This is a genomic window from Acinetobacter sp. 12966, assembly GCF_031196995.1.
GTDB classification, from domain to species: Bacteria; Pseudomonadota; Gammaproteobacteria; order Pseudomonadales; family Moraxellaceae; genus Acinetobacter; species Acinetobacter geminorum.
Window position 1 is genome coordinate 153,825 of sequence record NZ_JAVIMC010000010.1, and the last position, 54,207, is coordinate 208,031.

The window sequence follows — 54,207 nt, forward strand, 5'->3', positions numbered from 1 at the left end:
ACTCGACCACTGGAAACCGGCCAGACGGATACTGCTCCCCCAATCCGGGCTATTGGAAATAAAATCCCCTAGGGTATATATCCTGATCTTTTCAGGGTCTACATACTGCCACTTACTTTCCAGTCGTACCCATTTTTCATGACTATAACTATTTTGATTACTACCGTTATATAAAACCCCTGATGAAAAGTTACCAATTGCACTGTTAAAGATCCCCTCAGCCGTACCTGAGAAAACGTTCTCGTCATTGGTTATGGTGTTATACAGACTGTAATTCAGAATGGCTGCGTTTAAGGGTTTCATCTTTAGCAAATGTGGGCTAGTGACCTGCTGGCCACTTAAGTCGACTGAGTAACCCGTTAACATGTTCGATGGAACTTTTAAGTTTAAAGACTGCTCATTTTCCAGATATTTAAACTGAATTCCGTTTAAATCATTAATACACACCCATTGGTTATCTGGGATATCTTCATCCATTTTTAGTCTTAAAGTTCTTAAGTCACGAAAGCGGATATATAATTTTCTATCTTGATCCTGCCGTACCGATATTAAATCTTTAGAAATATTTGAGTTAACAGAAATATTTAAAAATAGCTGTATATATCCTTTATCAGAACCAAATGCATGATAAGAAGAGTCCGTGATTTCTGGAATACTTGGTAAAACAGCATTGGTACTATCTTGTAAAGATTCAGCAAAAGCATGAGTCGGCAAGTATGTAAGACATAAGGCACTTACGAGATATTTCATGTGTGCCTCTTTAAAGAGATGCTTGCTTACCGTTAATATTCAATGAAATATTATATTTATGATCTGCTTGAAATTTAAAATCAGGACTAATATTAAAGTTTCTCGATTTCCCAGCAAGAATATAACCATTCACAGTATTTACTTTAATCGGATAACTTTTTTTCGCAGTTGTATCAACAAGCATTAAATTATTTAAAAGCGCATGTCGATTACCAATGTTACTAATCGTCAGATAAGCATTATTTTGCTCTTGTTGTATTGACCAACTCAGTTTAGTAATCGCATCTTTATTGACTACAAATACAGGTAATGATGAGCGTAGAAGTACGTTTACTCCTTGAGATGCTTTACGACTATCAACAGGTTTTGGTAACTCATCAATAATAATACGATAAGTTTTTTCACCAGAAATAGGTTCTGGATTAATCCTAACTACACGCAAGTTATAAGAATCATTAGGTTGTAGTTTTAAAAATGGTGGACTAATGACAATCTCATCCGTAGGGACTAATTGATCTTGTCCAGCATTTTGCCTCCACTCAAATACACGCACCTGCAAATCAGCACTTTCATTTGACTGGTTATATAAACTAATTGAGGTTGCGCTTTGATCATTTAACATCTCAACACTTACAGGTGAAAGGCGAATTGATGCAGCATTTAGCATACTAGGCAAAAACAACAATAAACTTGTAGCAACAAAGATATTTTTTTTCATGATTTGCCCAACAATACTTTTCTCAAATTGAGCTAGCTCTATTAAACAAGAGCTAGCAATGACACAATAAAACTTATTAAAAATTAGTAAGTCACTGTTACTGTCACAGTATCAAGATAGCTGCCTGCACTTGGCAAAGTAGTGCCAGCAGGAATACGGCCATAAACGTTCACTGTCTGTACATTACCAGTTCCTGTTCCACTATAAGCAGTTGTTGAAATACCAATTGCGGTGGCACGCCCTGTGTCAGAAAAAAGGTTGTAAGGAATATATTCGTTGCTTGTTGCCCCACCAATCATACGGCGTTGTGTCGATTGCGCATTTTTCCCAGCATCGAAGGCTAAAGTCCATGGCACAGTGTTATTACATAAAACTTTAATTGCCGTACCACCTGTTGTTGTGGTGTCTGCATCGACATTGCTAGCAAGAGAACTCAATGTCCCAAAATCCAGAACTGCATTAGCTGTTGTGCCTGTAGCTGACGTATTAAGTACGCAACTATTTGTGATTGTTGCTTTAACAGTTAATGTGCCGGTAGCTGTAGCTGCATTTGCAGCATTCATCGACATTAACCCCATAGCAACTGCTGATAAATAAATGAGAGACTTATTCATGGTTAAAAAAACCTTTTACATTACGCCAATAAAATTAATAGATGTAAAAACTAGCCTTCCCCAATCCAATCACTAGCTTTTTTGACTGTTTTTTCAAAGCGTTATTTTTTCACTCTACTAGTCGCGCATAATACAAAAAAACAACAAAAATACTAATATTGATTTCATTCTAAATATCAATTAATAATTCAAGTTCTGATGAATTTCTCAATTATATAAATTTTTATGATTTTCCTCCTTGTTAAATGTTTTTTTGATAATTTCTTTTCCATTTTTATTAGTTTTTCTAAAAAAATAATATTTTTTCATTAATTAAAATTTACCATAGACTCTCATAATTTATATTTTTTTAATATTTGGTCAAAAAAGTAAGTATAAAAAAGTAAGCTATCAATTGCTCTATATATTTTAAATAAATAAGAAAATAATATTTTATGAATAAGAAATCTAAGCTCTCTATCAAACTTTGCTTTTTTCTTAGAAATTTCAGTGATTAGAGACGAATCTTTATAAATAACACCATGTATCTCTAGCTCAACTATTTCTAAAAATTAAATGAAAAATCAAACCCAATAATCTTTGGATTTTGTTATACCGTCCTTAAGCTAACAATTCCATACTTGTGGTTTTAGTTCCTTCTTGGCAATGTATGTACCAGTAAAACATTAGGAATTTGTTCCAATATGGCGAGTCCAGCACAAATCATTCGACATAAATTTCTCAATACATTCTTTTCACGCCATTCTCTCTGGTTCTTATGTATTTTTACTGCACTCAGCATTACATGGTTTCGCACCGTATATACCCCTCATAGTATCTATTATTTTATTTCAGATACTCTACTTAACGGTTTATGGGTACTCACGGGTGCACTAAGCTTATTAGGCCTTTATGATGTTTTGCAGAATAAACATTCAATTTTAAGAAACTACCCAATTATGGGGCATTTCCGTTTTTTGTTTGAAGATATACGCCCAGAAATTCGTCAATACTTTATTGAAGCGGATCAAGATGCTCTACCTTTTTCGCGTATGCAAAGAAGTCTAGTTTATCAACGTGCTAAAAATGAAAATGCAGATAAACCCTTTGGTTCAATTATTGACGTTTATCAAGAAAACTATCGCTTTATTGTCCACTCAATAAGCCCTTGCCCACCAGCAGATCCAAAGAGTTTCCGTATTCAGGTGGGTAATGCTCAATGCCTTCAACCCTATAGCGCTTCCATTATGAATATCTCTGCCATGAGCTTTGGTAGTTTAAGTGCCAATGCAATTCGTGCACTCAATAAAGGAGCACAATTAGGTGGGTTTTATCACGATACTGGTGAAGGTAGTTTAAGCCCTTATCATCTCGAAAATGGTGGAGATATTGTTTGGCAAATTGCCAGTGGTTATTTTGGTTGTCGTACCCTAGATGGAAAATTTGACGAGCAAAAATTTGCTAAACAATCTCAATTGCCACAGATCAAAATGATCGAATTAAAGCTTTCACAAGGTGCAAAACCGGGTCATGGCGGTATCTTACCTAAGCATAAAATTACCGAAGAGATTGCCCAAATCCGTGGCGTTTCACGCGATCATGATTGTATTTCCCCTGCTAAGCATTCTAGTTTTTCTAACCCAATTGAAATGATGCATTTCTTACAGAAGTTGCGAACATTATCTGGCGGCAAGCCAGTTGGTTTTAAACTGTGTATTGGTCAACCTTGGCAATTTATGAGTATTGTTAAAGCAATGCTTGAAACAAAAATTGTTCCCGACTTTATTGTTGTAGATGGTTCTGAAGGTGGTACTGGTGCGGCACCAATTGAGTTTAGCGATAATATTGGTACGCCATTACGCGAAGGCTTACGCTTTGTGCATAACACTCTTATGGGGGCAGGACTAAGAGATCAAGTTAAAATTGGTGCGAGTGGTAAAATCATTAGTGCTTTTGATATTGCTAGTACTTTTGCACTAGGTGCAGATTGGGTTAACTCAGCACGTGGTTTCATGTTTGCTGTTGGGTGTATTCAGGCACAAAGCTGTCACACTAACCAATGCCCTGTAGGTGTTGCAACCCAAGATAAAGACCGTCAAAAAGCAATTGATGTACCGACCAAATCAGAACGGGTATTTAATTTTCATAAAAATACATTGCATGCTTTGTCAGAAATGATTGCTGCGGCTGGTTTACGCCATCCTTCAGATATTAAAGCCCATCATTTGGCTCAGCGAGTAAACGATCGTGAAATTAAGAACTATGCTCAATTGCATTTTTTCTTAAAAGAAGGTGAACTTTTACAATCTGAACTTAATAACGACGATGATAATTTTTATTATCGAATGTGGAATATGGCTGATGCCGATCATTTTTGATTTATATTGATTCTCTAACTTGAGCATTACATTTATAGTGTGATGCTCTTCCATATTTAAAAATAATATGTGATTTTTGATTAAATTCCACTCTCTTTTTAATTTGTATTTAATCGATTTTTCACCTAATATAAAAGTATAAATAACGTACACACTTTAATTTTATTTCATAAAAATTTTTTAATGCTTATAACAAGAAGGTACCTCATCATGTTAAAAAAAACATTCATCTCTTCTTTTGTCGCACTGGCAGTAGGTTTAAGTAGCTATGCTGTTGCTTGTACACGTGCCGTATATTTAGGCAATAACCAACATATTATTACTGCTCGCTCAATGGACTGGAAAGTTGATACAGGTACAAATTTATGGATTATGCCAAGTGGAGTAGCTCGTGATGGAAGCGCAGGCCCCAATTCAATAAAATGGACATCTAAATATGGAAGTGTGATTGCCACAGGTTATGAAGTTTCTACAGCAGATGGAATGAACGAAGTCGGCTTAGTTGCCAATATTTTATGGTTAGTGGAATCTCAATACCCAGATGTAAAAAAAACAGATAAACCGTTACTTAGTATCGCAGCTTGGGCGCAATATGTGCTCGATAATTTTGCAACTGTAGATGAAGCCGTTAAAGCCCTAGAAAAAGAACCATTCACTATCGTTAGTGATAATGTTCCAGGTGAATCAAGATTAAGTACACTACATTTATCTATTTCTGACAAAACAGGTGACAGTGCAATTATTGAATATATTGACGGAAAGCAAGTGATTCACCATAGCCGAAGTTATCAGGTTATGACCAATTCACCGACTTTTGATAAACAACTCGCACTTGCTGAATATTGGAAACAAATCGGTGGAACCATCATGCTTCCAGGCACTAACCGTGCATCAGATCGTTTTGCCCGCGCATCATTTTATATTAATGCAATTCCTAAAAACGATGATGTAAAACGCGCTCAAGCCTCTGTATTTAGTGTAATTCGTAATATTTCGGTTCCTTATGGTTTAAATACTCAAGAAGAGCCAAATATTTCTTCAACTCGCTGGCGAACTGTTGCTGATCATAAACAGATGCTCTATTTCTTTGAGTCAGCCTTATCACCGAATGTATTTTGGGTAGATTTAAAAAAAATAAATTTTAAAGATGGTAAAACACGTAAACTTGACTTAGGACCAGAGCAAAGCCATACCTATGCAGGCGATGCAACCTCTGCTTTTAAAGTTGCAAAGCCATTTTTATTTTTAAATCCAACTATTCGTTAATTTATGTCAAAATTATTGGCCTTAACATAAATAATATTAAACATACTATCTTGGAATTTATATGATGAAGCCATCTCTACTCTTATTGGGTTCTTGTCTACTTACAACGGCTTGCAGCATCACACAATTTGGTACAGATAAAGCAACAGCTCCTACAGTAGTAAAGACAGCTGGTCAGCTCAACTGTTTACCAACTGAATTATGTCCTAGCTTGCTCGTTAAATGGAACGAGAATCAAAAAGATCAGCTGCGCGTAGATGTTCATTTAAGTAGTAGTTATAACTTTTATGATATTAACGAGTTAATATTTGATATTGATGGGAAGCGATTTACTTATCAGCCCGCTCAAGCGACTGAAAAAACGAATGTAAGTCGATTAGTGCCTAAACATTCAACAACTTTCTTTATTATTCCAAGCCAATTCTTAAAAGAGTTTAAAAATGCTCAAAATGTAAACGTTTTGATAAAAACGGATAAAGGAACGATTGAACGCAATATGTATAGTCCACAAAAACAATCATCAGTTTATAAAAACTTTATGCAGCTTTATCAAAATTCAAAATAAAGCAGATAGATTGAGTCATGCATCTATCCAAAATTATTGGATAGATGCATTATTTTTTAATAATAAAAATGTTTGGGCTTTGCATGCAAAAAGGCCGGAATCAATCCTGTCAAAGCCGCACGTATATCTGCACGTTCATTAATTAATTGATGTGAACCTTCTTCAAGCATTAATAGTGTTTGAAGCCTAAATTTACGACGAATAAATTCAATGTTGTAACGCCAGTCAACCGTTTGATCGAGAGCACCTTGTGCAAGCCAAACAGGAATACGGCAAGCGGGCCGCTCTTCCATTTCTTGCATCCATTTTGACATTGCCAAAATCCAGTCCATCCCCATCATCCGAGGCTGCAACGGATCTTTTAAGCGAATAAACCGCAAAAATTCAGGGTTATGATTATTACGTCTAAAGTGTCTTGGTACTTGGCGTTTAATACGGCGAATAATGCCTAACCCGACCGGATTATGCCACCATGCGGTTTTTGCAGGGCGAATCAAAGGAGAAAGTAATAAGACTCTATCTACAATCGGATCTTGGCGTTTTTCAGCATATTCTAATAAATGATGCATCCAAATTGCCCCGCCCGTGCTTTGCCCAATTCCAACCCAAGGTTTAGGCAACTGATCTGCATGTTTCACATATTGATAAACAGCCATCAAAACTTGTTGGTAGTGGTCAAAATTTTGAATACTTGCTGGTGAACCGTTACTTAAACCATGCCCTGGTAAGTCGTAGGTAATAACACTAAAGCCTTGTTCAAGAATTTCACGAATGATGGGCTGATAAATACCGCTATGCTCAAGATAGCCATGTAACAAGCAAACGGTACCTTGTATTTTGTCTATTTTAGGTTTGAAAACTTGCACATGCAAACGGAATAATGGCATTTGAACATAGCCTTGCCAATGGTCACATTCAAGTAAATGTAAACCATACAATTTGCGATAGGCTAGCAAATCACGAGAAGGTTCTTCTAATGTATTTAAATTAAGTGGGCTCAAAACCTGCGGCGTAAGATCACGATTAGGAACCGGTAAATCTAATTGTTTTAATACGGCAGGATTGAGAAATGGAATATCTGACATTAAGGAACCTCTCGACAATCACTTGAGCCAAACAACATGTCACGAATTGTCGCAAGTAATTCATAATTTGCACGGCGGCTATGATCGTAATTTTGTACACTTGGTTGCCAACGTGTCAGTGGAGTTGGCATTGGAGCTACAACAGGAATAGTTTCTATACCATTTAAAGCAAACAGTCGGCGTGTACGTGGCATGTGATATTCATCTGTAACCAACATGACCGTAGGTGCACCGCCTTTTTTCTGAAGCAATAAAGAGCTAAAACGAGTATTTTCACATGTATTCATACTACGCTTTTCTAATAGCTTTGCATCAACACCGCGCTCTTTTAACCAAGCTTGCATATAAGGTGCTTCTACACCGCTAAGCACAATAGGCAGATGATTTTGTTTTTCAACTTCTAAAGTTTTTTCTAATCGCAAACGCGTATAGCCATTAACTACAATATCCTTACCATTTTTATCTAAGGTTAATCCGCCCCCCAACACAACAATTGCATAAGGTTCTGATAACTTTTTAGGTTGTGCAGGCAATGGATTTTTACGCACATACTCGACTTTTTGTTCAGGTTCACTGACAGCTTCTTGATGCTCTGGCACCACAGGTTTTCTGGCTAAAAACTCGGTATATTGTTCAGTAAGCGCTTTATTTTCAGAACTACTAATAAAGAGTGCCTCGTCAACCGGACTACTCGCTTCGTCTGCAGCATCAATTTCTGAGTTTTTAGCGACTAAAGGAACTGTTACAGAGGCTGCTTGTTCTTCTGAATTCTGTTCCTTTTCTTCTAAAAGAATAATTTGCTGTAAGGCTTTATAATTCTCTTGAATATAGGTCAGATCAGATGTCTTTTTTTCACGTAACGCTTGCTCTGTCAGTTTTAAATAGGCCTGACGAGCAATCCATAAATTCGAACCCGGCTCTAAATTATCATGCTCACTTAATGCGGCTTGTCTCTGGCTTTCAGCTGCGACTTGATTAACATCAACAGGTACAAAATAGTTAAGCCCAGCTACAATAAGTTTTGAATAAAATGGTGAATATAAAAAAACCACGAAACAGCCTAATAGTACAAATAGTACGGTGACTACTTGTACTAAACGTACCATTAAGTGTACTTTTGGCATAAAATTATTCCGTATGATTTTCAATTAAACCTAAACTGTTATAAAGCACAGGCTCTGGTTCTAACATAATATGGAAACGCTGATCAACATCATGTTGAACAGCTTGATAAGTTTTCCTTACATCAGCTAGAGATGCATTGGCATAATTCACCAGAACTAATGCCTGTTTATGGAACATCCCTACCATATCGAGTTGCTTCCCTTTCCAACCCGCCTGATCAATTAACCATCCTGCTGCAATTTTAACGTTTCCGTTAGCTTGAGGATAATGTGGAATTGTTGAGAATTGTGTGATTAAACGTTCAAACTCTTGAGGTTTAACAATCGGATTTTTAAAGAAACTCCCGACATTTGGATATTCTTTTGGATCAGGGAGTTTACTTTGACGGATATGGATGACCTGATTTTGTAAATTTTCGGCAGTCTGATTGTCTCCAACTGCTTGTTTCAAATCGCCGTAGTTTAGTTTTAAATGCGGCTGTTTAAGCAATTTAAAAGTGACATGCGTGATAATGTAACGGTTCGGATCATCTTTAAAAATACTATGGCGGTATGCAAAATGGCAGTCAGCCGCTAAAATTGTCTGAATTTGCTTCAATTTACGGTCATACACTTGTACCGACTCAATAAACTCGCCTACCTCTACCCCATACGCCCCAATGTTTTGTACGGGTGAAGCACCGACTAAGCCTGGAATAAGGGCTAAATTTTGCAAACCAAACCAGTTCTGTTCAGTGCTGTATAAAACAAAATCATGCCAGACTTGACCTGCGCCTACTTTAACTCGCACAAAATCTTGATCGTTTGATAAAACTTCAATTCCCTGAATATCAAGATGAATCACTAAAGCATTGATCTGCTGCGGCAATAACATATTACTACCGCCCGATAGTACAAGTACATTTAACTGATGCTGCTCAGCAAACTCTAAAGCTGCTTCAATATCTTGAATATTGCCAACTTTAGTATAGTGAGAAACAGTTGCATCTAAACTTAAAGTATTGAATGGCTTAAGCTGTACTTGATTCTGAATTTGCATTGTATTGAAAAACCTATTCTTAAACATTCAATTGTTTTTTTAAAATATTAACCCACGCCAAACTACTGGACTCACATTGATTGAGTACACGTTCAAAACCATCAGCACCGCCATAATAAGGATCAGGCAACGCTTGTTGTGGATATTCAGGATCATGCTCACTCATTAAAGCTACTTTTGCACGAATTTGGTGTGCGCCATATTGAGAAACGGCTCTTTGCAACACGTCATGAATATCTTCAAAATTTTGATGATCCATTGCCAAAATCAAATCAAACTCTAAAAAGTCTTGGGTTGAAAGTTGTCTTGCACGTAAAGATGATAGGTCATAGCCCCTTTTCTGAGCATGCAACTGACTACGCTGATCTGGTGCTTTATTTGGATGATAATTACTCGTTCCAGCTGAATCGACAATGACATTGAGTTGATGTGCGTCACAATAATGTCTGAAAACCACCTCAGCCGTGGGAGAACGGCAAATATTTCCTAAACAGACACATAACACCTTATATTGTGTTTCCATTAGAAATGACTTCCAAACATTTGAATTACATAAAAATAAACAGGATCATGCACAATCTTAACAGACTATAAGTTTGTGAGAACCGAATTGACCATTGTGACTTGTTGCATTTTGTCAAAACTCACTTGGGTTGAAAAGGAAAATAATGTTTATCAATAGATTAAAAGTTGATAAATCAGGCGATAAATTAGCTAATTTTGTATTTTTTGTAGTAATTAAATAAAGCTATCTAAACAGTGTTCTTTTGATTGCAACCTAAAGTTCATTAGACTGGATAAATTAAACAAATGTCTGTTAAATAAAAATGAAGCCCTAATTTATAGGGCTTTACATCACTTAGATGCGGTGATTAATTCTATCATTTCCTTCGTAGGCCTTAAGCTACCTAGTTGCCAACGCTCAGGAGGATGTTCGTCAATTCTGATCCATACATGTTCTCGAAAAGCAGGATTTCCCTTTCCTTCAATTTCTACAAATAAATCTGTTATTCGCTTAAAAAGCTCAGCCTTACTATCTTTATCTAGTAAACCTTCTATAGTTTGTATATTTATAAATGGCATAATGCTACCTGAATTAATGCTAGGTCTAAATTATAGACTCATACTAATTGGAGCTTTCTCTGATGTCAAATCAAATTATTCCGGATCATAAATTTCCAGTAGATGTATGCGGGATCTTTAAAATTACAGAAATATTGAATGACAGATGGACGATCCTCTTGTTAAGAGAAGCCTTCTATGGGGTAACAAAATTTAATGATTTTCTAGAAAATACAGGCATATCAAAGCAAATTTTATCTAATCGTCTAAAGCATCTTATCCAATTAGAAATATTTGAACTGTCAATTTATAAAGAAGTTGGTGTGAGAGAGCGTAAAGAATACTTACTTACTAAAAAAGGCAAAAGTCTAAATATTGTTTTACTCGCCATGCTTGAATCTGGCGGTAATTTCATTGAAGCTGGTAAAGATGCGTTGAAAGTTTTTAATAAGAGTACTAATGATGAACTTAAATTAAAACTTGTTGATTCTTCTAATCAAGTTATAGATTTTAAGAATTTGGAACTTAAGCTCATTCATTGCAAAAAATAAATTTTTATAACTTAGCTACACTGATCATAAAGTCCTCAGCATACTTTTATAAAGAAATAAAAAAAGCCTACTCTTTCAAGTAGGCTTTCCCCTTATGACTTTTGCGCTGATCATTAAGGTTTATTGTTGTTTAAAGCAACGGAAGGATATTACAGAAATACTTAATAATAAAAAAGCTTATTTACTTAACTGAATGTAAGTACTCATAGGCTCCTTTTTCATTACTTTCCAGCTTAATGACTGCATCTGTTTCATCATTTAGTGTCAGGTTAAATACTTTTTCACCATCATATGAAATTTGATGCCCCATACGAAACTCTGAATCAAGTGACTCAAGAATAATAAAATTTCCTTCGTTGTTAGAAGCAATATAGTAAGTGTTGTTCCGATGAACATATCTAATTGTGTACATCACTATTTAAATTCCACCTAAAATTATGTTTTTTCTTAATAATAAAAAGATCTTTGTTCCCTTCCCAATCAGAAAAGATCCTACCGAAAACTAAACCCTCCCTTATTAATTATTACCCCTGATCATTTAGTATTTTTTCACCCTATACTATTAAATTGATATTACAGAAATACTTAATAATAAAAAACCCCGCCATTAGTCGATAGTTAGCGGGGTCTTTTGCGATTTAATTTTACTTTAATAGACTCATCTATCAGAGATATTTACCTCATTTCTGAAATAGAAAAATTATTTATTTTTAAAAAGCTTATCTGTCATTTTTCTATCGATTTTACTGCGATGCCCATTCTCAAAGTATCGATCGACATGGCATAGTTTTGTTTTAGTATCACAGAACACACCGTTTGAGAGCGTAAACGCTGAAGTATCAAAATCACCTTGAGAGAAGGCTTTATTCGCTTTATAAGTGCCTAAATATTTAGCTGTAAGCTTTTTAGAAACACCTTTTTTGTCAGCACAAATATATTTGTCACAAATTACACCTTTTGTAGGCGAATATACACTAGAGCTGGTTTTCGCGATTGCTGCCGAGCTAAGCATCAAACACGTACATCCCATAATACTAAGAAAAGTTTTAGAAATTTTCACTTTTTAGAACCGATAAAATTATAAATTGTTAAGGCATTATATAAATTAGAAGCTTGCCAGAAAATCTACAGAACCCTATAAATAACAAAAAGCCCACTTTTCGACGAGGGTTTAAATATTTTGGTAATCCTCACTTACATATCGGACCCAACATTGCAAAAAAGTATTTATCTATGGGTGGCACAAGGCTTAAGAAAAGTATAGTCACGTCAGAACTACTTTATTTTAAAGTTTCTTATGCTAACTTATTTGGAGATTGAATCTTATAGAACCATTCAACAATAATGTTCAAAAATAAGGAAATAATGTATATGAGCCATTTTCAATTTCAAACCGTTCCAAATATCATCTCTGGCTTAGGCTCTATACAAGAATTACAAAATGTTTTGTCATCAAAAGCTTACCGTAAGTTATTACTAGTCACCGATGCAGGCATGGTTAAAAATCAATTACACCGTCCCATTCTTCAAATTTTAGATAACCTCAATATTGAATATGTCATCTATGCCAATGTGCAAGCTGATCCGCCTGAACAAGTAGTACTAGATGCAGCCAATTATGCAAAACAGCAAAATGTTGATGCCATTATTGGTTTTGGTGGTGGTAGTTCTCTAGATGTTGCAAAAGTTATTGCTTTACTCGCCCACCCTAACCAGACTCAAAGTTTGCAAGAGATGTACGGCGTAAACCAAGTCACCACAGCTCGTCTTCCGCTTATTTTGATTCCTACTACAGCCGGTACAGGCTCAGAAGTAACGCCAATCTCAATTGTCACTACAGGTGAGACGACAAAGATGGGGATTGTCTCTCCAGTACTCTACGCCGACACTGCGATTCTTGATGCTACTTTTACTCAAAACCTTCCAGCACATATTACCGCTGCAACAGGTATTGATGCGATGGTACATGCTATTGAGGCATATACCTCTAAACATAAAAAAAATATTTATACGGATATTTTAGCCAAGCATGCTTTGAAGTTGTTAAATCATAACTTACCAAAAGTTCTTAAAGATGGTAATGATTTAGAAGCACGTCAAAACATGCTGTTCGGTTCAATGCTCGCAGGTCAAGCGTTTGCAAACTCGCCTGTTGCCGCTGTACATGCTTTAGCTTACCCATTGGGCGGTCATTTTCATTTGTCGCATGGACATACCAATGCCTTAGTGCTGGTTGAAGTATTAAAATTTAATGCACCAAATGCAAAAAAATACTATGCAGAACTTATGCAATGGCTTGATCCATATAGTAATGGCAGCACCGATGGTTTATGCGATCTGTTCATTGACCATATGCAGAACCATTTAGACCGTAGTGGTTTGACTTTAAGACTTAGTGATTTGGGTATTGAAGAGTCTAGCTTACCAAGGCTTGCTCAAGATGCCATGTTGCAAACCCGTTTACTACAAAATAACCCACGAGACATGACAGAAGCCGCTGCTTTGGCAATTTATCAGGCGATTCATTAATGACTAAACCAGTTTTAAAAACCCGTGATCAATTTAAGTTCTTTTTAGACATCCAAACTCGCTGGGCAGATAACGATATTTATGGTCATGTGAATAATGTGACTTACTATAGCTACTTCGATACAGCCGCCAATGCTTTGCTTATTCAAAAAGCAGGTTTTGATATTCATGAAGCAAAATCAATTGGCTTAGTGGTCGATTCTGCTTGTAGTTTTCTTCAGGAATTATCATTTCCAGAAATTATTCAGGTAGGTGTTGCGATTGGTAAAATTGGTACTACTTCATTGCGCTATGAATTGGCAATCTTCAAACAAGGTCAGGACCAAGCCTCAGCTCAAGGACATTTTGTACATGTTTTTGTTGATCGCGAAACGCGTAAGACTGTGCCAATTTCCGAGACAGTTCGTGAGGTTTTAGAGAGTTATTTATTATAAAAAATGAGGCAAAAAGAAAATACACAGCTCTTTTTGCCTCGTCTTAGCTTACATCATTGCAGGATCACTAAAGGAATCTTTACCTGTTTCGACTCGGCCAGCAAAACGTCGGTAATAATATGGATCACTCTGACTGGTGATTTCAAAATCATACCAATGCCCAACATCAGCCAAAGCCCAATGTTGCTTAACAATCTGTCCCGCTTTTACGGTAATTTGTAATGGCGCATCTTGTCGATAGGCACAAGGTTTTACTGTCAATATTGCATCCTTCGTTCCTTCATTCATGAGTTCGACATAAACATCACCGTTCGCAATGTCATAGCACACTCGAATTTCAGGTTTAATACCATTATCGATAATACGTTGAGTATCCCCTTTAAAATGGCGGTGGTAGCCATTTGGACCAAGTACCCATAGGTCATAACGGCCTAAGTTATCGTTTAAAGCATCCCATTCATCATCTAAAGTTTTATTCGGCTCGACAATATAACGCTTTGGAATACGGTCTAAATTGAGCTTGTCATAAACATGAAAAACCGCTGCTTGCTGACCTGTATTAGAGAAAATCAATTGTACTTTGCCGTCGGCTTTACAGCGTGCACTGGTATGCAACTCGTAAGGTAGCGCACGCGAAAGACGTATACCACTTTGCTGGATCGGTAACTTTACATCCGTGGGTACAGGAACAGCTGGCAGAGCTTCTTGATTTTCTCTTAGTGTATCTGCCTGCACACGTGTTTGTTTACCATTCAGATGAGGTAAAACATCTGCATTTGGTGTTTTAAAGTTAAATGCACTGGTTAAATCGCCACATACTGCGCGGCGGTATGGACTAATATTCGGCTCTTTCACACCGAAACGTTTTTCTAAAAACATGAGTACGGAAGTATGGTCAAAAACTTGCGAGTTCACCCAACCACCACGACTCCATGGAGAAATCACATATAACGGAACACGAGGACCCGGACCATAAACGCGTCCATCAGGTGTAGGCTGAGAATGGCTTCCTTCAGGTGCAGCATGATCGAAATATTCGTCCTGCATATCGGCACTACTTAATGTCGATTTACCTGCGTACTGGCCGTTTTTAAGTCGAGATGGCGCTGACGGTGATGGTACATGGTCAAAGTAACCATCATTTTCATCGAAATTGATAATAAGTGCTGTTTTACTCCAAACCTCTGGCACAGCAGTTAAAGCATCAATAATTTCTTGAATAAACCATGCCCCTTGAACGGGGCTTGAAGGGTCTGGATGTTCGCAATAAATCGATGGCGCGTTAATCCAAGAGACTTGAGGTAACTTCCCTTCACGAATGTCGCGTTTAAAAGCGTCGAGATACTCTTCTGGTTTATTGCCCGGTAGCGTATTTGCAATGCCCTTATATAATGGATTTTTGGCATTATCCGTTTCAGCATCATAGGCTTTATACGGTAGTTTTTGACCCGTATTCGCATACGGTTTATTCGGTTCACCGCCACTTGCAACCGGATAGCCAGACGCAATGTTCGCCTTTCTAAATGAACGAAATGCCCCAAGCATGTTATCGCCCCATTCATCCGGCATATTTTGATAACAAATCCAACTTACTCCTGCATCTTCTAAGCGCTCAGCGTAAGTCTTCCATGTATAACCGCGATCTGCCGTCGCTGGGTTACCATCAATCCAGTCCCACTCATTGTTTACAAATGAACGTTTGGTCGGTGTTGCACCATTTGTCCCCGTTAAATGATAGGACCGGTTTGCATCTGTTCCAGTGTGCATAGAGCAATGGTAGGCATCACAAATCGTAAAAGCATTCGCAAGTGCAAACTGATATGGAATTTCTTTTTCTTTAAAATAACCCATAGATATATCAGTTTTATGGGCTGGCCAGTTCGCCATACGCCCATTGTCCCAAGCCAGCTGACTGTCATCCCATGTGTGAGGCGTACCCTCTGCACGCTGTGCATTATTGGCTGTACCATCTAAGTGAAAAGGCGTTAAGACTTGCCCATTACTTCTAAGCTGCTCCCAAACACGGCGGCCACTTGGCAAAGGAATCGTAAAACGATCAGCAAACCCTCGAACACCTTTTAACGTTCCAAAGTAATGATCAAAAGATCGGTTTTCCTGCATTAAAATAATAACGTGTTCAACATCCTGAATGGTTCCAGTTTTATTATTTGCAGGAATTGCTAAAGCTTTTTGAATACTAGATGGGAACGCTGCCAATGCCGCAGCACCAAAACCCATATTTAAAGAGTAATTTAAAAATTTACGACGTGTAATCATGATTAGGTTCTTTTTATTATTTAAGTTTATGGAGCACAGCGCATTACAGGTTTTTTCCCTGTATCTGGTGTATTTGAATTATCATTTGCCGAGTCGTTACAACCACTCAGCAGAATCGCGCCGATTAATAAAAAATATGAATATTTAAAGGAAGTTATTCCTGAGCATTGCCTTTTCATTGCTATGTACAATCCATTTAAAATCTAAAATGGCTAACATAGAAAAGTACAATGACAGTGACATGACCCCAATATTTCAATCCAGTGAAAAATATGAAAAGTCTATTATTTTCATATTCTGCACCAGATCAAAATCAGATGAATCTAAGGCTTTAATTGAATATTTTGTAGCTCGCCATCAAAAGTTTCTATCAGACTCTTAATAACTGGCTGTTGATGCAATAGCTCAGCTGCTCGGTGAAAAGCTTTTTCTTTACGCGCACTTTGAATGGTATACGGTGTAGATGTATTTAAAGCACCATATTCAACTGTAAATTGAGTATTCGGCCATTGCTCATTTAATGCATCAATAAGGCCTTGTTGTAATTGGGTCAGCATATTTTCATATTCTTGAGGAATATGGAAAATAGTATTGCCACCAATTTCACCAGTCATCACACCATGTTGAGCAAGTTCTTGAACAGCTGGAGAAAGCTGACTATTTCTAAACCAATATTCCCACTTTTCGAGTGTCCATTCACCTTCTAAAACTTGAGGAGAAAGCTTCAAGATATCTTGAGGCATCAATTGACCGTGATCAGTTGCACTAGACTCTTTTACAACGGGAACTGTTTCAACAACAACTTCAGCCTGCACCAATGACTGCTGCTCAATAACAGGTTCAGAAGACAAATCAGGAGTTATAGGCGCATCTTGATCAAGAGAAAATTCAGCGCTAGATGTCTCAAACAAACCTTGAGGCTCAGTAGCAAAAGCTGGTTCTGGTTCAATTTGTTTTGCTTGGGTTTCTGCCTGAGCTTGTACTAAATTTTGTTCGGGTACCGGAATGAAATCTTCTTCCAGAACACTAACAGTCTTTTGAACAACTGCTGACTCAAGCCCAATCAACTCATGATGATTTGGGTCAAATACCATTAAATCCTGATTAGACTGAGGTTCAGGTTCAGGTTCAGGTTCAGGTTCAGGTTCAGGTTCAGGTTCAGGTTCAGGTTCAGGTTCAGGTTCAGGTTCAGGTTCAGGTTCAGGTTCAACCATAGCGGGCTGGTTAATAACTTCAACAGGTTGAACCGCATTTACTGGAGTAATCTCTTGGACCGTTGGCTGAGCTTGTGAATTTAGACCTACTTCTGCTTGTCCATTTTGTTGAACAGGCTCTGACACCACAATTTCATTTGGTGCTAAAGGACGGAATGCCAACAAACGTAAAACACACATTTCAAAACCTTGCTCTTGCGTCACGGCAAGTTGCAAGTCTGAACGACCTTTACATGCGATTTGGTAATATAGCTGTAAATCTTGAGCAGAAATCAGCTTAGACAGTTGCATGATCTTGCGATTGATTTCATCGCTATATTTCAAACTCAAATCAGGTAGATATTGCAAAATTGCCAATTCATGCAATGTCGAAATGAGCTGATCAAGCACGAGTGAAACATCTAGCGCTTGGTGTCTAAATTGTAATAAAAGCTGACTAACTTTCTCACGTTGGTTTTGATGAATCGCCAAAATCAAATCATAAATGATCGTACGGTCGATTAGACCAAGCATTTCTTTAACATCTTGGTGATGTACAGAACCCTGCCCGTAAGCAATGGCTTGATCAGTTAAAGATAATGCATCACGCAGTGAACCTTGGGCAGATTCAGCAATTTGCCAAATTGCATCTTGATCAGCATTAATTTGCTCTTTTTCAAGAATAGCGCCAAGATGCTTGGTAATTTCATCAACGGCTAAAGGTCGTAGAGTAAATTGCAAACAACGTGAAATGACTGTAATCGGTAGCTTTTGTGGATCAGTCGTAGCAAACAGAAACTTAACGTGTTCCGGTGGTTCTTCTAGTGTTTTTAATAACGCATTAAAAGAATGCGTCGATAGCATATGTACTTCGTCAATCAGATAAACTTTAAAACGACCTTGCGTTGGCGCATAAGGAACGTTGTCTAAAAGTTCACGCGTATCTTCTACTTTGGTTCTTGAAGCAGCATCGATTTCGATCAGGTCAATAAAACGGCCTTCATTTACCGCTTTACATGTTGCACAGACTTCACATGGTGTGGAAGTCACACCCGTTTCGCAGTTCAAACACTTGGCTAAAATACGTGCAATTGTAGTTTTACCTACACCACGCGTTCCTGTAAATAAATAAGCATGGTGAAGACGACCACGTTCCAATGCACTACTTAATGCACGAGAAACATGGTTTTGCCCCACTAACTCATTGAAATTACGTGGACGGTATTTTCTAGCAAGTACTTGATACATGTATGCTCCTTGTTACAGGCATAAGCATACTTTGTTTTTAAAAGAGTGTGAACGCATAAAGCTCATATCCGTACAGATAAACTGCGAACTGGCTTCTTTTCTCTACCAGAACCGTTTATTTGTCTAAGGATGATCATGGTGTAACTCCTGATCTGTAACACCTTCATCCATCGTTTGCACGAGCCCCACGCCATCCTTAATTTCAGCCGAATAATTCCCCTTCTCGGTAAAAATTTGCATGATTGTATAGTGGTCTTTTTGACTTTGAGTAATGGTAAAGAAATTTTGATTCGGATCGCCCTGATCAAATTTACCGGTCCACCGAACAATATCTTGGTCAACGGGTTCGATCTCTACAATTTTGCCTGTACGATTAATGCCATATTCCAACATTTGAAACTTAACAGTGTCGCCCACTTTTTTAAGTTCAATCACATTTGGATCATATTTAATGACCATACCTTCTGCATTTTTAATTAGTGGAAAATTAACATTAGAAGGTAGTTGATCCTTTTCTATTTCATTAAAAATAATCTGTTGCTGAGACAATCTTTCTTTTTCGGACGGACTCAAATTCAGTATATTTTGACGAGCAAATTCATTCTGATTATCTGCCAGTTTTTGCCCAGTCCCTTGCCCATTTTCTGAAGACGATGTTAAAGCAGAAGAGCTTTGCTGTGAAAAGGCAAACCAGATTAAAACTGCTAACGCCACGCAAGCGATAGCAGTTCCTATTAACAATTTATTTTTCTTCATTATTTACAGCTAAAAATAGAAATTAGTTATATAGAGAAATTTTCAGTGCATTCAGGTTAATAACACTGACCGCATCAATTTTTCCTTCTACACCTAAACGTACGCCATATTTCGGGTTGTATAGATATGGACTCGAATAGAAATTAATATTATTGCCACCCATTGCAGTACTTCCTAACGGATGGGCAAAACCTGAGCCAATATTAGTTGAACCATTATGGTACAGACCAAGATTGTGCCCGACTTCATGACGCATGGCCGCGAAAGAACAACCTGCAATATCATTTGCGCCAATCATGTTATATGCAGAAGCATTAATCCAAGCCCAACCACAACCGCCATCACCTGGTTCATTACCTTGATAATAAACACCGTCTGCCAATACACGTTTACGCTCATTTTGTACAGTCGTGTCATCTCGTCCAGTAGAGATTGCTTCTTTTAAAGTGGCAGCAGGAATTTTGTAAGTTAGGTAACCTACATCTCTTAAGTAAAAACGTGCATTCGAATTTTCAGCAGTTAAATTCGTTAAATTTACGCCTTCAATCATTCTAAGTTTTGCAGCGCTTTCTCCTAAAATTGAATTTACCTCTGGGCTAGAAACCAACAACATATCAATTGTATAACTATCTACTGTCCAGCCTTGAGCGGTGTAAATAAAACGGCGATTTTCACCATTTTTAATTGCAGTAGACAAGCCATTAGCGGCATTAATATAGGTGTCTGCCGATGCATTAGACACAATAACAACTTTATCGCCGACTTGAGCTTTAGCAGGTAGTTGTAAGGTTGGTTGCCAATTTGATGTAGACAGTTTCACCTTTAAAGTAGGCTGAGTCATATTCGGTAAAGTTGCAGGGATTGTTGCTGTAGAATCAATCAGCTTTGTTGGTGAAGAGATCAACTGCCAATATCCTTTGTCACTTACATACATAAACTCATATTGATCGCCTGTTTTAAGCGTTAAAGTCGCTTGGCTATTAATATTGGTATTATTAATTTTTGCAGACCAAGTCGCTGTAGACTTGATAATAATTCTATCCCTATCACTTGCAGTGGTCGGCAAAGTGAAATTGGAAACCCAATTTCCATCTCCAAATGAAACTTCGGTAAGTGGACTATTTACTGCTGCTAAAGATGTTCCGATTTGCTGAACATTTCGCTTCTGTGGTTTTATATATTCTGGAACCCATTTTCCTAAAGCAGAATAATATTTAAACCAATATTCAGATCCATTTTTTAATATAAAACTGCTCGGGAATAGTAAGTTTGTTTTATCAATCTCCGAACTTGTACTTGCTGTAGAAACAACTTGTACGGTTGTTCCGTCACGTACGTCACTCGGTAAAGCAATGGTTTGTGCCCATTTGTCATTTTGAATGATTACTTTTTGCATAGATGCAGTTGTTAATGGAACGACTTCATAGGTTGCACCATTAGTAGGACTCACAGTCGCTAACTGAGCGATCCATTTATTTTGACTGCTATTAAAGATGAATTGATAAACATCTCCACTATTTATTTTTAAAACCTCTAACGGAATATTGGTATTAGAAGTATCTAAATAACTACTATAAGCAGCACTAGAACGAATTGTAATTTTGTCCAAATTATTAGCGCTTGTTGGTAAAGTAAGGTTTTTGACCCAATTCCCATTTGCTAGATTAAATTCTAAATCTGAATAACCGGATGGAATTGATCCACTATTATTATTCTGATTTGGTGAAAGTACAGTTGCGGCATATACAAGTGAAGATGCAACAATTGCTCCAATAATGAGTGATGTTTTTAATTTAAAATTCACAGCAGCCTCTTTTATTTGTTTTTAGATTTTTCGAATAGCAGGTTAGCAAACCATTTTTACGCAGTCAATTTCACAACAATTAATTTTTTATTAAATTTCAATTGCATGACTACTGAATCATTTTGAAATAAAAATATGAACCTTTTTAAAGAATAGTTTGTTTATGAGAATTAAATAACCAATTTTTAATATGTAGAAAATATTAAAAAGATATTTAAGGATAAAAAGAAAGGTAGTCTCTCTTTTTATCCTTTAGTTTTAATTTACTTTCTTTGGAAAGCTAAACCAGACAAATACAGTTAAAAGGAAGAAACAAATAGCTGAGACAGTAAGCACCCAGCTATGCGCATAGCTAAAAGCTTGCTGCGCAACTGCAATTAATTGCCCTCCTAAAGGATTTTCAAGGTTAGAGGCTAATTGCATGGTTTCACCAATTGAAATACTCGATTTTTCAATTAAGTCTGACGGAAGCTCGGCTGGCAAAACAATTGAGCGGCTATAAAACCAAGATAACATTAACCCAAATATAGCAACGCCCAAACCAGCCCCAAGCTCGTAAGCCATCCCTTCAATGGCACCTGCTGCACTCGCCTTTTGCGGAGGTACAGATGACATAATCGCAGCAGTTGAAGCAAGTAAGGCAATCTCAATGCTAAATCCTAAAAAGACCATACATGTCCATGCTAAAAAGTGGTCAGTTGAAAAGTTGAGCTGGGCAAGTCCCCATAGACTAAATCCACTTATTAAAATACCAACAGTAGATACAAGTCTAAGTCCCCATTTATTTAAACAAATTCCGGCTAATGGACCACCTAAACTAATCGCTATCATGAATGGAATAATAAAGATGGCTGCCTGCAATGGTGAAAACCCTTGGACAAACTGCAACTCTTGAGACAAAAGTAATTCAAAGCCAACCAAAGCAATCATGGAAACAACGGCCATAACAATACTGGTAGAAATCACTGGATGTTTAAACAATTCCAGATCAATCATTGGCGTCGTAGCTCTTTTTTGGCTTCGAATGAAGTGGATTAAAGTACTTATGCCTACCACAAACATCACGACTGTAAGTACCGAGAAGTTATACATCGCCGATTTGATTGAATAGATCAAGCTTAAAATGGCTACAACCAAGATTAAAGCTTGTCCTAAATTAATTGGCTGATCAGTCTTCTCTTGTTGTTTAGGAATGATGATTACAATCATAACCAGAACCACTAAAATAATCGGGATATTGATAAGGAATACAGCTCCCCAATGGAAGTGTTCCAACACAAATCCACCCACTAATGGACCAAAAGCTGCTCCGCCACCACCCACTGTAGACCAAAGACCAAGTGCAAAATTTCTCTGCTTTTCTTCGGTAAAGGCATTACGGATGCCGGATAAAGTGGCAGGAATAAGCATCGCTGCCCCTAGCCCTAAGACAGCACGGGAAGCAATTAAGGCATAGGCAGTTGGAGAAAAAGCCGCAGCTAACGAACCAACACCAAAAACTGCTGTTCCAATAAATAATAATTTTTTAAAGCCAATACGATCACCGAGTGCACCCATCGGTAAAATCAAACCCGCCATAATCAGTGAATAAATATCAATGACCCATAAAAGCTGATTGGCAGTTAAATTCAATGCTGCACTTAAAGATGGTGTTGCAACATGCATCACCGTTGCATCAATCGTAACCGGTAAATAAATAAGGACGATAATTGTCAGGATTAACCATTTTTTTTGCATAACGCTCTTCAATATCCAAAACTTGGACATGTGTTCAAATTGTGGTTATTATATACACAATTGGACACTTGTCCAAGTTTTAGTTTTAATGTAATTTGTGTCGAATTCAGTCAGGTGAAAAAACATGGCCTATCTTAATCGCGATCAACGCAGAGAAATGATTCTGCAAGCTGCCATGCAAGTTGCTTTGGCTGAAGGTTTTACAGCCATGACGGTACGTAGAATCGCAACAGAAGCACAAACCTCTACCGGACAAGTTCATCATCATTTTTCTTCGGCATCTCATTTAAAAGCTGAAGCTTTTTTAAAGCTGATGGAACAGCTCGATGAAATTGAACAAACTCTCCAAACAACCAGCCAATTTCAAAGACTTTTCATCTTATTAGGTGCAGAAAATATCGACAGACTTCAGCCCTACTTACGTTTATGGAATGAAGCTGAACTCTTGATTGAGCAAGATATTGAAATACAAAAGGCTTATAACCTTGCCATGCAAAGTTGGCATGAAACAATTGTGCAAGCGATTGAGTGTGGCCAAAAAGAAGGCGAATTTAATAACAGATCAAATTCCACAGACATTGCATGGCGACTCATTGCCTTTGTATGCGGATTAGAAGGGATTTATAAACTTGGTTTACATGGTTTAGCTGAAGAAGACTTCAAGCGCCATACCGAAGCGATTATTCGCCTAGAATTATTATAAATATAGAAGCTGGCATTGATTAGAATGCCAGCTTTAAAATACTAAAATTAGAACCAGCCTTTACGACCTTTTAAAATTTGGTCGCTGCAACGTAAGGCTTCTTGAGTCAGTCCCCACAAACGATAATCGCCTGTGATTGAACCAATCTGGAAGTTATGGGTATAAGCAAAGCTGAGGTCACGCTCAGGATCGCACCATGCACCTGAACCATTGTAGCCAATATGCCCAAATCCATTTTTAGCGCGTTTACCCATGGTAATAATGCGGTGATATCCTAAGCGCCAATTCATCGGAATTGGCATAACACGATCACGTGCATAACTTTGGATGGTGCTGAGCTCTTTAAATACTTCTGGGCGAATAATTTGCTGTCCGTCCCATTCACCTTGATTTGCCAGCATCGCATAAATTTTAGCAAGACTATTTGCAGTAAAAGTGCCGTTCGCCGCTGGAATAACTGCTTGCAATCCCTCGTCACTAAAGAAACTAAGATGTTTCATTCCTTTTGGAATCATGGCATCTTGAAAGTCTTGAGGGTCTTGTCCAGTCCACGTAATCATTTTTTCAGAGAGTGAGCTCTTGCGCGTCTGTGGCTTTTTAGGTTTTTCAACTTGAGTAGACGCTGGTTTTTCTGGTTTTGGTTGAATAATTAAACGTGCTACACGATCCAACTCATTTTCAGGCGTCCCAAAATATGCCCCATCTAACTTTAATGGTTCAACAAGATAATTTTGCATGAGCTGATCTAAAGATTGGCCAGTTGCTTTTTCAAGTACACCACCCACAAGCCAACCAAATGTTAAAGCTTGATAAGCATTACCCTCTCCTGCAAAAAATCTTGGCTTAGTCGCTGCAACCACATCTAACATATGTGACCAGTCGAGCATTTCTCTCGCACTTTCGATGATATTACGAACATCAAACATGCCACTTTGATGGCTGAGCACATGACGCAAAGTCATTTGCTCTTTTCCATTTTGAGCAAACTCAGGCCAATAAGTCGCAATCGGTTTGTCGTATTCTAAAAAACATTCACTTACTAAAATATGCGCTAAAGTTGCAAGTATGCCCTTACCTGTAGAATAGCAAACTGCCAATGTGTCAGGTTGCCAAGCTTCAGTTTGTGATTTTAGACCGGTGTAGATATCTACAACTTTCTGACCTCTAAAATAAACCGCTAAAGCAGCTCCACCTTGTCCTGTTCTAGCATCTTGAAGACGGCTAAACTGGTGAGCTAAATCAATAAAACGTTCATCTAAAATACCGTGATAGTTATGGGTATCGGCCAGTAAAATCTCTTTAATCACATGAAGTTCCTTGCATTTTTTGTTATTTTGCTCAAAAGCAGCCCAAACCTCTGTTCAGGCTGCTGATATTTTTATAATGCTTTTACTGTTCCTGCAACATGCGGTTTTTGGGATTTCGTATTACGAATCAAGAAATCAGTCTTTTTATCTGTATTGGCAGTTAAAAACTCAACTTTTGATGGCAAGAACATTGGCAGCTTAAACCACACATCTGCTTCATAAGCATTTGGTAATTCAAGGTTTGCTAATGCTTTAGCTTTGCTCCACATACCATGCGCAATGGCTTGCTTAAAGCCAAATGCTTTTGCAGTAATGGCATGAATGTGAATTAAATTAAAATCACCAGACACTTTCGCATAACGGCGACCTGTGTTTTCTAAAATATTCCACTCTGCCTTTGGAACATAAACTGGTGCTTGTTCTTCTTTGGCTTTCTCACCTACTCTTTTCTCGACTTTTTGGCGAGATAAATAAGTCGTTAAACCTTCCATCACCACTTCATTGCCAACTTTTGCCGTGGTAATAAAGTCAAACTGAACACCTTTATCATGCGGTTTTAGTTCCCCAAACTTACATGACAGAGTGAGTTTTTCAGTTACACCAATTGGTCTGGTTTGTTTAATCTGGTTACGGATATGCACTAAACCTAAAATTGGAAATGGAAAGGCTTCTGCTGTCATCATGTGCATTTGCAAACTTTGAGAAAGCACCGCCAAATAAATTGCGGGTACAAAGCCATTATTTTGAAAGCCACATACTTCGTTATAAGCTTTGAGGTGATTCTGATCAATTTCTAAAGTATCTACCACATATTCAACTTGCGGTAATATTTTTGGACCTTTCGGCTTTTTAAAAATTAAACCTTGCACAACTTTTGGATAAGCCAATGCCGCTTTTGGTAGCTGGCTAAAATGACGAGTATTCATACCTAACCTTTTATAATTTATAGATTCTTGAATAAAAAAGGGATGCACAAGCACCCCTATTTAGCTAAAAGTGCTTAAGCGCCCAACAAGCTTTGACCACATACACGCACAACGTTGCCATTTACCCCTGTAGAAGCAGTTGATGCAAACCATGCAATCGTTTCTGCTACATCAACAGGTAAACCACCTTGTTGCATTGAGTTCATACGGCGACCAGCTTCGCGAATTGCAAATGGAATCGCAGCAGTCATTTGAGTCTCGATAAAACCAGGTGCTACTGCGTTAATGGTAATACCATTTTTTAAGATAGGCGCAGTAAATTTCACTAGACCAATCACACCAGCTTTTGACGCAGCATAGTTCGTTTGACCAAGGTTACCAGCAATACCACTAATTGATGATACACAAACAATACGGCCATTTGCATTTAGACCATCGTTTTCTAACAAGTAGTCATTTACACGTTCAGCAGCAGACAAGTTAATGTTAATTACCAAGTCCCAAAGCTCTGGCTTCATGTTTGCCAAAGTTTTGTCACGTGTAATACCCGCGTTATGAACAATAATATCTAAACCGCCTTGTTTTGCTGCAGCAGCTTTAATTTTTTCACCTGCATCGGTAGCTGTAATGTCAATTGCCAATGTAGAACCGCCAATGTCAGCAGCTACACGGTCAAGGTCAGCTTGTTGTTGTGGTACGTCTAAACAAATAACATGCGCACCGTCACGCGCCAACACATGTGCAATTGCCTCACCAATACCTCGGCTTGCACCAGTTACTAACGCAGTTTTACCAGCAAGCGGTTTTGCCCAATCAATATCAACTACATCTGCTTTAGATACACGAATCACTTGACCAGATACATAAGCCGAACGTGGAGAAAGCAAGAAACGTAGAGTTGATTCAAGGTTTGCAGCAGCACCTTCATCTACATAAACAACTTGAGCGGTAATACCCTTTTTAAATTCTTTACCTACAGATTTAATAAAGCCTTCAAGTGCGCGCTGAGCAATCGCTTGTTTTACAGTTTTTGCAGTTTCAGGAGTTGTACCAATCACAATCACTCGACCAGAAGTCGCAACTTGACGTGCAATCGGGTTAAAGAATTTATAAAGTTCATTTAACTGTTCTGAGTTTTGAATACCAGATGCATCAAATACAACTGCTTTGAATTTTGATTCTTTATCGCCTGCATTGAATGGACGTAAATTTAAACCAACTTTTGCAGCTTCTTGTTGCAAAGCAACGTTATTGCCTACATAGCTATCTGCATGAACATTGCTAAGTACTTGTGCAATCGCACCAGACAATACACTTGACGGCGCTGCGCCAACCAATACTGCACCATTCACTACTGGCTGAGCACTTTCAAAACGCTCTAATACAACTGGCAATGGTAAACCCAGATTTTTGACAACGAATTTACCAATAGGAGATTGTGTAAATGCTTGGTATTGATCAGTCATGATTATTATCTCTCAAAGAAATGAATTTTCTACGACAGGCTTCATTATGTTATGAGATGGATAGAAACAATATGAAAGCAGTCGTTCATTAGAGTTACTCCAAATCATACTTGACTTCATCTTTGGATGTCTTGACCTGAATGCTATCTACAATGTCATTCTAGTCAATACAGGTCTATTTGAATTGTGTTAAGGTAGCTTACAAGAATATCGTTATTATGCTTGGAAAAGCCTTATGAGCAAAACAACTCAAGAAAATCCAGCAGTCGAGAATTCTGCTCAGGAAAAAGTGTCAAATACATCAAAGTCGGCTTCTAACACGGCTAAGCGTAACAGCACTACTTCTAAAGCAGCAACTAATACATCAAAAACGACACGTACTCGTTCAACGACTGCACCTGCACGTAGCCCTCGTACCAAGAGCGCTGCTTCAGAAACCTCGTCTACATCTTCAAATGTAGCTGCAGCACCAAAAGCAACAAAAACCAAAACTTCTGTTCAACAGGATAAAACCATGAGCCAAAACACTGTTCGCCGCGTTGCAATTATTGGTGGCAACCGTATTCCATTTGCACGTTCAAATACTGCTTATTTCAAAGCGTCAAATTCTGACATGCTGACAGCAGCATTGAATGGTTTGGTTGAACGCTTTAACTTACAGGGTAAGCGTATTGGTGAAGTCGTTGCTGGTGCTGTTTTAAAACACAGCCGTGACTTTAATATGACTCGCGAAGTTGTATTGAGCACAGATCTTGCTCCTGAAACTCCTGCTTATGACATTCAAATTGCTTGTGGTACAGGTTTACAAGCAGCGTTTGTAGTTGCAAACAAAATTGCGCTTGGTCAAATCGACGTAGGTATTGCAGGTGGTGTAGACACAACTTCTGATGCACCAATCGCTGTAGGTGATGGTTTACGTAAAGTTTTACTTGAGCTCAATGTAGCTAAAACAGGTAAAGACCGCCTTAAAGCTTTAACAAAAATTGATTTTAAAAAGCTTCTTGATGCACCAAGCAACGGTGAACCGCGTACTGGCCTTTCAATGGGTGAGCACCAAGCAATCACTGCTTTAGAATGGGGTATCACTCGCGAAGCACAAGACGAGCTAGCTGCAAGCAGCCATCAAAAACTTGCTGCTGCTTATGAGCGTGGTTTCTTTGATGACTTAATGACTCCATTCTTAGGTCTAAACCGTGACAACAACTTACGTGCAGACAGTACAGTTGAAAAACTTGCTAAATTGAAACCAGTTTTCGGTAAAGGCGAAACTGCAACAATGACAGCAGGTAACTCAACTCCGTTAACTGACGGTGCTTCTGTTGTATTGCTTGCTTCTGAAGAATGGGCAAAAGAAAACGGTCATGAAGTTTTAGCTTACCTTTCTTTCTCTGAAACAGCAGCTGTTGATTTCATTGGTAAAAACGGCCCTAAAGAAGGCTTATTGATGGCTCCTGCTTATGCAGTACCTCGTATGCTTAAGCGTGCAAACCTTAAACTTCAAGACTTCGATTTCTACGAAATCCATGAAGCATTCGCATCCCAAGTGTTGTCTACTTTGAAAGCTTGGGAAGATGAAAAATTCTGTAAAGAACGTCTTGGTTTAGAAGCACCTTTAGGTTCAATTGACCGTTCTAAACTGAACGTAAATGGTTCATCTTTAGGTGCAGGCCATCCATTTGCTGCAACTGGTGGTCGTATCTTAGCAACTGCTGCTAAATTGATTAATCAAAAAGGTTCAGGCCGCGCTTTAATCTCGATCTGTACAGCAGGTGGTGAAGGTGTGGTTGCGATTGTAGAAAAATAATTTCTATAACGCCCTAACAAAATAAGCACCCATTTGGGTGCTTATTTCATTTCAATATATTAGCTTAATGAAGTGATGCAGCTTTTGCATCTGGGAAAAATTTATCTTCAATATGGTCATAGCACCACTGGAAAATAAAGGTATAAACCAAAATACATAAGGTTAAGCCAATATCTAAAATAAATGCATCAATAACACTCATCTGGAGTATATAGGCAATCATCGGTACTGTTGCAAGCAACAACCCACCTTCAAAACCAATCGCATGTAAAATCCGTACAGGGATCGTTCTTTCCCAATTATATTTATGCTCTACTTTTTCAAAATAGTGGTTAAAAATCATGTTCCAGAAAACTGAAACCACTGCCATAAACACACCGAGTGTTCCTGTTACTTCCATCGGCATATCAAAAATAAAACTTAATGCAATCGCAATGATGACCAATAAAATTCCTTCATAACTGATTGCATGAATGAGTCTTCTCTTGGAAATCAACATTTTTAAATACTCAATAATAACTTGGATAATGTGCATTTTATTTTTATAATATTGATTAATCCAATCAGGTTCTTTCAGTTTTTTTGACAGATGAACATTAATCAAGAACAACTACTCATGTTTCAAGCCGTGATTGAGACCGGCTCTTTTTCTGCAGCAGCCCGTAAACTTGGCAAAGTTCCTTCGGCTGTCAGCATGTCTATTGCCAACTTAGAAATTGATCTGAACCTGACTTTATTTGACCGTAAAGGCCGTGAACCCATCCCTACTGACGAGGCTCGGGTCTTATACGAAAAGACATCTCAGCTTTTGATTGAGATGAATCAATGGAAACAGCATGCTCACGCCTTAAGTACAGGGTTAGAAGCTAATTTAACTATTGTGATTGTGTCTGAACTTTTACACACCAATTGGACCGACTATATTTGTCTTTTAGAGAATCGTTTCCCTGACCTACAAATCAATATTGTGTCTGCCCCCCAAGAAGATGCTCTGCAAATGTTATTAGATGGGTCTGCACAACTTGCACTGATGTTTGAACGTGAGAATCTAGATAACAGAGAACAATTTGTAGAGCTTAAACGTGAGGCTTTAATTCCAGTTATTTCAAATAACCATCCTCTAGCAAGCCAAAATCAGGTTACTTATGAACAAATCCTTACTACACGACAAATTGTAGTTGCAAGCCGAGATGAGACTTTAAAACCTGAATTGCTATTTTCAAAACACTATTGGCGCACCGATAACCACCACTCTGCTTGTTTAATGATCTTGCGCAATTTGGGTTGGGGTGTACTTCCTCAAGAAATGTTTAAAGAAAATCCTGAATTAAAAAATAAACTTAAGGTATTGGATTTATTAGATTTCACTCCCCGATTTGAATATTATGTCGACTTGGTATGGAGCCGAGAAAGTGAACTCGGTGCCGCTGCTAGATTTTTGATTGAACATATCCGTAAGCAACGAATGCAACCACTACCTTAAAAATATTTCAAATTAGATGCAGAACCTAAACGTTTTTCTTTGAAATATAACAATTGATATATCGACAGCATGAATAGACTTTGTGCTATAAAAGAAAACATAAGATTTATTACCGAAGATGTTGAATATCAATGACTCATACAGCACTTGACCAATTAAAAACATTAACGACCGTTGTTGCCGACAGTAGTGACCTTGATGCAATTCGTAAATTCCGTCCATTAGACGCAACGACTAATCCTTCATTGATTACGGCAGCAGCAGAACAACCAGAAAGTAAAGAGCTCATTGAAGATGCTTATTATCAAGCCAAAGAAGAAGGCTATAGCAACGATGAGTTAATCGAAAGAACCATTGATATTTTAACCGTAAAATTTGGTGTAGAAATTTTAAAACTGATTGAAGGCCGTGTTTCAACGGAAGTTGATGCTGCTCTTTCATATGACACTGACGCAACCATTCAAAAAGCCCATGAATTATGTGAACTTTACAAAGGTTATGGTATTGATCAGTCTCGCATTCTGATTAAAATCGCATCGACTTGGGAAGGTATTCAAGCTGCCAAAGTGCTCGAAGCTGAAGGAATTGCTTGTAACCTCACTCTCCTTTTCGGTTTGCATCAAGCCCAAGCGTGTGCAGATGCAAAAGTGACTTTAATCTCACCATTCGTAGGCCGTATCCTAGACTGGTACAAAAAAGCTGAAGGTGTAGACGCTTATCCAATCGAAAAAGACCCAGGTGTCGTTTCAGTTAAGAAAATCTACACTTACTACAAGCAGCAAAATATTCCAACTCAAGTGATGGGTGCGAGCTTCCGTAGTATAGATCAAGTGCTTGGTCTAGCTGGATGTGATTTGCTAACCATCTCGCCAAGCTTACTTACCCAACTTGAACAAGATAGCCGTAAAGTCGAGACGGCACTTGATGCATCTCAAGCAAAACAAGCAGAAGCGATTGTTAGACCAGCTCAAGATGAACAAAGTTTTAAAGATGAGCTTAACCATGACTTAATGGCATTCCAGCTTTTACAAGGTGGTGTTGATGGATTCATTAAAGCACGTGACCAATTAAGCCTTTTGTTACGTCAGTCTTTTGGAATTGATGCGGAAATAAAATCTTAAAAAACTGCACTTTTCATACAAAATTGCCGATTTTTGTTATCATGATAAAAATCGGTTTTTTTATTGGGTTTCTCGTGTTCGGCATAACAGATTTAACAACATATATTATTGGTACATTCCTAATTGTGTTATTGCCGGGACCCAATTCTCTTTATGTGATGTCAATTGCTTCACGCTACGGGGTTAAAACAGGATATATGGGTGCATTCGGTATTTTCACCGGTGACCTTATTTTAATGCTATGTACAGTACTCGGAGCTGCGTCTCTACTCAAGGCATTCCCATGGGTATTTGTCATTCTTAAATTAACAGGTGCACTTTATTTATCTTATTTAGGTTTTAAACTGTTGCAAGGCAGTATTCAACGCTGGAAACAACGTAATCAAACTCAACCAGAAATGGCTGATTTACCTGCTTTAGATAAAGTTCATCCTTATAAAACAGCACTCAGTATTAGTTTACTCAACCCTAAAGCGATTTTATTTTTCCTCTCTTTCTTTGTTCAATTTGTTGAACCAGATTATGCTTATCCTGCTCTGAGCTTTTTAATTTTAGCAATTATTTTACAGATCATTAGCTTTAGTTATTTAACTGCATTAATCTTCTCTGGAATTAAACTCTCGGCATTTTTTAAAGAGAACCATAAAATTGCAGCAAGCGGTATCTTTTTAGTAGGAATTCTATTTTTTGGATTTGGTTTAAAACTAGCAACCTCAACGATTTAATTATTTTTACTCTAATAAGTTTTTGCATTGGAAAGTTAAAACATCATGAACTGCTAAAAGTCCAGCATGCCATCTGTTTTAACTTCATTAAGTACAAAAAAAGTTCTGACTTGTCTTACTCCAGGTAAGGCAATAATCTTTTCACTATGAAATCGGTTAAAAGCAGCTAAATCTTTAACACGAATTTTTAGAAAATAATCGACTTCTCCCGCCACCAGATAACACTCTAAAACATTTTCCAAATCACCCGATGCTTGTTCAAATGCTTGAAAGCTGTCAGGGGTTGAACGGTCCAAAACTACACCAACTAACACCACAGTACCACGTTGAACCGTATTAGGATTGATCCGAGCACGGACATCTAAGATTGCTCCAATCTTAAAAAGACGCTGAGTATGATTCCAACAAGATGATGTACTAATACCTACAAGTTTTGCCAATTCAGCATTACTTAAACGCCCATTTTCTTGTAAGGCGCGCATAATTTTCAGTTCTAATGGTGTTAAATTTTCGGCTTTCTCTTCCATAAAATAATATTCTTGATTCATTGTTATTTATGAAATAAATAATAGCATTATTTTATAATTTTAAAATATTATTTATTTTTTAATCTAAAAATAGAAAGCACCTTCTTAAAAAAAATTGTTAAATTCACCCCAACTGGAAGCAATGGCAGAAGCCTATTAATTTTTCTTGGATTTAGAACACGTATCATGCAAAAAATTCTTCAAGATTTTTCAATTCCAGCAGTGTTTGCTGGTTTTATTACCTTTCTCATTGGTATTAGTGTTTCGGCCGTTTTAGTGATTCAGGCGGCTCAAGCTTTAGGTGCTTCACCTGAACAAATCACTTCATGGTTTTGGGCTTTGGGTTTGGGTATTGGCTTATCAGGACTCATCCTTTCTTGGAAATTTAAATATCCTGTAGCGACGGCGTGGTCAACCGCTGGTCTTGCTTTAATTATGGCAACAGGTAGTGGATATAGTTTAAATGAAGCGATTGGTGCTTTTTTAGTTGGTGGTTTACTAACAGCTATTTTAGGCTTTTCAGGTATTTTTCAAAAAGCGCTGTCATACATTCCTCAAAGTTTAACTAGTGCCATGCTGGCAGGCGTCCTACTCAAATTTGGTATTTCACTTTTCGCAAGTTTACAAAATGATTGGGCATTTGTTTTGTCCTTACTTTGCATTTATGTCATTACAAAAAGATTATGGCCGCGTTATAGCATTGTATTTACCGTAATTGCAGGTATTACCCTGTGCCCTATCTTTTTAGAATTTCATATGCCTACAGTTCAGTGGTCTTTAGCAAAACCTGTTTGGATTAGTCCTGACTTTAGCTGGTCAGCACTTTTGGGCTTAGCATTGCCACTGTTTGTGATTAGTATGGCTTCTCAATATTTACCGGGTATTGCCATGATCAAAAGTTATGGCTACAAACCACACGTAAATCAACTCATTGGCTGGACAGGTTTAACCCAAGTTGTGCTTGCACCGTTTGGCTGTTATAGCGTCAATATTGCTGCGATTAGTGCTGCCGTAAGCTTAGACGACCAAGTCCATCCTGACCCAAGCAAACGCTATATTGCAGGTATAAGCTGTGGTTTTTTCTACATCTTAATGGGTTTGTTTGCTGCAACACTCACAAGTTTATTGATGTCTTTTCCTCATATTTTTATTGTAGTTTTGGCTGGTATTGCATTACTTGGTACAATCAGCCACAACATTGCGATTGCTTTTGCTCAAATTGAAGAACGTGAAGCAGCATTATTTACCTTTTTATGTAGTGCTTCGGGTATTCAATTCTTCGGGATCGGCTCAGCATTTTGGGGATTGGTTGTCGGAATTATTGTATTTGTTGTGCTCAAATTTAAAGCCCAAAAAAGCGAATAAAAAAAGCGTTCATAGCTCCCTATTTTCAATGCTATGAACACTTTTTATGATTTCTTATAATTCTCTTACTACGACTGTTTTTGCCATTTTGTCGTGCCAGCCTTGTTTTTTAGCGTCAAATGCCACCCAAAAAAGACCAATACCAAATACTAAAATTGATGGAATATAGCCAATATATCGAATAATGCTCTGCATGACTGTGAGCTTATTACCTGTTTTTTCATCTAAAACTTTTAATCGCATCAAACGTTTGCCGGGTGTACCTGCAAAATACAACCAACATAAAACTGAATATAAAAAAGGAAATGCGTAGTTCACAATCAGGTCAAACCAATAGTTTTGTGGCTGACTACTTAAGCCAGTAGCAAATACTAAGTCGTAATCTCCCCGATAAAAAATCCATGCGGCTGGAATAATTGCTAAACAAAGAATAAGACTATCAATAATCATTGCGCCAAATCTTAACCAGAACCCTGCATACTCATACTTATAAGTCATGCCTACCTCACTTTGTTATTGTTTAATAGCTAAAATGGTCTTACTACTTTACTTTTATCCTAAATGAAACTTTTTTATTTTTAAATACTTAAATGAAATTAAAACATTCTAATCAGATATTTTTTTGTAATTATTTTGATCAAATAATGGCTATTAAATATTCTATTAGGATAAAAAATAATTTAACTTTTAAAACTGACATTTTTTTATGTCAGTTATATTCAAATAATTTTATAAATAGATTAAATTACAAATAAACATTATATTTATTTCCAAAATAAAACATCTATTTTAAACTCTTTTTTTAATAAAAGTGCTGCAAATAACAGACCTAATCCAATAATAATTAAAAAAACACTTAAACTGATTACTCCACCAATAATAGCTAGTGTGCCTAATATAGCTAAAATATAAAATATAATTACACTGAATGTTGGCATTTCAATTTATTCCACCACTTAAAATAAAAGCAATTTATTCTATCGAGTTTATAAACGATTGCTGTTTTCAAATGTTGATTACACTATTAATTTGTATCTTCATACAATAATCATGTTATTAAACTTATTTAATGTTACTTTAGTTTAGTAAACAGTGATGGAATTCACATAACTTTTATTTGATTTCAAAGTAATGCTTTTCAGTCACAAGTTTAATTTTTAGGTTTTTATATAAGCGTTCTTTTGAATCTTCTAGTGAAGGTACAACTTTTTCTGCAAATTTATCTTCAGTCATCAGTCTAGCATACGTTTTGTAACCAATAATTAATTTTTGGGGTTCGTTACCTGTTTGACGGAATTCTTCAATGAGTTTATTGACTTTTTTTGCTGTTAAATCTGCCATCTTCCTTAGTCCCCCTTAATTTACTATTTTGTTATACGGCTTCTCTGTGACAGAAATATGAACCGTAATTTTTTGTAATTTTCATGTAAATATTAACAATTATAGGTTTATAGCTTACCTACCAGTTCAAAACTAGCAAAGTAATCAACTCAATTATTTGATTTATAATTATTTTATTTAATTTCAATAACTTTTAATTGAAGAGATGTCTCCAAAGAATGAAATATGTTAATCTTTAATTAATAAAAGCTTCATACATATAACAACTGTAAATAAGAGGAATAAGATCATGAATTACCAACATATTATTGTACCAGTAGATGGTTCTGAGATTTCTTTAGCAGCAGCTCGACAAGCAGCTCACATTGCAAAAGCATTTGGTAGTAAATTGACCGCCATTAGCTTGGTTGCGGTAGATCCTTTTAGTGGCGTAGATTTTTATTACATCTCACCTGTTGTAAAAGATTATTTTGTTGAAGCACGTGCCAACGCAGAAAAAACACTCGCAAAAGTTAAAGCTTTATGTGCTGAAGAAGGTATTGATGCAGAGACTCAAATCATTCAAGGTGAAATTTCTTCAGATGGTATTTTGAAAGCCGTAGAAGACTTAGGTTCTGATTTGATTGTGATTGGTTCGCATGGCCGTAAAGGTTTCCAAAAACTAATTTTGGGAAGCTTTGCTCAAGATGTTTTAAATAGCACCAAGATTCAAGTTTTAGTCGTAAAAGAGTAAAATTCTTGAAAGATAAAAGCCCAATCTAATGTTTGGGCTTTTTAATAAAATAGCTTCTAGAAATTTTACACCCACTAAAAACTCTATAGAATAGTTCACTATTCCATCAATTTCGTGAGTCACGCCAATGAAGTAAGTCTTTTTTCTCATCAATTTTTTCTTTTTTTGATGTGCAAAATAGACTATTTTTGTGATTTACCGTCTCTATTAAAAATTATCATTCTCCTATTTTGTACATCCTGTATTTATGAGGTTTTTTATGACTCAGCAGGCATGTGTAATATCGCAACTTACCTTAGAGTTCCCTTCAAAGGTAATGTTTAAGCATCTAAATTTTAGTCTTGAATCGAATCAGGTATCTGCCCTAATTGGTCGTAATGGCCAAGGCAAATCTTTGCTTATGCAACTGTTAAATCAAACGTTTACATCAGATTCAGTTGTTACATCAGGGCAAATATCTTGGCATGTAAAACATGCTTATTTACCACAATTGCATCGTTTGACAGCACTGACGATTGCTGAAGCCTTAGATATCTTAGATATTTACGACGCTTTTAAAAGAGTTGAACAAGGTAATGCCAACTTCGATGATTACGATTTATTGGAAGGTAAATGGGACCTACCCGCTTTATGGAACAACCTCTTAGAATCTGCTGGTCTACCAACAGATTTAGATTTCCCAGTTAAAAATTTAAGTGAAGGTCAAAAAACCAAGTTGGCTTTAAGCTGTTTATTTTTAAAATCAGACCACTATCTATTACTTGACGAGCCTAGTAATCATCTAGATCAGCAGTCTAGACAATGGTTAATTGATCATTTAAAAAAACACCCAGCAGGTAGTCTTCTCAGTAGCCATGATCGGGCTTTATTAAATGAAGTTGACCATATTTATCATTTAAATGAACATGGCCTCCATCACACTACCGGAAGCTATGAAAAATTTTATGGGCAGTATCAAGCAAATATTGCAGCTCTAGAACAATCTATTCAACAGAATCAACGTGAAGTTAAACACATGAAGCAAAAGCAACATGATGTATTAATGAAAGCTCAAAAACGTGAGCGTGCTGGCAATAAATTAAGAGAATCAAATTCTCAAGCCAAAGTTTTGCTCGACTTTAAAAAGGAACAAGCAGGCCAAAGCATTGCTACTATACAGTCTCAACATCAACGTCAAATTTCGAACAGTCAAAATGATTTAAAAGATAAGAAATTGCTTCTCGAAACGGTTAAACCTCAACAGTTTTTCTTCCCTTCTTTTCATAAGAAATCTGGTGAAATTCTGCGGATTAAAAAATTGAAACTGAAACATGGTACTCAAAACCCCATCGATCTAGCTGTACAAGCAGCTCAAAAAATTCACATAAAAGGACAAAATGGTATTGGAAAATCTACTTTACTTAAGGCAATTCATGTACAGAACAATCAACCCTGTGACAGTATTCACCTATCTGTAGAGTGTTTCTATCTAGACCAGAACTTTAGCTTTTTATGCGATGAAATGAGTGTTATTGAAAATTTATCTCATATGAATAATGAACTTTCAGAACTCGAATGGAGAAATTTGCTAGGTCAACTTCGAATCCGCGGTGATAAAGGTACTCAACTATTGTCTCAGTTAAGTGGTGGTGAAAAATTAAAAGTAGCTTTATTGGCCCTTAGCCAAATAAAACCTACACCAGAACTTCTGTTATTAGATGAACCCGAAAATCATTTGGATATTGAATCTAGAGAGTTACTTGCTAATGCTCTTCAAAGTTATGAAGGTGCGATATTGCTCGTTTCACACGATCAACTGTTTGTTGAAAGCTCGGGCATTAATGAGTCATTTTCCTTAACGAAATAGTTAGTAATATACCAGTTTTCAAATTTACTAGTTCTCATTTGAGAGCTAGTAAATTTCATCAGTTATTATTTTTTTACGTTATTTAATAATTCGAGATCTAAATTATATTTGACAGTTTTATTTTTACGAGCACTATTACGCATTTGATAAACCTGAATAATATAATCACCATCGGTTGGTAAAATAAGTTCTCCTTTAAAACCTACGGTTGAGCCAATCAGTAATGCGTTATCTTTACCAGGCTTTGTACCCGGTGCAAAAATATTAATGTATGCTAAATTACCAAGGCTATTAATATTAAATTTTAATATTTGGCCCTTTTTTGCATAAATTCTATACCGCACATCATTGTAGCCCTGAAATTGTCCAGTTAAAGTGGTATGCGGTGAACCTTGTAAAAAATTAACTTTTTGCTCAATATTTTTTGCATAGATAGTAAATGAAGTAGCTGAAATGAGCGTGGATAGTAATAATGTTTTAATGATTTCTCTCAATTTTTTGACCCTCAAAATTATTTTTAAATAATTATATTAAAAATAATTTTCATAAAATTTTACTTTATGTATGAGTTTGATGAGTAATAGTTGCTTTTTATAACCAGTAACAAATAAAGTATGTTGAAAAATCTAAATTACCTTTCTCTTTTAGAATAAGAATTTAAAAGTTAAAGCGTATGGTTAATCCATAAATCTGGAAGAATTTTTAATGGATATTATTATTCGTGATGAGCAAATTGAAGATATAGAAGCCATCGAAAAGCTAACTAAAGCAGCTTTCCAAAATGCTGAGCACACAAGTCATACAGAACATTTTATTGTTAATAGTTTAAGAAACCACGGACAACTCACCATTTCTCTAGTGGCAGTTGAAGATAGCTCTATTATTGGACATATTGCTATTTCTCCAGTTGAAATTAGCTCAGGTGAAACAGGTTGGTATGGTTTAGGCCCTATTTCAGTTCACCCAGATAAACAAGGATATGGTATTGGTTCCCTTCTGATGAAGGAATCACTAGAAAAGTTAAAGCAATTCGGAGCACAAGGATGCGTTCTTTTAGGTGATCCACGCTATTACAGCCGATTTGGTTTTAAAAATTATCCTGAGCTGATTTTGCCTGATATACCGAGTGAGTATTTTCAGGCTCTAACTTTCTCGGGCAATATTCCAAAAGCGAATGTCAAATACCATGAGGCTTTTAATGCGACGCAATAATAAAAACTTACTATCTTCAAAAGAAAACTCCTAAAAATAGGAGTTTTCTTTTTCATTGGTTTTGAATAATATTTACTTAAAATATCAGCTTTTATTTAACACGCTCAATTTGAAAAACTTCGATATCGGTAGGTTTAACTCTATGCTTGTCTACCTCTCCTAAAATGCGTACTTTATCTCCTGCTTTTAGTTCGAGAGGCTTCCATAAGTCATCATCAATATCAATTACGATTGAGCCTGTTGCATCTTTAAACTCAAAATGATCCCCAGCAATATGCTTTACGATTTTACCCGTCAAAGTTACTCCAGATTCATCATCTAAAGTTTTTGCTTTAGACACTGTGACTACATTTTTTGTCGCTTCTTTTATTAATGTAGCATCGGCTTTAGCCATCACGGCACCACTACCTAATAAAGCAAATCCAGTGAATGCTACAAAGAATATTTTTTTCATTACTGTGACCTAATTTCCAATCATGGGAATACAGCCAATCTTGACGCTTTGTCTTTTAGAAAAGAATTTACAAAAAGAAAAGCTATTTGGTTTACTCATTGCTTTAGCCGGACTCATACTTTTAGTGTGGAAAAGTCTGACCATGTCTTTTATCGCTCCAATCGGTATATTCTTTGCCTTGACTGCCCTAATCTGTATAACCTTCGGGGCCATAATGCAAAAGAACATTCAACAGGCCCCGACAGATGTCTTGCCATTACAATATATAGTCAGTCTTGTGGTCTGCTTGTTTATAGTTCCCTTTGAACATTTTGAAATAACATGGAATTCACAACTGATTATTTCGGTCTTATTTCTTGGAATTTTAATTTCTGTAGTTGCACAGCTTTTACTTTATCGGCTTTTAAATCAGGGTAATCTTGTAAATGTGACAAGCCTATTCTATTTAGTGCCTGTCGTTACTGCACTTTTAGATTTTCTAATTTTGAAAAACAAGTTGCCGCTAGCAGGCTTAATAGGAATGATTGCAATTTTAATAGGCTTATTGCTTGTATTTAAAAAGAAATAACTCATAGAAATAATATAGAACCCTCAAATGAGGGTTTTATATTGAGTAAAAATTTAATCTAAATTTTTCCATTCTGTACCAATTTGAGCTAATGCTGGAAGCTCATCGCTATTAAAAACATTAGAATTACGATCAATAGCAAATCGATAGACGGGCATAGAATCAGCTTCAGTTTTCTTAAAGAAACTGAAGTTTTCATTAAGATGATAATTACCACCCTCTGTAGATTTTGTTGCTGTTCCTGAAGGTATATGAATATAACTTTCACACTCCACTTCAACATTATTTCCGGCAAGATCTTGGTAGGAAAATTTCATGTTTTAATCCTTTCTAAATTTTTATGATTGAGAAAAACTTAGCATGCTATCCGGATAGCTTATGGAGTTTTTTTCAACTAATTGTTTAAGTGTGTATATTTAGTTAACACTAGAAAAATTTATAAAATAAAGCTGATTTCTGAAATGGATATATTTACAAATTTGCCTTACATCTAAACTAAATAGGATCTTTTATGCTGAGTAAAACAGCATTACTCGGAATACTTTTAAGTATTTTCTTTTGTTCTTTACGCCATTCTTTATAAAATTTTTTATCAGATTGTTCTGAAAAACTATCTCTCTGCTTGTGAGAGCAAGCATCGTCTGTATTTGCTAATTGAACACATGGCCAATTATTTAATTCAGGTGTCAAAACAGCATTACTCATCAATGAAAGTTCTTTTAATCTAATCAAATTCATATCTACTTCCTTGCTTACATTCAGCACCAGACTCTTCAATATGTTCGTTCAAAACTTTATCTTGAATAATTTAGAGGCGGCTATTGTTCTATTTTCAAAGCCAATCCAATCAGGCCTACACACAAATACCACATACTTAAGAATGCAAAGTGCAAGTTTTGTGTCTTGATTTACCAATGATGTAACTTATTACATGCTTGAATAAATTAAGTTTAGGTAGAATAAGAAAGGTATTTTTACCCTTTCCTTCTCTGTTGCTCCAATTTCAGATATAATGACCTGAGTATGAGATGAGCCTTATATAGTTCATTGGTAGATCAATGAATGACTAAGCCCTTCGCTTTCGAGCAAGGGCTTTTTTAATACGTATGATTTGGAAAAATTACTTTTATCTGACTTAGCAATTCAACCCTCGGTTTGCCTTTACTGAGCAGGTCTGTTAGATTGGTCTTGTTCACCAACTCCTATTGTTGATGAATACTGAAGCCTGATTCGTAGCATCAGGCTTTTTTATGCCTAGATTTTATTAAAGATCGGAATGGCTTTTCTGATAAAACCCTATAAAGAATTAAAAAAACTACGAAGCTAAAAACAATTTCTTTTCAGTTGCTCGACGTCTAACCAACCCAGGCAGACGATTACCCCCTGCGTTTATCCATACATCAAACTGGTTCGCAGCCCCTTTATAATCTCCTGAATTTAACATTTTTAGTAAAGTCGAGTTTTTAAAAGCACTAACCCCTATATTATAAGTCAGAGAAACCAAGGCATCGAATTGATTCTGTTTTAAAGGAACTTTTACAGCGCTGTTGACTGCACGCTCAAATATTTTCAAATCATGTTGCATATATGCCTGTGCCTGCTCAAGAGTACATGTATCGCCTTTTTGAACCCTCGACCCATTTGGGTATCTGGTTGTACCATAACCAATACTCCAGACACCTACGCCATCATCATAAGCACTGAGCCTTAAACCTTCAAAATTACAGATTTGATTTAAGCCAACTTGACTGAGAGACAACTCATCAATTGCAAAACCAATTTCCTCATCGCTATTGTCTATTGCTGTAGCAATCGAGCTATTTGTCGCAACAGTTGACCTAGATTTGGCACTAAAAATCTTGCGGAGATAATCCAATATTTTTTGCATTTAATGCCCTACTATTTTATTTTTTTCGGTAATCCAAAGCGTATATCCTCTTGAAATAGGGAGTGTACATCCGCTCTATAGACAGCATAATTTACACTCATACCGTTAGGTAACTATTTAAGATACTAAAGAATAAAATGCCCAATATAAAATTGGGCTATGAATTATTCTTCAATTTCTATGGGATCACCATCCTCAGGACGAATGTGTCGCTCACCATCATCGGCAGGATCTACACTGGAACCATCTTTGGTAATGCTGTTATATAACTCATCCTCTTTTTTATCATCGATAAATTCTTCATCTGAAAAATCAAGAGGCTCTTCATCATCGTCAAAATTTAAGGGTTTTTCTTCATCTATCATGAGATTCATCCTTTATTTATTAACTTGTGTTATTCCATGCTCAGATAATTGGCTGATACATTCAACATGAAACAATCATCATTTATGTAACAGACATTTTAAGTTACATATCACTAAAAAAACCGCCTTTATAAGGCGGTTTTTTATTTCTAACCAGTTAGAAATAAAAGTACAGTGAACTTATAACTGTTTATATTTTAAGAAAGTAATTTATTATTTTTAATGTAGTCATCTGATTTAAAATAATTAACAATCATTTCTGCATTTTCTTCTTTTGCGGATAAAGGATTTACTGGAATGCTTTCAATCCCCATACTAAAACCTTGAGGAATCAACTGAGAAATGGGAGGAAGATGAGCTTTACCTCCATCAGTGATTCTTTCAATAAATCCAGCAAGCCACAAAATAAACTCACCTTCATTTTCAAACTTAGGCATAAGGCTAAAATCAATTTTGACCGATGATTGCTCAAGGGGTTTGGTTAAACAATCTTCAAAATTGATAAAATTATACTTTAATTTAAATTCAGTACCTTTTATCGCATTACGAATAAGACCAACTAAACAATTTAAATTTTCTATCACATCATCAGAAAACAAGTTGTCATTTTTAATTTTTTTATAAACCTTATCTGCTATAGCTAGATATTTTGGCATCTTAACCTCCTATCTTCTCATGCGTATATTTATATACTTCTTTAAAATATTCTTTTTTTACGTAAGATAGAGTAAAACTCATAAACTAAATGTAAGAAGTACAAGGTTTTTGAAATTACATAATGAAGCACATCACACTTAGCCAAATAAATGCCAATCAATTATCTTTATTTTACAAAATAGAAAGAGTTATTGAAAAATTTACTTTCAATTTTTATGCCATTTAAAAATATTTTAAATAAAATCTGAGCACTACTTAATATAGATACTGATTTTGTTAAAAAATTTTATCTTTTATTATTTTCAAGATGGTACAAAATACTACTAATTTTTAAAAGTAAATAACCGAACAGTAGGCCATTAAATATAATAAAAAGCCCTATTATTACCATTTGTGTAAACCAAACTTGAATAATGTCTAAATTATCATTTCTTGTTTCGATTTGCCCATACGATAAAATAAAGGCTACTCCCAAAACAATTCCAAATAAAATTACACACCACGCTACAATCTTTGCAGCTTTACTTTCATTATGAGGTTTCTTTGATTCACTCATATTTTTCCTAAAACTCTTATTGAATTATTTATTTTCTATAATAACTTCATAGTTTGTTAAAGTTTTATTTATGTTACCTTTTGATATTAATGTAACAAACTTTTATTCTTTTAATTTATAAATAAAATGTCATACTCTATTTCTAGACAGAAATGTTGCCTTTTTCGGAGGGAGGAAAAATTTTTCTTTTAGGCTTTCTAGCCCATACTAATCCACTATTTCAATATTAAAAAGCTTCTAAAGAGCAAATTTAATTTCCATTAAAATTATAAATTTGCTCTTAGCATTTAAAAAGAACTCATTTATTTTACTTGAAATTTCATATTAAATTTCCTTGCTTGCTTTCTTGCCTCAGGATTAGAAGGTAAATCAAATGGACTTGCACGCCATATTGCTTTTTCAATACTAGTTTTAAATTTTTGTTCTTCTTTATCTAAAAATATGATTTGCTCAATTTCACCACGATCACTTAAAAATATTTTAACACTTGCACTCATACCTGAAGAAGATGTTGGAATCTCCCATAGTTTATAAGTTTTCTTTTGATATTGTTTTTTATACTTTTCGGCTTCTGAAGCAATTTTATTATCAGTCACTTGTACAGGAGTGATTTGTTTGTGACTAGTAGTACATCCAACCAATAAAAATAAAGAAGCAATAATAGTGAAGTTTTGCATTTAAAATACCTTGTTTTCAATAATTAAAATTTAACAGTTTAAAATTTAAAAAACCACCCAAAAGGTTGTATTAATGATTGATTATTATGAGTTAGCAAAGATGTTAAGCCACCTTTGCTCCACCCATTGATAAATTAATGATTTATTTTCAAAAGGGAACTTCATAACGAAAATTCAGATTTGAATTTTCTGATATATTCATATTATATACATCTCGATCAGTAAAAATCCCGTGTTCAGGTATTTTAAAACTATTAAAAGCTTTATTCTCTGGAACTATTGGAGGTTTATTCAAATAATTTTCTTGAGAATTATATGGAGATGAAGTACAGCCAATCAGCCCAAAACCCAATAAAGATATAACTAAAAATGTCTTCATAAATTTTGTCTACTTTGATAAAAGCTACACAATTTAACAAATTGAACTGCTATTGTCACACCAGAATAATTTAGTTTAACTTAACAATCAGAAGTCGAGTTAAATGACGCTCACAATTATAAATTTGTGAATACTCGTGAAGAATTACGAAATCACGACTATCAAGAAATGAATCAAAACCTCTTTTTTTTTCTGGATAAATTGAAAGAAGAATATTCAAAACGACATTAAAAAAACGAGTGTAAAAAGCCTTTTAAATTGGCTTTTACGCTCCGCTACAGATCTTATTATTTACCAGTTGATCAAACAGTTTTGAAGTCAAACCTTCAAAAAATAAATTTTAATTTTATAATACAGTGATTTACTCAATTTCAATTGGACTTCCAAAGAAATGAATAGATTTTTATTAACTTTTTTATTTTTAAATATTGGGCTTTCTTCTTCTTCCGCATTTGCTGAAACAAACACATTTCAAATGAAACAAGAATATAACCGTCCTAAATTTAATCAGCATAAAAGTATGCTTGAAGTAAATGCTAACACTCAGAACCATCAGCTGACTGAACAGCAAAATTCATTTAATTCTCCTCATTCTCAAAACGTAGATTTTTTTGAAATTGCAAAACAATATCAAGAAAATGAAGCAAAGCCTTCTTCGTTTACTGATGAAACAGTGAATATGAGTGATCATGAGCGTAGCCTTTACTACATTAGAAATCATGATAATGTGGGTATTCAAAGAGAAATTCGTGGCCAACAGTTTAGATCGCTAAAACAACAGCGAGATAAAGGTGTTATTTCTAATGATGTATATAAAGAAAAGGTCTACAAAATCTTAAATCAACCTACTTTTAAATAGATTTGAAGCCCTCTTCGGAGGGCTGTTCTGTGAAAATGATTAAATAAAAGCTATGTTTAGTTTTCCTAAAAAAATTAACTTACATTTATAAAATTTTGTTACTTTTTCGCTATAATGATTATAATTATCGTTTAGGATTTCGATACATAAACATGGACCGCTCAACCCCTCTTTCACTACCAAATTTTAAGTTCAAAGTTTCTACGCTTAGCTATGCAATCGGAATTGCTTGTACTTATCTCGCACTTCCTGCACATGCTGAAGATACAACGACTAGTGCATTACCGACTATTACTATTAAGGCACAAGGTAACTGGTTAGAAGAAGCAAACGCTGAAACTGTTCACAAACATCCTGGCGCTCGAACTATTATTGACCGTAATCGTTTAGATGAAACGGCGGCAACTTCACTGCGCGAAGCTCTAAAGCAAGTTCCTGGAGTTCAGGCTCAAGACAGTAGTGGCACAGGTGGTAGTGATGTTTCACTCAATATTGGGGTTCGTGGTTTAGCATCTCGCCTATCACCTCGCTCAACAGTTCTTGTTGATGGTGTTCCACTTTCATTTGCACCGTATGGTCAACCACAGTTATCTTTAGCACCTGTTTCAATTGGAAATATTGAATCAGTTGACGTTGTACGTGGTGCTGGGTCAGTTCGTTTTGGGCCTCAAAACGTAGGCGGAATTATTAACTTTGCTACTCGATCAATTCCTCAAGATTTTAGCGGAACTGTTAGCCTAACTTCAGAATATGCTTCTGGTACTGACCAAGTAAAACTGAGCCCTAATTTATTTGTGGGGGGAACTTTAGACAATGGATTAGGCCTTGCCCTCTTATATTCGGGGACCAAAGGAAACGGTTATCGAGAAGCAAACAACAAAATTGATATCGATGATGTAATGCTAAAGTCTGCTTATCAATTTAATGATAAAGACTCGGTTGCTTTAAATCTGCATCACTATGAAGGTCGCGGCGAAATGCCAGAGGGTTTAACTCAGGCGCAATATGCTGAAAACCCGTATCAATCTTCTGGTGAAAAAAACTATTTTGCAGGTCGACGTACAGATGTCTCTTTACGTTATAACCATAAAGATGAAAAAAATAACTTCGAAGTTTTGAGTTACTACATCGACTCTTTCCGTACAAGTAATCTTGAAAGTACAGTAGAGGGTGGACAAAAACGCCTCGACTCTTCTCCACGTGATTACAAGGTCTATGCGATTGAACCGCGTTACTCCCGTATTTATCAACTAGGTAATACGCAAAATGAAGTAACAGTAGGTTATCGCTACCTAAAAGAAGAAAGTTCTGAATTTGCCGGACGTACTGCATCTTATGCAGCAGGTTCATCCGTCCCAGATTTTGCTCCACGTACTATTAGTGATGGTGGTACCAAAGCACATGCGGTATATATCGATAACCGTATGGAAATCGGTGGTTGGACCATCACACCGGGTGTTCGTTTCGAATCAATTGAAACTCATAATAACTTTTCTGTTTATGACAAAAATGGTCTTGTTAATACCGTTCATCCAAAGATTGATTCTGATGAATTTTTACCAAGTTTGTCTGTGATGTACTCGGCAAATGAAAACTGGAATATATTTGCAAACGCAGGCGTATCTTTCGGTCCACAGCAATACAGTCAATTGGCACGTCTTGAAGAAGACAAAAAAAATAATAAAATATTTGCAGCTGCTACAACTGATGGTTTACATCCAGAAAAGTCGAATAACTATGAAATTGGAACAAAATATCTCGGTAATGGGTTAAATGCCGAATTTACGGTGTTCTACCTAGATTTTGATAAAGAGCTTTCATTGGTTCGTGATGCTGGTAATAACGGGATCTGGACAGACTTAGGGGCAACCAGTCACAAAGGTGTCGAAACAGGTATTAGCTACGATTTCGGTCAATTATCCGATGCACTGGAAGGCTTAAAAGTATATGGCAACTATACTTTCACCAAAGCAGTCGCTGAAGCTGGTCAATTTAAAGATAAGGATCTACCGTTTTACTCACGTCATGTCGGTAATGTTGGGTTAGGTTACACAGTAGACAAATGGTCTTTAAATGCTGATATGTTTGCGCAATCTAAACAGCATTCCCCAAACAATCCGTCCAATAAAAATATCTATCAAACAGAAGAAACTGCTGATGGTAAATATGGAGATATTCCGGGTTATACCACTTTTGCGCTACGTACCTCTTATGACTTAAGTTCACAAGTTAAAGGTTTAAAAATCGCTGGTGGAATTAAGAACGTCTTTGATAAGCAATATTTTACTCGCTCAACAGACTCTACAGGCGGTAAGTATGTAGGACTGCCACGTACGTTCTATCTACAAACCTCTTTTGACTTTTAAAGCTAAACCAAATTGAATAAAAAGCCCTCTTCGGAGGGCTTTTTTATAAGAATTAAACCTTAGAGTACTAACCAATCTAAGCGAGCATCGACATAAAATATTCTAATAATTTATCTCTTTCATCGATCTTATTTGCACTCAAAAGCTGGACCATTGCCCCATCAATCACAAACAAAAACATGTAGGCATCTTCAACTGTAGCGTTAACTTTTACAGTTATAATTATTGTTTTCAGTCTTTTAACTTAATTTTATTTAGTGCCACACATAAAGCTTTTTTGTCGGCTTCTTTAAGTTGTGGATGCTGAACAGGCCACATATAGCTACAGCCATGAGGCGCTTTATTATAATTTTTCTTAAGTTCAACAGCGATATTTTTTAGAAGCTCAGTATTTAAAGAACTAATTTTTAAACGTACTTCTGCTAAATCTTGTGGCTTCCAATTGGTTTCTGGACTCGACAACCAGTCTGCGCGATATCGATACTGAATTGCCTTCGCAACATTCATTTGGGTCACAATAAATGGCTTTACTGTTTCGCTATTTAAACCAAAAGATTCAGCTTCAGAAAGAGATTGATCGAGAACTTTCTTTTCTTGAGTTAAATCTTCAATCGGCAAATGCTGCTCTGCTTTATAACCTGCTACATCTTTCATATAAGCTAAACGCTCGTTAACTAAACGAGCAGTTTGATCATATTGATATGCTTGGGCGAGTGAAGAAATACACATAAAAGCTGCCAAGGTCGACACGATCTGAACAGTTCGCTGAAAACTCTTTATATTCACCATTTAAAAACTACCGAAATTATTGTTCTATGATCATTTCAGCTCAGTACTGTATTTCAAGAACATGCGAAAGTAAAACTTTAAGATAGGCTGAGTTCTTGGCTCCATGCAGAATCAGGTTGTTGATAAATGTGTTGGCATACTTGCTTGAGAGATGAGCTAAAGTGCTGGTCTTGCCCTTCCCATTTTTCAACCATGCAATAGGTAACATGGATGCCTTTAGGTTGAAACTCTCTCGCCAATGACTGCGCTAAAGCTCGAATGCTAGCAAACATGCTTTGGCTTAACACATCGTAATGGGTCGAATGACTAGAGGGCGCGCCAAGAAAAATAACTGTGCCCCGCTGTTGTTTAAGCATCGGCTTAATCACAGCTTGAGCAACACTCACAGCACTTAAACCTGTGGTCTGCCAACTGTGTTCAATCTCTTCTAAAGATAAAGCTTCAATATTGGGCGAAGATGAAAAACTCGGCTGAAATACACAGAGTTCAATGGTATGCCCGTGTTTTGAAATATAACGCAATAAGCATTTTAAGTGATCTGCATTCACTAAATTTAAATGTACTGCTGTCACGCCATCATTTATAGAATGTATTTTCATCTTTTGCGCGGTTGAATCATGCACAACTTGATAAAGATGTAATGGAAAATGTGCGTTTTTATCTAGAATTACAAAATCACGCTCAATCAGTTGAAGGTCATGACCAGCCACTACAACACAGCCCTGCTTTTTTTGAAATTTTTGGAATATTTTTTTTAACATTTTAGTCTCTCAAAATTTTTCTTGATAAGGGCGTAAATCCAGCTCATGTGTCCAGAGTTGTGGGGTTTGTTGGTAAAGCATCCAATAGTTTTCTGCTATTGCATCAATATTGAGTCCGCCGGTTCCACGAGTAAGACGGGCTAACCGCCCTAAACCGAACAATGCTTTATTCACTCTATCGCCATTGACCATTCCATCAATAATGACATGAGCAATATGTATGCCTTGTGTCTTATAGATTTGAGCTAGATTTAATGCATAGGTTCTTAAAGCAGATTTCCCCATCGTAAAAGCAGCGAAAAAAGGTTTACCACGTAGAGATGCACTTGCTCCAGTAAAAATAAGCGTACCGTGATTTTGATCTTTAAAGATTTTTAGACAGCTTTGAGAAACTAAATAGGCCGATAAAAAAGTGGATTGCCACATTTGAGTAAAAAACGACAGTGGACTGCGTAAAAATATCGAGGGAATATTTCCTCCCACGTTATGAATAACAACACTAATACGCTCATTTTGACTCGTGATTGTGTCAAATAAGGCCTGTACTTGATGTATATCTTCTGCATCTAAACGGAACGCGACAGCTTCCCCTGCATTTGCATGTATTTCGGTGGCGACTGCTTCAATTTTCTGGAATGTACGTCCAGCTACATAGACTTTTAAGCCTTCTTTTGCAAAAAGACGGCTCACGGCTGCACCAATACCTTGTGATGCCCCAACGCCAATAACAACTGCACAATCTCGCTTTTTATCTAATATTGCTGATGTCATAGACGTTTCATCCTGTTTGTTTTTTATACCATACTGCAATAAAGGGGCGATCCAAAATTTCTTTACCAAATTTTTTACTTGTGCGAATCACTTCACCGAGTTGGGCAACTACGGCAATATCTGCAATAGTTTGACTGTCTCCAATTAACCATTCACTTTTTGATAAAACTTCCTCAATACGGTCGAGGTGTCTTATAAACTCTTCTTCAACATTTTCAGCTTTAATTCGTCCTAAGCCTTGAAAGAAAAGCTGCGTTTTTAATTCAGCCAAAATAAAACCTTTTACCAATGGTTTTTCATACGCTGGACGACCAATACTACTAATGCGAATCGCTTCTTTTAAAGCTTCTGAGTCATTTACGCGTAAATAGACTTCATAAAAATAAAGAGATTCATCTGCCCAATCTTCCCACAGCTCTGCAAGTGCTCTTTGATTTGGATCTTCAGGGTAAAGCCGAGGTGTGTCAGGAAAAGCTTCATCTAGATAGCGCGCGATTCGAGTGCTGTCTTGAATCCTCTGACCGTTATGATCAATGACAGGTACTTTGCCCACCTTACTTAGTAGAGGAACTTTCGCTCCAAGAATGCCGTTGTAGTTAACTGTGTCAAATGGAATTCCTTTAAATTTCAGAACTCTTGAAATTTTTTGACAGAATGGGGAAATTTCCCATTGATGCAAAATAATATTCGACATTTATTCACCTTTATTTTTAATTGCCTTTTATCTAGTTCTTTTTTAGAACTACCCAATAAATATACACAATGCTTTTTTAAGTCAAACTGTTTTTGATGACGAACAAGTTCCAAAAGCTAAGAATTATTTGATTTTTATTATTTATATCTTAACAATTTTTAAGCAATATACTTTGAATTATAGGGAGCTCTGCTATAAAAAGAGCTCCTCATATAAATTTGAAAGATTAATAAGTCACCGTAACGACAACACTATCAGAATAGACACCAGGTCTACTTGCGATGGCAGTGCCTTGCGGAATCTTTCCATACACAGTAGTCGTTTGAGCGCTTCCTGTACCTGTTTTTGAGACTCCCCCTGTTCCCCCAACATTGGTTACGCCTCCTGTAGCATCCCACACCGTACTATAGTTAGAATCTTTATATAACTGATAGGGAATAAATTCATTATTCCCATTGGTCATACGCCTAAATCCACCGCTTATACGGTTATTGCCATCCCCTAAATAAATGCTATATGGCGTTCCAAAATTACAGGTCGAATTTACAGCTCCTTGCGCTGTGTAATCCTGCTTAGTCGTACTAATATCATTAATATTGCCGAAATCTACAGTTGAGGTAGAGTTTAATTGGCACATACTTGGTACCACAAAGTTTGCTGTTAGTAATGTATCACCTGAATCCCAGCCACCAATTAAATCACCGCATGATAAACCCAAAAGATCCATATCCCAATACAACCGAACCGAAGCCGTATATGTTCCTTTAGGATATGCAATGAGTGACCCCGTTCGAGCTGGTACTTTTATATTTACCGAGTAACTCACAATATTATTTGATGCGACTGTTGCTACTGGGCCATACCACACATTGGAGGTTTGGTTTGTGGTAGAAGACCCAGCTCCACCTACAGTTGCAGTAACCGTATACGGTAATGAAACACTGTTAATTGCATTTGTGGTTCCCGTAAATACGGTTTTCATACACATGAAATTAGAAATCTGGGGAAGTCCTAAATTCGTACAAGTAATTGTTCCTGAAAGGTTTACGGTTGCATCACTATTAATATTTGCTGCGGTGTAGGTAAAAGTGTTATTTGTGGTCCCACTTACCGTACAAGCTGCATGTGCCGGACTAAAAAATGCATAAACGAGATAAAATAAGCAAATGCCTACAAAGTATTTTAAAGACAATCGAAAAAACTTATAGCTCTCTATTTGAGCCTTATTCATAATATTTAATGACATACATAAGGTCCCAATTTTTTAGTTGAGTACTGATTGCTGTTATAGGTGAAGTCAACTTGGCATGAACCATGATCTAGAAGATCGACTTCAAGCTTGTTTTGCTTCAATAGGTTTGGAATAAATACTTCACCGTCATACCCAACCATCCCATTTTTCTGACCATTAATTCGAACGGTATAACCCGGCATTAACGGTGAATTGCTTTGATCAACCAGTTTCACTAATCCCGAAATGACCTGATGAGCACCGAAGTCAACCAAAGTTCCTTGACGGTAACCCACGACTGTTTTTTGATCTGTAGATTTAACATTCCAATTCAGAGAAAGATACGATGGATCTAAATAAATATGGTTCACTTGATATGGCATGAGACTAGGAATCAGAAATCTTCCAGACTTGTCAGTTTCTCCCAAATTGACCCCACCATTTATAATTTGACTTTGTGGTCCGGCATTAGTTACAACCGCATAGCCCTCTCCTATTTCATTGGCCGCAAAGATACGTCCCGCCGCAGCAACCAATGATCCTGTCGCTGAAAGTGCAACCTGATCGCTGTCTCCAAATCGGTTATAGCGTCCTGTCAGGTAAGCTGCCCGAGCTCGGTAAGATGCATAGACCGATGCATTGTTTTCTTTTGCATCCTGATCGCGCTCAACATAACCACCCCAGCCAAATGAACCAATTTGGGGTGCTGATAATCCGAATATTTCTTGGCGATACCGTAGGCTACCGCTGTCACTAGATACACTCGTGATCGCATTCACTTTACTAGATGGTGTATATCGCAGTGCAAAGTAAACCCCATAGTCCTTATGGTTTTCATAATCTTTATACGCTGATGCATAAAAACCCCAGTTCTTATCCAGACTTCCACTTAAATTGGTAGACACTAACTTATAGGAGTTATCGCTATATTTGATCTGGTTATAGCCCAGATAAACCCCATAGCCTGCATAAAAGTTATAGTTAATCCCTGCCCTAAAAATCTCATCTGCCAGTGCACTGTAGTTCAGATAGTTCTGTGACTCGGCATTGATCTGGTTATCTCTTAAATATCTCACTTGAGACACACGGGCTAGGTCAAAATAGTTATCAAATACTTTGCGGTAACTGGTGTTAAATGAAATGTTCTTACTGATGCGCCCTTCTAAACCCAGCAAGGCGGAGTAACCGTTTTCATCTTTATACTGACTCGCTGCAATGTCAGAATTGATCACCCCAATACCAAAAATATTCTTGGCAAATCCTGTGCCGAGATTCGACAGGCCATCTGTTGAAGCTTCTGCACCACCGCTTAAGGTCAGTGAGTTGCTGTAGCCGTATCGGATCGCACCTGAGGCAAAAGTGGCATCATCATAATCATTTGAATAGAGTCCATAGTTGTAGCGTGGAATACCAACATCTACTGAAAACTCATTTATGCCTTTTGCCAGAATTTTGGATGAAAAATAGTAAGGCTTTTTGGTAATGCTCTGCTTTCCAGTTGCGTCGGTAGTCACAAGGGTGACT

Annotated in this window: 55 protein-coding genes and 5 pseudogenes; 19 read left to right on the forward strand and 41 right to left on the reverse strand. The window is 36.6% G+C overall.

Going from position 1 to position 54,207, the window contains the following annotated elements; all coding sequences use genetic code 11:
* The 3 genes and pseudogenes from RFW85_RS02410 to RFW85_RS02420 form a co-directional block, all read right to left on the reverse strand.
* A pseudogene (locus RFW85_RS02410) lies at window positions 1–750 on the reverse strand (fimbrial biogenesis outer membrane usher protein); the annotation flags it as partial.
* 10 nt (window positions 751–760) lie between these two features.
* Window positions 761–1,468 (reverse strand): molecular chaperone, encoded by a 708-nt coding sequence (locus RFW85_RS02415; protein ID WP_170248178.1) that lies wholly within the window; start codon window positions 1,466–1,468, stop codon window positions 761–763.
* Window positions 1,469–1,551: 83 nt separating this feature from the next.
* Complete coding sequence (locus RFW85_RS02420) at window positions 1,552–2,082, reverse strand: spore coat U domain-containing protein (protein WP_216076515.1); 531 nt, start codon at window positions 2,080–2,082, stop codon at window positions 1,552–1,554.
* A 683-nt stretch (window positions 2,083–2,765) separates the two neighbouring features.
* Here RFW85_RS02420 and RFW85_RS02425 point away from each other — a divergent pair.
* The 3 genes from RFW85_RS02425 (at window position 2,766) to RFW85_RS02435 (ending at window position 6,270) form a co-directional block, all read left to right on the forward strand.
* Window positions 2,766–4,439, forward strand: coding sequence for an FMN-binding glutamate synthase family protein (locus RFW85_RS02425; protein ID WP_216076514.1), 1,674 nt, complete (start codon window positions 2,766–2,768; stop codon window positions 4,437–4,439).
* A 210-nt stretch (window positions 4,440–4,649) separates the two neighbouring features.
* Complete coding sequence (locus tag RFW85_RS02430; RefSeq protein WP_309171095.1) at window positions 4,650–5,705, forward strand: linear amide C-N hydrolase; 1,056 nt, start codon at window positions 4,650–4,652, stop codon at window positions 5,703–5,705.
* A gap of 61 nt (window positions 5,706–5,766) precedes the next feature.
* The gene (locus RFW85_RS02435) at window positions 5,767–6,270 is read left to right on the forward strand and encodes a hypothetical protein (RefSeq protein WP_170248176.1); all 504 of its coding nucleotides are present in this window, start codon (window positions 5,767–5,769) and stop codon (window positions 6,268–6,270) included.
* Window positions 6,271–6,326: 56 nt separating this feature from the next.
* Here RFW85_RS02435 and RFW85_RS02440 read toward each other — a convergent pair whose 3' ends face one another.
* The 5 genes from RFW85_RS02440 to RFW85_RS02460 form a co-directional block, all read right to left on the reverse strand.
* Window positions 6,327–7,355, reverse strand: coding sequence for an alpha/beta hydrolase (locus tag RFW85_RS02440; protein ID WP_005039886.1), 1,029 nt, complete (start codon window positions 7,353–7,355; stop codon window positions 6,327–6,329).
* Window positions 7,355–8,479 (reverse strand): YdcF family protein, encoded by a 1,125-nt coding sequence (locus RFW85_RS02445; RefSeq protein ID WP_170248175.1) that lies wholly within the window; start codon window positions 8,477–8,479, stop codon window positions 7,355–7,357. Before RFW85_RS02445 ends, RFW85_RS02440 begins: the two co-directional genes overlap by 1 nt.
* 4 nt (window positions 8,480–8,483) lie before the next feature.
* A complete protein-coding gene (gene murB, locus RFW85_RS02450) occupies window positions 8,484–9,518 on the reverse strand; it encodes a UDP-N-acetylmuramate dehydrogenase (protein ID WP_309171096.1) in 1,035 nt (344 codons plus the stop codon).
* Window positions 9,519–9,537: 19 nt separating this feature from the next.
* The gene (locus RFW85_RS02455; protein WP_170248173.1) at window positions 9,538–10,041 is read right to left on the reverse strand and encodes a low molecular weight protein-tyrosine-phosphatase; all 504 of its coding nucleotides are present in this window, start codon (window positions 10,039–10,041) and stop codon (window positions 9,538–9,540) included.
* Window positions 10,042–10,373: 332 nt separating this feature from the next.
* Window positions 10,374–10,601, reverse strand: a complete 228-nt coding sequence (locus tag RFW85_RS02460; RefSeq protein WP_170248172.1) for a tautomerase family protein — start codon at window positions 10,599–10,601, stop codon at window positions 10,374–10,376.
* Window positions 10,602–10,663: 62 nt separating this feature from the next.
* Here RFW85_RS02460 and RFW85_RS02465 point away from each other — a divergent pair, with 62 nt between their 5' ends.
* The gene (locus RFW85_RS02465) at window positions 10,664–11,131 is read left to right on the forward strand and encodes a helix-turn-helix domain-containing protein (protein WP_170248171.1); all 468 of its coding nucleotides are present in this window, start codon (window positions 10,664–10,666) and stop codon (window positions 11,129–11,131) included.
* 181 nt (window positions 11,132–11,312) lie between these two features.
* On the opposite strand, the gene RFW85_RS02470 is transcribed toward RFW85_RS02465, so the two are convergent.
* Both RFW85_RS02470 and RFW85_RS02475 read right to left on the reverse strand, forming a co-directional pair.
* On the reverse strand, window positions 11,313–11,543 hold the full coding sequence (locus RFW85_RS02470) for a hypothetical protein (protein ID WP_005068773.1): 231 nt from the start codon (window positions 11,541–11,543) through the stop codon (window positions 11,313–11,315).
* 288 nt (window positions 11,544–11,831) lie between these two features.
* Window positions 11,832–12,161, reverse strand: coding sequence for a YcgJ family protein (locus RFW85_RS02475; protein ID WP_029767006.1), 330 nt, complete (start codon window positions 12,159–12,161; stop codon window positions 11,832–11,834).
* Between the two features lie 341 nt (window positions 12,162–12,502).
* Between RFW85_RS02475 and RFW85_RS02480 the strand changes: the two genes are divergently transcribed.
* Together RFW85_RS02480 and RFW85_RS02485 are read left to right on the forward strand one after the other, a co-directional pair.
* A complete protein-coding gene (locus tag RFW85_RS02480; protein WP_170248170.1) occupies window positions 12,503–13,660 on the forward strand; it encodes an iron-containing alcohol dehydrogenase in 1,158 nt (385 codons plus the stop codon).
* The gene (locus tag RFW85_RS02485; RefSeq protein WP_170248169.1) at window positions 13,660–14,094 is read left to right on the forward strand and encodes a thioesterase family protein; all 435 of its coding nucleotides are present in this window, start codon (window positions 13,660–13,662) and stop codon (window positions 14,092–14,094) included. Before RFW85_RS02480 ends, RFW85_RS02485 begins: the two co-directional genes overlap by 1 nt.
* Window positions 14,095–14,142: 48 nt before the next feature.
* Here the strand turns inward: RFW85_RS02485 and RFW85_RS02490 are convergent, their stop codons facing one another.
* The 5 genes from RFW85_RS02490 to amvA all read right to left on the reverse strand — a co-directional run bounded on the left by RFW85_RS02490 (window position 14,143) and on the right by amvA (window position 23,109).
* Window positions 14,143–16,371, reverse strand: a complete 2,229-nt coding sequence (locus RFW85_RS02490; protein WP_309171097.1) for a phosphocholine-specific phospholipase C — start codon at window positions 16,369–16,371, stop codon at window positions 14,143–14,145.
* Between the two features lie 323 nt (window positions 16,372–16,694).
* The gene (locus RFW85_RS02495) at window positions 16,695–18,812 is read right to left on the reverse strand and encodes a DNA polymerase III subunit gamma/tau (protein ID WP_240296437.1); all 2,118 of its coding nucleotides are present in this window, start codon (window positions 18,810–18,812) and stop codon (window positions 16,695–16,697) included.
* A gap of 123 nt (window positions 18,813–18,935) precedes the next feature.
* Window positions 18,936–19,568 (reverse strand): metalloprotease secretion chaperone CpaB, encoded by a 633-nt coding sequence (gene cpaB / locus RFW85_RS02500; RefSeq protein WP_086266342.1) that lies wholly within the window; start codon window positions 19,566–19,568, stop codon window positions 18,936–18,938.
* A 22-nt stretch (window positions 19,569–19,590) separates the two neighbouring features.
* Complete coding sequence (gene cpaA / locus RFW85_RS02505) at window positions 19,591–21,372, reverse strand: metalloendopeptidase CpaA (RefSeq protein ID WP_170248166.1); 1,782 nt, start codon at window positions 21,370–21,372, stop codon at window positions 19,591–19,593.
* A gap of 258 nt (window positions 21,373–21,630) precedes the next feature.
* Window positions 21,631–23,109, reverse strand: a complete 1,479-nt coding sequence (amvA, locus tag RFW85_RS02510; protein ID WP_170248165.1) for a multidrug efflux MFS transporter AmvA — start codon at window positions 23,107–23,109, stop codon at window positions 21,631–21,633.
* 124 nt (window positions 23,110–23,233) lie between these two features.
* On the opposite strand from amvA, the gene RFW85_RS02515 reads away from it, so the two are divergent.
* Window positions 23,234–23,812, forward strand: coding sequence for a TetR family transcriptional regulator (locus tag RFW85_RS02515; RefSeq protein WP_170248164.1), 579 nt, complete (start codon window positions 23,234–23,236; stop codon window positions 23,810–23,812).
* A gap of 47 nt (window positions 23,813–23,859) precedes the next feature.
* Here RFW85_RS02515 and RFW85_RS02520 read toward each other — a convergent pair whose 3' ends face one another.
* The 3 genes from RFW85_RS02520 to RFW85_RS02530 all read right to left on the reverse strand — a co-directional run bounded on the left by RFW85_RS02520 (window position 23,860) and on the right by RFW85_RS02530 (window position 27,511).
* Window positions 23,860–25,119, reverse strand: coding sequence for a serine hydrolase (locus tag RFW85_RS02520; protein ID WP_170248163.1), 1,260 nt, complete (start codon window positions 25,117–25,119; stop codon window positions 23,860–23,862).
* A gap of 71 nt (window positions 25,120–25,190) precedes the next feature.
* Window positions 25,191–26,045: a MaoC/PaaZ C-terminal domain-containing protein gene (locus RFW85_RS02525; protein ID WP_170248162.1), complete on the reverse strand. Its 855-nt coding sequence runs from the start codon at window positions 26,043–26,045 to the stop codon at window positions 25,191–25,193.
* Between the two features lie 74 nt (window positions 26,046–26,119).
* Window positions 26,120–27,511, reverse strand: coding sequence for a 3-oxoacyl-ACP reductase (locus RFW85_RS02530; RefSeq protein ID WP_170248161.1), 1,392 nt, complete (start codon window positions 27,509–27,511; stop codon window positions 26,120–26,122).
* Window positions 27,512–27,746: 235 nt separating this feature from the next.
* On the opposite strand from RFW85_RS02530, the gene RFW85_RS02535 reads away from it, so the two are divergent.
* A complete protein-coding gene (locus RFW85_RS02535; protein WP_170248160.1) occupies window positions 27,747–29,315 on the forward strand; it encodes an acetyl-CoA C-acetyltransferase in 1,569 nt (522 codons plus the stop codon).
* A 64-nt stretch (window positions 29,316–29,379) separates the two neighbouring features.
* Here RFW85_RS02535 and aceI read toward each other — a convergent pair whose 3' ends face one another.
* Window positions 29,380–29,814, reverse strand: a complete 435-nt coding sequence (aceI, locus tag RFW85_RS02540) for a chlorhexidine efflux PACE transporter AceI (protein ID WP_309171098.1) — start codon at window positions 29,812–29,814, stop codon at window positions 29,380–29,382.
* 90 nt (window positions 29,815–29,904) lie between these two features.
* Between aceI and RFW85_RS02545 the strand changes: the two genes are divergently transcribed.
* The 3 genes from RFW85_RS02545 (at window position 29,905) to leuE (ending at window position 32,644) form a co-directional block, all read left to right on the forward strand.
* Window positions 29,905–30,798, forward strand: coding sequence for a LysR family transcriptional regulator (locus RFW85_RS02545; RefSeq protein WP_170248158.1), 894 nt, complete (start codon window positions 29,905–29,907; stop codon window positions 30,796–30,798).
* 131 nt (window positions 30,799–30,929) lie between these two features.
* Window positions 30,930–31,919, forward strand: coding sequence for a transaldolase (gene tal / locus RFW85_RS02550; protein ID WP_170248157.1), 990 nt, complete (start codon window positions 30,930–30,932; stop codon window positions 31,917–31,919).
* A gap of 74 nt (window positions 31,920–31,993) precedes the next feature.
* Window positions 31,994–32,644: a leucine efflux protein LeuE gene (leuE, locus tag RFW85_RS02555; RefSeq protein ID WP_170248156.1), complete on the forward strand. Its 651-nt coding sequence runs from the start codon at window positions 31,994–31,996 to the stop codon at window positions 32,642–32,644.
* A 53-nt stretch (window positions 32,645–32,697) separates the two neighbouring features.
* Here leuE and RFW85_RS02560 read toward each other — a convergent pair whose 3' ends face one another.
* On the reverse strand, window positions 32,698–33,171 hold the full coding sequence (locus RFW85_RS02560; protein WP_046813037.1) for an Lrp/AsnC family transcriptional regulator: 474 nt from the start codon (window positions 33,169–33,171) through the stop codon (window positions 32,698–32,700).
* A gap of 186 nt (window positions 33,172–33,357) precedes the next feature.
* On the opposite strand from RFW85_RS02560, the gene RFW85_RS02565 reads away from it, so the two are divergent.
* Window positions 33,358–34,536 (forward strand): benzoate/H(+) symporter BenE family transporter, encoded by a 1,179-nt coding sequence (locus RFW85_RS02565; RefSeq protein ID WP_170248155.1) that lies wholly within the window; start codon window positions 33,358–33,360, stop codon window positions 34,534–34,536.
* 54 nt (window positions 34,537–34,590) lie between these two features.
* Here the strand turns inward: RFW85_RS02565 and RFW85_RS02570 are convergent, their stop codons facing one another.
* The 3 genes from RFW85_RS02570 to RFW85_RS02580 all read right to left on the reverse strand — a co-directional run bounded on the left by RFW85_RS02570 (window position 34,591) and on the right by RFW85_RS02580 (window position 35,877).
* A complete protein-coding gene (locus tag RFW85_RS02570; RefSeq protein ID WP_005073782.1) occupies window positions 34,591–35,034 on the reverse strand; it encodes an RDD family protein in 444 nt (147 codons plus the stop codon).
* Window positions 35,035–35,300: 266 nt separating this feature from the next.
* Window positions 35,301–35,474, reverse strand: a complete 174-nt coding sequence (locus RFW85_RS02575) for a hypothetical protein (protein ID WP_075384142.1) — start codon at window positions 35,472–35,474, stop codon at window positions 35,301–35,303.
* A gap of 175 nt (window positions 35,475–35,649) precedes the next feature.
* Window positions 35,650–35,877 carry a hypothetical protein gene (locus RFW85_RS02580; protein WP_017480910.1) on the reverse strand — a complete coding sequence of 76 codons (228 nt, stop codon included), beginning with the start codon at window positions 35,875–35,877 and terminating at the stop codon, window positions 35,650–35,652.
* A 289-nt stretch (window positions 35,878–36,166) separates the two neighbouring features.
* Here RFW85_RS02580 and RFW85_RS02585 point away from each other — a divergent pair, with 289 nt between their 5' ends.
* Both RFW85_RS02585 and RFW85_RS02590 read left to right on the forward strand, forming a co-directional pair.
* Window positions 36,167–36,610, forward strand: coding sequence for a universal stress protein (locus RFW85_RS02585; protein ID WP_002115225.1), 444 nt, complete (start codon window positions 36,167–36,169; stop codon window positions 36,608–36,610).
* A 259-nt stretch (window positions 36,611–36,869) separates the two neighbouring features.
* Window positions 36,870–38,456, forward strand: a complete 1,587-nt coding sequence (locus tag RFW85_RS02590; RefSeq protein ID WP_216076513.1) for an ATP-binding cassette domain-containing protein — start codon at window positions 36,870–36,872, stop codon at window positions 38,454–38,456.
* A gap of 65 nt (window positions 38,457–38,521) precedes the next feature.
* Here the strand turns inward: RFW85_RS02590 and RFW85_RS02595 are convergent, their stop codons facing one another.
* Both RFW85_RS02595 and RFW85_RS02600 read right to left on the reverse strand, forming a co-directional pair.
* On the reverse strand, window positions 38,522–38,950 hold the full coding sequence (locus RFW85_RS02595) for a DNA breaking-rejoining protein (RefSeq protein ID WP_170248154.1): 429 nt from the start codon (window positions 38,948–38,950) through the stop codon (window positions 38,522–38,524).
* A gap of 36 nt (window positions 38,951–38,986) precedes the next feature.
* A pseudogene (locus tag RFW85_RS02600) lies at window positions 38,987–39,107 on the reverse strand (hypothetical protein).
* A 54-nt stretch (window positions 39,108–39,161) separates the two neighbouring features.
* Between RFW85_RS02600 and RFW85_RS02605 the strand changes: the two are divergent.
* Window positions 39,162–39,668, forward strand: a complete 507-nt coding sequence (locus RFW85_RS02605) for a GNAT family N-acetyltransferase (protein WP_170248153.1) — start codon at window positions 39,162–39,164, stop codon at window positions 39,666–39,668.
* Window positions 39,669–39,759: 91 nt separating this feature from the next.
* Here the strand turns inward: RFW85_RS02605 and RFW85_RS02610 are convergent, their stop codons facing one another.
* A complete protein-coding gene (locus RFW85_RS02610) occupies window positions 39,760–40,122 on the reverse strand; it encodes a NirD/YgiW/YdeI family stress tolerance protein (RefSeq protein ID WP_170248152.1) in 363 nt (120 codons plus the stop codon).
* Window positions 40,123–40,141: 19 nt separating this feature from the next.
* Here RFW85_RS02610 and RFW85_RS02615 point away from each other — a divergent pair.
* Window positions 40,142–40,690: pseudogene (locus tag RFW85_RS02615) on the forward strand (DMT family transporter); the annotation flags it as partial.
* 53 nt (window positions 40,691–40,743) lie between these two features.
* On the opposite strand, the gene RFW85_RS02620 reads toward RFW85_RS02615, so the two are convergent.
* The 8 genes from RFW85_RS02620 to RFW85_RS02655 all read right to left on the reverse strand — a co-directional run bounded on the left by RFW85_RS02620 (window position 40,744) and on the right by RFW85_RS02655 (window position 45,212).
* Window positions 40,744–41,007 carry a hypothetical protein gene (locus RFW85_RS02620; protein WP_170248148.1) on the reverse strand — a complete coding sequence of 88 codons (264 nt, stop codon included), beginning with the start codon at window positions 41,005–41,007 and terminating at the stop codon, window positions 40,744–40,746.
* Window positions 41,008–41,185: 178 nt separating this feature from the next.
* The gene (locus tag RFW85_RS02625; RefSeq protein ID WP_170248147.1) at window positions 41,186–41,428 is read right to left on the reverse strand and encodes a hypothetical protein; all 243 of its coding nucleotides are present in this window, start codon (window positions 41,426–41,428) and stop codon (window positions 41,186–41,188) included.
* A 577-nt stretch (window positions 41,429–42,005) separates the two neighbouring features.
* On the reverse strand, window positions 42,006–42,578 hold the full coding sequence (locus RFW85_RS02630; protein WP_170248146.1) for a lysozyme: 573 nt from the start codon (window positions 42,576–42,578) through the stop codon (window positions 42,006–42,008).
* Between the two features lie 164 nt (window positions 42,579–42,742).
* Window positions 42,743–42,943 (reverse strand): hypothetical protein, encoded by a 201-nt coding sequence (locus tag RFW85_RS02635; protein ID WP_199993413.1) that lies wholly within the window; start codon window positions 42,941–42,943, stop codon window positions 42,743–42,745.
* 197 nt (window positions 42,944–43,140) lie between these two features.
* On the reverse strand, window positions 43,141–43,599 hold the full coding sequence (locus RFW85_RS02640) for a hypothetical protein (protein WP_170248144.1): 459 nt from the start codon (window positions 43,597–43,599) through the stop codon (window positions 43,141–43,143).
* A gap of 287 nt (window positions 43,600–43,886) precedes the next feature.
* Entirely contained in the window at window positions 43,887–44,156 is a 270-nt protein-coding gene (locus RFW85_RS02645) for a hypothetical protein (protein ID WP_309171099.1), read from the reverse strand.
* 302 nt (window positions 44,157–44,458) lie between these two features.
* A complete protein-coding gene (locus RFW85_RS02650) occupies window positions 44,459–44,833 on the reverse strand; it encodes a TonB C-terminal domain-containing protein (RefSeq protein WP_309171100.1) in 375 nt (124 codons plus the stop codon).
* A gap of 148 nt (window positions 44,834–44,981) precedes the next feature.
* Entirely contained in the window at window positions 44,982–45,212 is a 231-nt protein-coding gene (locus tag RFW85_RS02655; RefSeq protein ID WP_309171101.1) for a hypothetical protein, read from the reverse strand.
* 87 nt (window positions 45,213–45,299) lie between these two features.
* Between RFW85_RS02655 and RFW85_RS02660 the strand changes: the two are divergent.
* From RFW85_RS02660 to RFW85_RS02670, 3 genes and pseudogenes are all read left to right on the forward strand, one after another.
* Window positions 45,300–45,443 (forward strand): annotated as a pseudogene (locus RFW85_RS02660) (glutamine amidotransferase); the annotation flags it as partial.
* Window positions 45,444–45,603: 160 nt separating this feature from the next.
* Window positions 45,604–46,071, forward strand: coding sequence for a hypothetical protein (locus RFW85_RS02665; RefSeq protein ID WP_170248141.1), 468 nt, complete (start codon window positions 45,604–45,606; stop codon window positions 46,069–46,071).
* A 152-nt stretch (window positions 46,072–46,223) separates the two neighbouring features.
* Window positions 46,224–48,437: a TonB-dependent siderophore receptor gene (locus RFW85_RS02670; RefSeq protein WP_170248140.1), complete on the forward strand. Its 2,214-nt coding sequence runs from the start codon at window positions 46,224–46,226 to the stop codon at window positions 48,435–48,437.
* 76 nt (window positions 48,438–48,513) lie between these two features.
* Here RFW85_RS02670 and RFW85_RS02675 read toward each other — a convergent pair.
* The 7 genes and pseudogenes from RFW85_RS02675 to RFW85_RS02705 form a co-directional block, all read right to left on the reverse strand.
* Window positions 48,514–48,657 (reverse strand): annotated as a pseudogene (locus RFW85_RS02675) (TetR family transcriptional regulator); the annotation flags it as partial.
* 11 nt (window positions 48,658–48,668) lie between these two features.
* Entirely contained in the window at window positions 48,669–49,226 is a 558-nt protein-coding gene (locus RFW85_RS02680; protein WP_309171102.1) for a chorismate mutase, read from the reverse strand.
* Between the two features lie 77 nt (window positions 49,227–49,303).
* Window positions 49,304–49,987, reverse strand: a complete 684-nt coding sequence (locus tag RFW85_RS02685; protein WP_309171103.1) for an SDR family NAD(P)-dependent oxidoreductase — start codon at window positions 49,985–49,987, stop codon at window positions 49,304–49,306.
* Window positions 49,988–49,996: 9 nt separating this feature from the next.
* Window positions 49,997–50,758, reverse strand: a complete 762-nt coding sequence (locus RFW85_RS02690; RefSeq protein ID WP_309171104.1) for an SDR family NAD(P)-dependent oxidoreductase — start codon at window positions 50,756–50,758, stop codon at window positions 49,997–49,999.
* A gap of 7 nt (window positions 50,759–50,765) precedes the next feature.
* Window positions 50,766–51,452: a glutathione S-transferase family protein gene (locus RFW85_RS02695; protein WP_309171105.1), complete on the reverse strand. Its 687-nt coding sequence runs from the start codon at window positions 51,450–51,452 to the stop codon at window positions 50,766–50,768.
* A 226-nt stretch (window positions 51,453–51,678) separates the two neighbouring features.
* On the reverse strand, window positions 51,679–52,698 hold the full coding sequence (locus RFW85_RS02700) for a spore coat U domain-containing protein (protein ID WP_309171106.1): 1,020 nt from the start codon (window positions 52,696–52,698) through the stop codon (window positions 51,679–51,681).
* A partial coding sequence (locus RFW85_RS02705) for a fimbria/pilus outer membrane usher protein (protein WP_309171107.1) occupies window positions 52,689–54,207 on the reverse strand: 1,519 nt, incomplete at its 5' end. The genes RFW85_RS02700 and RFW85_RS02705, both read right to left, overlap by 10 nt.

Bases quoted from the DNA above. Each gene is read 5' to 3' on its own strand.
- RFW85_RS02415 (WP_170248178.1), bottom strand. From the start codon at position 1,468: ATGAAAAAAAATATCTTTGTTGCTACAAGTTTATTGTTGTTTTTGCCT.
- RFW85_RS02420 (WP_216076515.1), bottom strand. From the start codon at position 2,082: ATGAATAAGTCTCTCATTTATTTATCAGCAGTTGCTATGGGGTTAATG.
- RFW85_RS02425 (WP_216076514.1), top strand. From the start codon at position 2,766: ATGGCGAGTCCAGCACAAATCATTCGACATAAATTTCTCAATACATTC.
- RFW85_RS02430 (WP_309171095.1), top strand. From the start codon at position 4,650: ATGTTAAAAAAAACATTCATCTCTTCTTTTGTCGCACTGGCAGTAGGT.
- RFW85_RS02435 (WP_170248176.1), top strand. From the start codon at position 5,767: ATGATGAAGCCATCTCTACTCTTATTGGGTTCTTGTCTACTTACAACG.
- RFW85_RS02440 (WP_005039886.1), bottom strand. From the start codon at position 7,355: ATGTCAGATATTCCATTTCTCAATCCTGCCGTATTAAAACAATTAGAT.
- RFW85_RS02445 (WP_170248175.1), bottom strand. From the start codon at position 8,479: ATGCCAAAAGTACACTTAATGGTACGTTTAGTACAAGTAGTCACCGTA.
- murB (WP_309171096.1), bottom strand. From the start codon at position 9,518: ATGCAAATTCAGAATCAAGTACAGCTTAAGCCATTCAATACTTTAAGT.
- RFW85_RS02455 (WP_170248173.1), bottom strand. From the start codon at position 10,041: ATGGAAACACAATATAAGGTGTTATGTGTCTGTTTAGGAAATATTTGC.
- RFW85_RS02460 (WP_170248172.1), bottom strand. From the start codon at position 10,601: ATGCCATTTATAAATATACAAACTATAGAAGGTTTACTAGATAAAGAT.
- RFW85_RS02465 (WP_170248171.1), top strand. From the start codon at position 10,664: ATGTCAAATCAAATTATTCCGGATCATAAATTTCCAGTAGATGTATGC.
- RFW85_RS02470 (WP_005068773.1), bottom strand. From the start codon at position 11,543: ATGTACACAATTAGATATGTTCATCGGAACAACACTTACTATATTGCT.
- RFW85_RS02475 (WP_029767006.1), bottom strand. From the start codon at position 12,161: ATGGGATGTACGTGTTTGATGCTTAGCTCGGCAGCAATCGCGAAAACC.
- RFW85_RS02480 (WP_170248170.1), top strand. From the start codon at position 12,503: ATGAGCCATTTTCAATTTCAAACCGTTCCAAATATCATCTCTGGCTTA.
- RFW85_RS02485 (WP_170248169.1), top strand. From the start codon at position 13,660: ATGACTAAACCAGTTTTAAAAACCCGTGATCAATTTAAGTTCTTTTTA.
- RFW85_RS02490 (WP_309171097.1), bottom strand. From the start codon at position 16,371: ATGATTACACGTCGTAAATTTTTAAATTACTCTTTAAATATGGGTTTT.
- RFW85_RS02495 (WP_240296437.1), bottom strand. From the start codon at position 18,812: ATGTATCAAGTACTTGCTAGAAAATACCGTCCACGTAATTTCAATGAG.
- cpaB (WP_086266342.1), bottom strand. From the start codon at position 19,568: ATGAAGAAAAATAAATTGTTAATAGGAACTGCTATCGCTTGCGTGGCG.
- amvA (WP_170248165.1), bottom strand. From the start codon at position 23,109: ATGCAAAAAAAATGGTTAATCCTGACAATTATCGTCCTTATTTATTTA.
- RFW85_RS02515 (WP_170248164.1), top strand. From the start codon at position 23,234: ATGGCCTATCTTAATCGCGATCAACGCAGAGAAATGATTCTGCAAGCT.
- RFW85_RS02525 (WP_170248162.1), bottom strand. From the start codon at position 26,045: ATGAATACTCGTCATTTTAGCCAGCTACCAAAAGCGGCATTGGCTTAT.
- RFW85_RS02530 (WP_170248161.1), bottom strand. From the start codon at position 27,511: ATGACTGATCAATACCAAGCATTTACACAATCTCCTATTGGTAAATTC.
- RFW85_RS02535 (WP_170248160.1), top strand. From the start codon at position 27,747: ATGAGCAAAACAACTCAAGAAAATCCAGCAGTCGAGAATTCTGCTCAG.
- aceI (WP_309171098.1), bottom strand. From the start codon at position 29,814: ATGTTGATTTCCAAGAGAAGACTCATTCATGCAATCAGTTATGAAGGA.
- RFW85_RS02545 (WP_170248158.1), top strand. From the start codon at position 29,905: ATGAACATTAATCAAGAACAACTACTCATGTTTCAAGCCGTGATTGAG.
- tal (WP_170248157.1), top strand. From the start codon at position 30,930: ATGACTCATACAGCACTTGACCAATTAAAAACATTAACGACCGTTGTT.
- RFW85_RS02560 (WP_046813037.1), bottom strand. From the start codon at position 33,171: ATGGAAGAGAAAGCCGAAAATTTAACACCATTAGAACTGAAAATTATG.
- RFW85_RS02565 (WP_170248155.1), top strand. From the start codon at position 33,358: ATGCAAAAAATTCTTCAAGATTTTTCAATTCCAGCAGTGTTTGCTGGT.
- RFW85_RS02570 (WP_005073782.1), bottom strand. From the start codon at position 35,034: ATGACTTATAAGTATGAGTATGCAGGGTTCTGGTTAAGATTTGGCGCA.
- RFW85_RS02575 (WP_075384142.1), bottom strand. From the start codon at position 35,474: ATGCCAACATTCAGTGTAATTATATTTTATATTTTAGCTATATTAGGC.
- RFW85_RS02580 (WP_017480910.1), bottom strand. From the start codon at position 35,877: ATGGCAGATTTAACAGCAAAAAAAGTCAATAAACTCATTGAAGAATTC.
- RFW85_RS02585 (WP_002115225.1), top strand. From the start codon at position 36,167: ATGAATTACCAACATATTATTGTACCAGTAGATGGTTCTGAGATTTCT.
- RFW85_RS02590 (WP_216076513.1), top strand. From the start codon at position 36,870: ATGACTCAGCAGGCATGTGTAATATCGCAACTTACCTTAGAGTTCCCT.
- RFW85_RS02605 (WP_170248153.1), top strand. From the start codon at position 39,162: ATGGATATTATTATTCGTGATGAGCAAATTGAAGATATAGAAGCCATC.
- RFW85_RS02610 (WP_170248152.1), bottom strand. From the start codon at position 40,122: ATGAAAAAAATATTCTTTGTAGCATTCACTGGATTTGCTTTATTAGGT.
- RFW85_RS02620 (WP_170248148.1), bottom strand. From the start codon at position 41,007: ATGAAATTTTCCTACCAAGATCTTGCCGGAAATAATGTTGAAGTGGAG.
- RFW85_RS02625 (WP_170248147.1), bottom strand. From the start codon at position 41,428: ATGAATTTGATTAGATTAAAAGAACTTTCATTGATGAGTAATGCTGTT.
- RFW85_RS02630 (WP_170248146.1), bottom strand. From the start codon at position 42,578: ATGCAAAAAATATTGGATTATCTCCGCAAGATTTTTAGTGCCAAATCT.
- RFW85_RS02635 (WP_199993413.1), bottom strand. From the start codon at position 42,943: ATGATAGATGAAGAAAAACCCTTAAATTTTGACGATGATGAAGAGCCT.
- RFW85_RS02640 (WP_170248144.1), bottom strand. From the start codon at position 43,599: ATGCCAAAATATCTAGCTATAGCAGATAAGGTTTATAAAAAAATTAAA.
- RFW85_RS02645 (WP_309171099.1), bottom strand. From the start codon at position 44,156: ATGAGTGAATCAAAGAAACCTCATAATGAAAGTAAAGCTGCAAAGATT.
- RFW85_RS02650 (WP_309171100.1), bottom strand. From the start codon at position 44,833: ATGCAAAACTTCACTATTATTGCTTCTTTATTTTTATTGGTTGGATGT.
- RFW85_RS02655 (WP_309171101.1), bottom strand. From the start codon at position 45,212: ATGAAGACATTTTTAGTTATATCTTTATTGGGTTTTGGGCTGATTGGC.
- RFW85_RS02665 (WP_170248141.1), top strand. From the start codon at position 45,604: ATGAATAGATTTTTATTAACTTTTTTATTTTTAAATATTGGGCTTTCT.
- RFW85_RS02670 (WP_170248140.1), top strand. From the start codon at position 46,224: ATGGACCGCTCAACCCCTCTTTCACTACCAAATTTTAAGTTCAAAGTT.
- RFW85_RS02680 (WP_309171102.1), bottom strand. From the start codon at position 49,226: ATGGTGAATATAAAGAGTTTTCAGCGAACTGTTCAGATCGTGTCGACC.
- RFW85_RS02685 (WP_309171103.1), bottom strand. From the start codon at position 49,987: ATGTTAAAAAAAATATTCCAAAAATTTCAAAAAAAGCAGGGCTGTGTT.
- RFW85_RS02690 (WP_309171104.1), bottom strand. From the start codon at position 50,758: ATGACATCAGCAATATTAGATAAAAAGCGAGATTGTGCAGTTGTTATT.
- RFW85_RS02695 (WP_309171105.1), bottom strand. From the start codon at position 51,452: ATGTCGAATATTATTTTGCATCAATGGGAAATTTCCCCATTCTGTCAA.
- RFW85_RS02700 (WP_309171106.1), bottom strand. From the start codon at position 52,698: ATGTCATTAAATATTATGAATAAGGCTCAAATAGAGAGCTATAAGTTT.